The 57,671-nt window shown below is 56.0% G+C and carries 47 protein-coding genes (2 of these 47 cut by a window edge); 4 read left to right on the top strand and 43 right to left on the bottom strand.

Annotation, left to right across the window (positions count from 1 at the left end):
* The 9 genes from AB1S56_RS13380 to AB1S56_RS13420 all read right to left on the bottom strand — a co-directional run.
* Positions 1-447, bottom strand: partial view of an ABC transporter permease gene (locus AB1S56_RS13380; RefSeq protein ID WP_340868805.1) — the 5' end (the start) only. 483 nt of this gene lie to the left of the window's left edge; 447 of the gene's 930 nt are visible here — the first part of the coding sequence; the start codon lies at positions 445-447; its stop codon lies beyond the left edge, outside the window.
* A gap of 4 nt (positions 448-451) precedes the next feature.
* Positions 452-1,573, bottom strand: a complete 1,122-nt coding sequence (locus AB1S56_RS13385) for an ABC transporter permease (RefSeq protein ID WP_340868804.1) — start codon at positions 1,571-1,573, stop codon at positions 452-454.
* Entirely contained in the window at positions 1,570-3,102 is a 1,533-nt protein-coding gene (locus AB1S56_RS13390; protein WP_340868802.1) for an ABC transporter ATP-binding protein, read from the bottom strand. The genes AB1S56_RS13385 and AB1S56_RS13390 overlap by 4 nt, the downstream gene beginning before the upstream one ends.
* Positions 3,103-3,107: 5 nt before the next feature.
* The gene (locus tag AB1S56_RS13395; protein ID WP_340868799.1) at positions 3,108-3,752 is read right to left on the bottom strand and encodes a nucleotidyltransferase family protein; all 645 of its coding nucleotides are present in this window, start codon (positions 3,750-3,752) and stop codon (positions 3,108-3,110) included.
* A complete protein-coding gene (locus AB1S56_RS13400) occupies positions 3,673-4,680 on the bottom strand; it encodes an XdhC family protein (protein WP_340868797.1) in 1,008 nt (335 codons plus the stop codon). The genes AB1S56_RS13395 and AB1S56_RS13400 overlap by 80 nt, the downstream gene beginning before the upstream one ends.
* Positions 4,681-4,685: 5 nt before the next feature.
* Entirely contained in the window at positions 4,686-6,020 is a 1,335-nt protein-coding gene (locus tag AB1S56_RS13405; RefSeq protein WP_340868795.1) for a 5'-deoxyadenosine deaminase, read from the bottom strand.
* 17 nt (positions 6,021-6,037) lie between these two features.
* On the bottom strand, positions 6,038-6,388 hold the full coding sequence (gene uraH, locus AB1S56_RS13410; RefSeq protein WP_340868794.1) for a hydroxyisourate hydrolase: 351 nt from the start codon (positions 6,386-6,388) through the stop codon (positions 6,038-6,040).
* 12 nt (positions 6,389-6,400) lie between these two features.
* On the bottom strand, positions 6,401-6,913 hold the full coding sequence (uraD, locus tag AB1S56_RS13415) for a 2-oxo-4-hydroxy-4-carboxy-5-ureidoimidazoline decarboxylase (RefSeq protein WP_340868793.1): 513 nt from the start codon (positions 6,911-6,913) through the stop codon (positions 6,401-6,403).
* A 91-nt stretch (positions 6,914-7,004) separates the two neighbouring features.
* On the bottom strand, positions 7,005-7,691 hold the full coding sequence (locus tag AB1S56_RS13420; RefSeq protein ID WP_340868792.1) for a hypothetical protein: 687 nt from the start codon (positions 7,689-7,691) through the stop codon (positions 7,005-7,007).
* 236 nt (positions 7,692-7,927) lie between these two features.
* On the opposite strand from AB1S56_RS13420, the gene AB1S56_RS13425 reads away from it, so the two are divergent.
* The gene (locus AB1S56_RS13425) at positions 7,928-9,580 is read left to right on the top strand and encodes a PucR family transcriptional regulator ligand-binding domain-containing protein (protein ID WP_340868790.1); all 1,653 of its coding nucleotides are present in this window, start codon (positions 7,928-7,930) and stop codon (positions 9,578-9,580) included.
* On the opposite strand, the gene add is transcribed toward AB1S56_RS13425, so the two are convergent.
* The 20 genes from add to AB1S56_RS13525 form a co-directional block, all read right to left on the bottom strand.
* Positions 9,573-10,613, bottom strand: coding sequence for an adenosine deaminase (gene add, locus AB1S56_RS13430; RefSeq protein WP_340868789.1), 1,041 nt, complete (start codon positions 10,611-10,613; stop codon positions 9,573-9,575). The two genes, AB1S56_RS13425 and add, sit on opposite strands and share 8 nt — an antisense overlap.
* Positions 10,614-10,748: 135 nt before the next feature.
* Positions 10,749-11,060, bottom strand: coding sequence for a rhodanese-like domain-containing protein (locus AB1S56_RS13435; RefSeq protein ID WP_340868787.1), 312 nt, complete (start codon positions 11,058-11,060; stop codon positions 10,749-10,751).
* 79 nt (positions 11,061-11,139) lie between these two features.
* Positions 11,140-14,073: a VWA domain-containing protein gene (locus AB1S56_RS13440; protein WP_340868785.1), complete on the bottom strand. Its 2,934-nt coding sequence runs from the start codon at positions 14,071-14,073 to the stop codon at positions 11,140-11,142.
* Positions 14,057-16,066 carry a VWA domain-containing protein gene (locus AB1S56_RS13445; RefSeq protein WP_340868782.1) on the bottom strand — a complete coding sequence of 670 codons (2,010 nt, stop codon included), beginning with the start codon at positions 16,064-16,066 and terminating at the stop codon, positions 14,057-14,059. The genes AB1S56_RS13440 and AB1S56_RS13445 overlap by 17 nt, the downstream gene beginning before the upstream one ends.
* A gap of 39 nt (positions 16,067-16,105) precedes the next feature.
* Positions 16,106-17,104, bottom strand: coding sequence for a DUF58 domain-containing protein (locus tag AB1S56_RS13450; RefSeq protein WP_340868780.1), 999 nt, complete (start codon positions 17,102-17,104; stop codon positions 16,106-16,108).
* Positions 17,101-18,090: an AAA family ATPase gene (locus AB1S56_RS13455; protein ID WP_340868778.1), complete on the bottom strand. Its 990-nt coding sequence runs from the start codon at positions 18,088-18,090 to the stop codon at positions 17,101-17,103. Before AB1S56_RS13455 ends, AB1S56_RS13450 begins: the two co-directional genes overlap by 4 nt.
* Before the next feature lie 970 nt (positions 18,091-19,060).
* On the bottom strand, positions 19,061-20,875 hold the full coding sequence (locus tag AB1S56_RS13460; RefSeq protein ID WP_340868777.1) for a hypothetical protein: 1,815 nt from the start codon (positions 20,873-20,875) through the stop codon (positions 19,061-19,063).
* A gap of 28 nt (positions 20,876-20,903) precedes the next feature.
* The gene (locus AB1S56_RS13465; RefSeq protein ID WP_340868775.1) at positions 20,904-21,830 is read right to left on the bottom strand and encodes an ABC transporter permease; all 927 of its coding nucleotides are present in this window, start codon (positions 21,828-21,830) and stop codon (positions 20,904-20,906) included.
* Positions 21,827-22,759 (bottom strand): ABC transporter ATP-binding protein, encoded by a 933-nt coding sequence (locus AB1S56_RS13470; RefSeq protein ID WP_340868901.1) that lies wholly within the window; start codon positions 22,757-22,759, stop codon positions 21,827-21,829. Before AB1S56_RS13470 ends, AB1S56_RS13465 begins: the two co-directional genes overlap by 4 nt.
* Before the next feature lie 32 nt (positions 22,760-22,791).
* The gene (locus tag AB1S56_RS13475) at positions 22,792-25,194 is read right to left on the bottom strand and encodes a hypothetical protein (RefSeq protein WP_340868773.1); all 2,403 of its coding nucleotides are present in this window, start codon (positions 25,192-25,194) and stop codon (positions 22,792-22,794) included.
* A 158-nt stretch (positions 25,195-25,352) separates the two neighbouring features.
* A complete protein-coding gene (locus tag AB1S56_RS13480; RefSeq protein WP_340868771.1) occupies positions 25,353-25,664 on the bottom strand; it encodes a DUF3889 domain-containing protein in 312 nt (103 codons plus the stop codon).
* Between the two features lie 92 nt (positions 25,665-25,756).
* On the bottom strand, positions 25,757-26,635 hold the full coding sequence (locus AB1S56_RS13485) for an NAD(P)-dependent oxidoreductase (RefSeq protein ID WP_340868770.1): 879 nt from the start codon (positions 26,633-26,635) through the stop codon (positions 25,757-25,759).
* Between the two features lie 98 nt (positions 26,636-26,733).
* Positions 26,734-29,763: an efflux RND transporter permease subunit gene (locus tag AB1S56_RS13490; RefSeq protein ID WP_340868769.1), complete on the bottom strand. Its 3,030-nt coding sequence runs from the start codon at positions 29,761-29,763 to the stop codon at positions 26,734-26,736.
* A gap of 33 nt (positions 29,764-29,796) precedes the next feature.
* Positions 29,797-30,486 (bottom strand): response regulator transcription factor, encoded by a 690-nt coding sequence (locus AB1S56_RS13495; RefSeq protein ID WP_340868767.1) that lies wholly within the window; start codon positions 30,484-30,486, stop codon positions 29,797-29,799.
* Complete coding sequence (locus tag AB1S56_RS13500) at positions 30,483-31,973, bottom strand: HAMP domain-containing sensor histidine kinase (protein ID WP_340868766.1); 1,491 nt, start codon at positions 31,971-31,973, stop codon at positions 30,483-30,485. Before AB1S56_RS13500 ends, AB1S56_RS13495 begins: the two co-directional genes overlap by 4 nt.
* Positions 31,974-32,149: 176 nt before the next feature.
* Positions 32,150-33,040, bottom strand: coding sequence for a carbohydrate ABC transporter permease (locus tag AB1S56_RS13505; protein ID WP_340868899.1), 891 nt, complete (start codon positions 33,038-33,040; stop codon positions 32,150-32,152).
* Between the two features lie 57 nt (positions 33,041-33,097).
* The gene (locus AB1S56_RS13510) at positions 33,098-34,066 is read right to left on the bottom strand and encodes a sugar ABC transporter permease (protein ID WP_340868764.1); all 969 of its coding nucleotides are present in this window, start codon (positions 34,064-34,066) and stop codon (positions 33,098-33,100) included.
* Positions 34,067-34,183: 117 nt separating this feature from the next.
* On the bottom strand, positions 34,184-35,887 hold the full coding sequence (locus tag AB1S56_RS13515; RefSeq protein WP_340868762.1) for an extracellular solute-binding protein: 1,704 nt from the start codon (positions 35,885-35,887) through the stop codon (positions 34,184-34,186).
* Positions 35,888-35,975: 88 nt separating this feature from the next.
* Positions 35,976-37,784 (bottom strand): sensor histidine kinase, encoded by a 1,809-nt coding sequence (locus AB1S56_RS13520; protein ID WP_340868761.1) that lies wholly within the window; start codon positions 37,782-37,784, stop codon positions 35,976-35,978.
* Positions 37,785-37,796: 12 nt separating this feature from the next.
* Positions 37,797-39,359: a response regulator transcription factor gene (locus tag AB1S56_RS13525; RefSeq protein WP_340868759.1), complete on the bottom strand. Its 1,563-nt coding sequence runs from the start codon at positions 39,357-39,359 to the stop codon at positions 37,797-37,799.
* 111 nt (positions 39,360-39,470) lie between these two features.
* On the opposite strand from AB1S56_RS13525, the gene AB1S56_RS13530 reads away from it, so the two are divergent.
* The gene (locus AB1S56_RS13530) at positions 39,471-40,685 is read left to right on the top strand and encodes an MFS transporter (RefSeq protein WP_340868757.1); all 1,215 of its coding nucleotides are present in this window, start codon (positions 39,471-39,473) and stop codon (positions 40,683-40,685) included.
* Positions 40,686-40,734: 49 nt separating this feature from the next.
* Entirely contained in the window at positions 40,735-41,394 is a 660-nt protein-coding gene (locus AB1S56_RS13535; RefSeq protein ID WP_340868755.1) for a hypothetical protein, read from the top strand.
* Between the two features lie 318 nt (positions 41,395-41,712).
* Here AB1S56_RS13535 and AB1S56_RS13540 read toward each other — a convergent pair whose 3' ends face one another.
* Entirely contained in the window at positions 41,713-43,416 is a 1,704-nt protein-coding gene (locus AB1S56_RS13540; RefSeq protein WP_340868753.1) for an ATP-binding cassette domain-containing protein, read from the bottom strand.
* The gene (locus tag AB1S56_RS13545) at positions 43,406-44,257 is read right to left on the bottom strand and encodes an ABC transporter ATP-binding protein (RefSeq protein WP_340868752.1); all 852 of its coding nucleotides are present in this window, start codon (positions 44,255-44,257) and stop codon (positions 43,406-43,408) included. The genes AB1S56_RS13540 and AB1S56_RS13545 overlap by 11 nt, the downstream gene beginning before the upstream one ends.
* A gap of 126 nt (positions 44,258-44,383) precedes the next feature.
* Here AB1S56_RS13545 and AB1S56_RS13550 point away from each other — a divergent pair, with 126 nt between their 5' ends.
* Complete coding sequence (locus AB1S56_RS13550) at positions 44,384-45,004, top strand: biotin transporter BioY (RefSeq protein WP_340868751.1); 621 nt, start codon at positions 44,384-44,386, stop codon at positions 45,002-45,004.
* Between the two features lie 57 nt (positions 45,005-45,061).
* On the opposite strand, the gene AB1S56_RS13555 is transcribed toward AB1S56_RS13550, so the two are convergent.
* The 12 genes from AB1S56_RS13555 to AB1S56_RS13610 all read right to left on the bottom strand — a co-directional run.
* Positions 45,062-45,544 carry a YlbF family regulator gene (locus tag AB1S56_RS13555; RefSeq protein ID WP_340868750.1) on the bottom strand — a complete coding sequence of 161 codons (483 nt, stop codon included), beginning with the start codon at positions 45,542-45,544 and terminating at the stop codon, positions 45,062-45,064.
* A 23-nt stretch (positions 45,545-45,567) separates the two neighbouring features.
* Positions 45,568-47,157, bottom strand: coding sequence for a tRNA (N6-isopentenyl adenosine(37)-C2)-methylthiotransferase MiaB (gene miaB / locus AB1S56_RS13560; RefSeq protein WP_340868749.1), 1,590 nt, complete (start codon positions 47,155-47,157; stop codon positions 45,568-45,570).
* Positions 47,158-47,403: 246 nt separating this feature from the next.
* Complete coding sequence (pduL, locus tag AB1S56_RS13565) at positions 47,404-47,976, bottom strand: phosphate propanoyltransferase (protein WP_340868748.1); 573 nt, start codon at positions 47,974-47,976, stop codon at positions 47,404-47,406.
* Positions 47,977-48,061: 85 nt separating this feature from the next.
* Complete coding sequence (locus AB1S56_RS13570; RefSeq protein WP_340868747.1) at positions 48,062-48,928, bottom strand: 2-oxoacid:ferredoxin oxidoreductase subunit beta; 867 nt, start codon at positions 48,926-48,928, stop codon at positions 48,062-48,064.
* Between the two features lie 3 nt (positions 48,929-48,931).
* Positions 48,932-50,665 carry a 2-oxoacid:acceptor oxidoreductase subunit alpha gene (locus AB1S56_RS13575; protein WP_340868746.1) on the bottom strand — a complete coding sequence of 578 codons (1,734 nt, stop codon included), beginning with the start codon at positions 50,663-50,665 and terminating at the stop codon, positions 48,932-48,934.
* Positions 50,666-50,849: 184 nt separating this feature from the next.
* Entirely contained in the window at positions 50,850-51,797 is a 948-nt protein-coding gene (locus AB1S56_RS13580) for a dipeptidase (RefSeq protein WP_340868744.1), read from the bottom strand.
* Between the two features lie 100 nt (positions 51,798-51,897).
* Positions 51,898-52,158: a stage V sporulation protein S gene (locus AB1S56_RS13585; protein ID WP_006036664.1), complete on the bottom strand. Its 261-nt coding sequence runs from the start codon at positions 52,156-52,158 to the stop codon at positions 51,898-51,900.
* 174 nt (positions 52,159-52,332) lie between these two features.
* On the bottom strand, positions 52,333-53,127 hold the full coding sequence (locus AB1S56_RS13590) for a TIGR00282 family metallophosphoesterase (RefSeq protein WP_340868738.1): 795 nt from the start codon (positions 53,125-53,127) through the stop codon (positions 52,333-52,335).
* Between the two features lie 97 nt (positions 53,128-53,224).
* A complete protein-coding gene (gene rny / locus AB1S56_RS13595; RefSeq protein ID WP_340868737.1) occupies positions 53,225-54,763 on the bottom strand; it encodes a ribonuclease Y in 1,539 nt (512 codons plus the stop codon).
* 184 nt (positions 54,764-54,947) lie between these two features.
* The gene (locus AB1S56_RS13600; protein WP_340868736.1) at positions 54,948-55,652 is read right to left on the bottom strand and encodes a RecX family transcriptional regulator; all 705 of its coding nucleotides are present in this window, start codon (positions 55,650-55,652) and stop codon (positions 54,948-54,950) included.
* A 77-nt stretch (positions 55,653-55,729) separates the two neighbouring features.
* Positions 55,730-56,788 (bottom strand): recombinase RecA, encoded by a 1,059-nt coding sequence (recA, locus tag AB1S56_RS13605; protein ID WP_340868735.1) that lies wholly within the window; start codon positions 56,786-56,788, stop codon positions 55,730-55,732.
* Between the two features lie 233 nt (positions 56,789-57,021).
* Positions 57,022-57,671, bottom strand: the 3' portion of a protein-coding gene (locus AB1S56_RS13610) for a competence/damage-inducible protein A (protein ID WP_340868734.1). Its footprint extends 598 nt past the window's final position; 650 of the gene's 1,248 nt are visible here — the last part of the coding sequence; the start codon falls outside the window, past its right edge — the gene reads right to left on this strand; the stop codon is at positions 57,022-57,024.

The following is a 57,671-nucleotide window of genomic DNA, read 5'->3' on the forward strand; positions in this document are numbered from 1 at the left end:
TAGAAAGCTGAACCAGACCAATATATCGAGATTGGATAGAATAGGGCCAAGGAATGGAACGGGCTCCAGCCACGACAGCTGCAGCTTGGGCACAGAAACTGCAAGCGCTTGGCCCGCGACCGGCTTGCCCAGATAAGCCGACAGCCCTGTGCCGAACAATGTCAGCGCAAGCCCGCATACAATTTGATTGGCCTTCAGCGTGACGCAGAGGAAGGCGTGCAGCAAGCCTGCCGCTCCCGCCGCGGCAACGGCCGCCCCAATCGACAGCGCCAGGCTGTCTGTCTGGACGAAGGTGAGGCAGGAGACCACCGCTCCAATCAGCATCGTCCCTTCCGCACCTAGGAAGATAACCCCCGAGCGCTCGCTTAATATACCTCCCAGCACAGCGAACAGCAGCGGGGTGCCGGAAGAGATCGCGGCAATGATGAGATTAACGTAGAAATCCATAGCACTAGCTCCTTCTGACCAGCTTGTATTTGCCCAGCATCTCCCCGCCGATCAGACAGAGAAGGATAGCACCCTGCAGCATCAACGACATGGAAGACGGCAAGCCGATAGTCTGCACGCTGTAGCCGCCAACAATCAGACCTCCTACGAATACCGACGTGACAAGCATGCCCCATGGATTCAGCTTGGCCAGCCAGGCGACAATGATGGCGGTATAGCCGTAGCCCGGCGAAATGCCGTACATAAGCCGATGAGAAACGCCGGATACCTCGCTCATGCCAGCCAGACCCGCCAGGCCGCCGCTGACAAGCATGACGAGCAGAATATGCCGATTAACCGAGATGCCCGCGTATTTCGCCGCCAATGGATTGGCTCCCAGCAGCTTCATCTCATAGCCCCATCTCGTCTTGCTGTAGAAGACGGAGAATATTGCAGCAGCAATCAAGGCGAACAACAGGCCGTAATGCAGCCGCGTGCCCCCAAACGTCATCAGCTGCTGCTCCGGCGTAAACAGCGGGGTGCCGGGGAAGTTGAAGCCGGCAGGGTCGCGCCACGGCCCGAATACCAAATAATCCAGCAGCAGAAGCGCCACGTAGTTCAACATAAGAGACGTGATGAGCTCGTTCACACCGAACCGCGTTCTGGGATAAGCGGTGAACAACCCCCATACCGCGCCAGCGGCAATGCCCGCCGCTACCATTACGGGTATGTACAAGGCCCCTGGCAGATTAGGCCAATAGATGGTAACCGCCGTTGCCGCGATCGCTCCGACGACAAGCTGGCCTTCCGCCCCGATGTTCCAGACGGAGATTCTGTATGCGGCAGCGACACCCAAGCCGCAGAGCAGCAGCGGAATGGCCTTCACCAGCGTCTCACTGATGCCGAAGGAGGAGCCGAACGCGCCCCGCGCCATCTTGGCGTATACCTCCAGCGGGTTCATGCCGCTTGCTCCAAGGAACAGCGCGCACAGCAGCAGCGCTGCCGCTACCGAAGCAAGGGGCATCCACCATGCGCCCTTCTTGCCGGGATCATATTGCATCGTATAAGGCAGCCGCATTCCCGTCCTCGCTCGGCCGGCGGCTGGCGGTTCGCCTTGCATGGTGTCTGCCATAGTGTTCCGGCTCATCCCGCAGCCACCTCCTTGTCTTCAATACCGGCCATCATCCGGCCGATTGCTTCTTTGTCGATTTCGCTCTTGCCCAGCTCGCCGACGATCCGGCCGCTGTACAGCACGAGTATGCGGTCAGACAGCTTCATGACCTCGTCCAGATCCTCCGAGATGAGCAGCACCCCGGCGGAGTCGTCGCGTAATTGCAGCAGCATATCGTGAACCGCTTCTGTCGCTCCGACATCCAGGCCCTGCGTTGGATGGACAGCCACCATCAGCTTGGGATTCTGATCCATCTCTCGCGCCAGCAGCAGCTTCTGCTGATTGCCGCCGGACAGTCCTCGTACGGGCACGGACAGCCCGGGCGTTCTTACATCGAACCTATCGACAAGCTCTTGCGCCCATCGTTCATTATTCAACCTGCGAGCAAATCCGAATGAAAATCGATCCGGTCCCCTGTAGCTCTTCAGCATCAGGTTATCCACAAGATCCAGACTGCCGGCGAGGCCAAGCTTCATCCGATCCTCGGGAATCAGCGATATGCCTTGATCGATGCGCCTCCGAATGCTGGCCTTCTCCAGCCGCTCGCCCAAGCAGCTCATACGGCCGCCAGCCCAGCTCCGCATGCCTGCGATCGCCTCAGCCAGCTCCTTCTGGCCGTTGCCAGCCACGCCGGCTACACCCACAATCTCACCTTGCCTGACGGAGAAGGTAATGTTATCCAGCGCAAGATAGCCATGATCCGCCAGCACCGACATACCCTCCACTTCCAATACCGCATCGCCAGCCTTCCCTGGAGACGCTTCCCTTGTCTCGGGCAGCTTCCGCCCCACCATCAGCTCCGCAAGCTCTCGGGCATTCGTCTCGCTCCGGTCCATGGAAGCGATCATCCGGCCTTTGCGCATGACCGAAATACGATCAGAGACAGCCATAACCTCCTTCAGCTTGTGAGTGGTTATAATCATGGTTTTGCCGCTCTGCTTCAGCTCCCGCAGCGTGTGGAAGAGCTGCTCGGCTTCGCCGGGCGTCAGCACCGACGTCGGTTCATCCAGCAGTATGATGTCCGCCCCTCGATACAGCGTCTTCACAATCTCAACCCTCTGCTGCTCGCCGACCGACAGCTGCCAGATCGGGGCGTGGACACGGAAGCGCAGGCCGTATTGATCGCAGATGCCCTCAATTTCCTGCGCTTTGCGATCCCGCCAAGCCTTCCCGCGCCATAAGCTCCTCCTCTCGCCGAGCACAATATTATCCAGCGCCGTTAAGGTTGGGACGAGCCTGAAATTCTGATGCACCATTCCAATGCCAAGGCCCATCGCATCCTTCGGCGATCGGATCCGGGAAGCTTCGCCATGGATGAGCATTTCGCCGCTGTCTGCCCGGTACATGCCGGACAGCAGGCTCATAATGGTGCTTTTCCCCGCGCCATTCTCCCCCAGCAGCGCATGAATCTCACCCTGCTTAACAGAGAAGTCGACATGGTCATTCGCAGTCACCTCGCCGAATCGCTTCACAATACCCTTCATCTGCACCGCCATTCGGCCCATTGTCATCACCTTCCGGTAGTCGTTGTTTCATTGCCGCATAGGAGCAGCAAGCTGTTCATATCCTGCCAGGTATCCACGTCCATCAGGTCTTCCTCGCGATCCGCCCGCAGGAAGGCGCCGTTAAATCTGGGATCCTGCAGCAATGACCTCGCTCCCGTATCCCCCTCCAGATGCTTCAGGCAAGGGAACATCGAGGCGCCAAGCAGGACGGGAGGAAGAGGACGGCCGCCTCGGCGATAAGCCACAAAATCCAAATGCGGGGCGCTCTCCAGCCCATCCGCCAGCGCCAGGAGCATTTCCGTTGTGACAAGCGGCATATCCGCCAGCAGCATCAGCACAGCTCTGGGCTCATAACGAGCCGCCTCCGCGAAGCCCGCCCTGATGGAGTACGCCATGCCGAGCTCGGCCTGAGCAGCCATCGCGCGGATGACCGCAACGCCTTGAGCGGCCGTCGCTTCCGCCAGCCAGGGAGGCTCGTCGCCCGGCTTGGTCACGACGATGATGGGACCCATCCCGGCTTGGAGCGCGCTTCGGAGCGCAAGTCCCCCAAGCCTTCCCTTGCCGGGCACCTCAGCCGATAGCTTGGGATAACCCATGCGCCGGCTGCTCCCCGCTCCCAAATAAATGACTGCGATCCCGTTCCGCTTCATCTCGATCCCCTCCGCGTCTGGCTTGTATCAACTGCGCCACAATGCTAATGGCAATTTCGAAAGGACCGTCCGCCCCGATCGGCATACCGACGGGACAGGTAACAGCAGCAGGCTTCACCAAGTCGCCCAGCAGCCGGCTCTTCCTGGCAGCGGAGCCCATGACCCCGATATATCGGGGCTTCGAGGGGGCAACCAGCTCAAGAAACTGGCGATCCCGCTGAAGCTGATGGCTCATGACCACCACATAATCGCCAGAGGCGGGTCTCAGCCTTGGAACGGTTTCCTGAGGGAATCCCGTTACCAGCTTCGCGCCAGGGAAGCGCTCCTCTCGGCACAGCGCTTCGCGGAAATCGGTGATTGTAACAGAGAAGCCCGCCTGCTGCGCGAGCTGGCTGAGAGGTATCGCATCATCGCCGGCGCCGAACAAGAGCAGCCTCGGCTTGGGCTCCAGTCGAAGCTGCCAGGTATCCTTCCTGCAGAGCGCTTCCGCCGCCTCCCTCGCATAGAGGATGGAATAGGAGGCGGGAAGCCCCGCTTCGTCCAGCTCCCGGAGCAGCCATACAGGATAGCCGGCGTCCAGGCTTGCACCTGCCTGTCGCAGCGCTGTCCGCAGAGCGCCTTTCACCGGCTCCAGCAGCACCTCCATTCGTCCGCCGCAGCCGATCTGCTCGCCCCAGGAGAGATCCTCCTCCGGCCTCATATCGTATGCAACCAGGCGAGGAAGCCCCTCCTGCAGCACGCCTTGCGCGTGTGCCATGAGATCAGCCTCCAGGCAGCCGGGACTGAGCGTCCCGCTCCTTCCGCCATCCGACTTCAGCAGCATCATCGCTCCGGCCTTCCGATAGGCATGGCCATCCACCTGGGTAATGGTTGCCAGAACTCGCTCATCCCGCCGGAGGGCTTCTCTTATCAGATCCGCATCCTCCATGAGTCTCAGCCTCCTTCGTTCAATCTCCGCAGCAGCCGTTCAATCGAGCGGTCCGACTCCTTCAGCACCGTTCCTTTGTCCACCGTCAGCAGCAGCTTATTCCGCATGACCAGCTCGCCGTCAATCAGCACCGTATCCACGTCGCTGTAGCCGGCGGAGTAGACCACTCGGGAGTAAGGATCCGCCTCGAACGACGGGTAGGCGTGAAATTCGTCCAGCTCCAGCAGGATGAGATCCGCCTTCTTGCCCGGCTCGATACTGCCAATCTCGCGCTCCATGCCGAGCACCTCCGCTCCGCCCATTGTTGCCATTCGCAGCACGGTCTTCGCGTCCATCGCGGTTGGTCCGTGCAGCGTCTTCTGAATGAGCGCGGTCATTCTCATCTCCGAGAACATGTCGAGCGTATTGTTGCAAGGCGCTCCGTCTGAGCCGATCCCGACGGCCACTTGCTTGCGAAGCAGATCAGGCACCTCCGCGATGCCCGAGGAGAGCTTCAGATTGGAGCCCGGACAATGTGTAACCTTGACGCCTCTGGCGCGAATAACCTCCTTCTCCTCCTCGTTCAGCCACACGCAGTGAGCGAGAATAAGATCCGGCGTCGCAAGCCCGAGATGATCCAGATAGAGAACGTTGCGTTTCCCCCTCTCCCGCTCCACAAGCGCAATTTCCCCTCGGTTCTCCGAAGCGTGGGTATGCACCTTCACGTTGTATTGCCTGGACAAATCCCTGACGCCGATGAGCAGCTCCTCCGTACAGGAGACCACGAACCGAGGGCAGAAGGTATATTGAATGCGCCCGTTCGCCTTGCCGTGCCAGCGCTCCAGCAGATCGACGCTTGCCTGCAGGGACACCTCCGTGCTTTCATTCAGCCTGGCCGGAACATCTCCGCCGTGATCCATCATCACCTTGCCCGAAAATGCCCGAATTCCGCTTTCTTCAATAGCTCGGAAAGCCGAATCGGTGTGGTGGACGGTCTCCATGTCGAGAATCGTTGTGGTCCCGCTGCGAATCAGCTCTCCGATGCCAAGCATCGCAGAATAATAGACGGACTCCTCGTCGTGCGCCGCCTCAAGCGGCCAGATGCGATTTCGGAGCCAGTCGAGCAGCTCGAGATCGTCCGCGCGGCCGCGGAACAGCGTCTGGCAAAGATGGATATGGGTCTGGATAAAGCCAGGCAGCAGCGTCTTCCCCGCCGCGTCTATCGTGCGGTCTGCAACGGCCTCGATCTGCTCCGCGACCTCAATAATGCGGTCACCGTCGATCAAGACATCACCCTTCAACACCCTCTCCTGGCTGTCCATCGTTATCATTTGCGCGTTTTTGATCAGCGTGGTCGCCATGCTGCACACTCCTTCGATTAGCTGCCCCTGTACGTGCTGTAAGCGCCCGGCGCGATAAGGAGCGGAATATGATAATGCTGCTCGGCATCAGACACCTGGAAGGCGACGGGAACAACGTCCCAGATGGAGGGCGGCGATTGCTCGCGGCTTCGGAAATAATCCCCGACATGAAACCGGATTTCGTAACGCCCCGCTTCCAACAAATCGCCCTCCAGCAAGGGCCGGTCCAGCCTTCCGTCCGCGTTTGTCACGGCAGAGGACAGGAGCCTTGCACCTCCATCCGCCTCCTCGCGGTACAGCCGCAGCGCGAGTCCCTTCGCCGTCTGCCCCAGCGCCGTGTCGAGCACGTGTGTTGTTATTTTCCCCATAGCCCCTCCTCCTCAGCTGGCAGCGGAATCCGGAGCCATATGCTCCAGACGGAAGGAGGCGATCTTGCAAACCTCCAGCAGCGCTCTCTCCCTCTCCTCCTGCGCGGTATTCATCATCCGGCGCTGCATGGAATCGGCAATCATATCCGCCGTCAAGCCCTTCACCGCGATAATGAATGGGAAGCCGAAGCGCTCCCGGTAAGCAGCGTTCAGCTGACCGAATATATAAGCCTCGTCACGCTCCAGCCGGTCAAGCCCCGCTCCTCTTTGCTCCTCTGTGGATTCTGCTGTCATGCGCACCTTCGCGCCAAGCTCCGGATGAGCACGGAGCAGCTCCAGCTGCATCGCCTCATCCGCCTCCATCACGATCGCGGACATGCGGGCCAGAAGCTCCTCTCTGCTGCGGAATGGACGGCTGTGCCACGCACGCTCCGCTACCCAGGGCGAGCTTTCGAATAAAGAGCCGTATTGCGCGACATAAGCCGCAAGATCCCAATCGTTAGACATTCCAATAAGTTGATCCATGCTGATTCCCCCTATGTTTATTGCAATTAGCAATCAAATCGTCGATATAAAAGTGCGGAGCGCCATTCGCGCGAGAGAATTTCTGCTTGCCTCACCATTCCGCCAGTCGCTTCCTCAGCTCCAGCAAGCCCTGTCTTCCAGCATTTCCGCTGCTCTCGCCCGAACGCCATTGATCCCGCAGCCGGAGGAACGGAAGCTCGCTGTCTCGCCGATTATGGAGCTTAGCCAGCGCTCTCTCGTTGTAAGCGACCACGGTCAGCGATAATGACGGGAGCGGCGCACCCACGACAGCGTCCAGATGCCAGCCTTCTGACAGAATCGGGATATCCCCGAACGTCTCCGCGCAATCCGCCACGAGCAGAACGTCAAGCTCCTGGCAGATGCTGCCTGTTGCCTCCATGAAGGCGCTGCCCTGTGCTGGAGGCTCGCTGTGCGACACAATAAGAACGGATGGGCGCCGACGCCGAAGCTCCGCCTCAAGCTCCTTAAGATCGATGACCGGCTCGCCCTCCCGATCCAGCACCATGGGATCGGCTCCGCAGGCTTCGCATATAGCGGCAAAGCCTCTGCCCCGTGGTCCATAGACAGGAACAAGCACCGTCTCGGTGGGACGAATCAGACTGACGAGGAGCGCCTCCATCACCTCAGAATCGCTGCCTGACACGGGATGAGACCACCCGGAGCGCCGATGGAACAGTCGATTCAAATGACCTTCAATCACATCTTCCAGTGATTCGCCCGCAGCCTTGCCGGTCCATTCCTCATTTAAACGCTTCATGGCAGCTCCCTCCCGCGATCGCCCTATCGCTCAGCCGTGTTACAATACCTCACGTAATAAATGGAATTGAAACTATCATATGATGACAAGATTGTTTTGTCATTGTACATAATATATAGAATTCAAAGGGGAGTTCGTGCAGAACAACTAATTTTTTTTAGAAAACGACTTCCCCTTTCCCCTTATTTCCGCTATATTAATGTTAGGTAATCTAACATATAAAGAGGTGACCTCATATGCTGATGAAAGACTTGCTTCAAATTCCCGTGCTTCAGAACGCGCGTATTGCTGCAGGCGCGGAGGGCTTGAGCCGCAGTGTGAATACGGTCAATATGATGGATGCGCCGGATATTATCCATTACCTGAAGCCCAATGAATTGCTGCTCACGACGGCATTCGCCATGAAGGATCAGCCGGAGACCCTCCATTCACTGGTGGCCCAGATGGCTGAGGCGGGCTGCGCGGGATTGGCGATCAAAACCAAACGATTTCTGGAGGAGATTCCGCAATCCGTTATCGAGGCGGCGAACAGGCTGCAGTTCCCCTTGCTGGAGCTGTCACTCGACTATTCGCTGGGCGAGGTGCTGAACGGTGCCTTGAGCAGCATTCTGCAGAATAAAACAAATGAGCTGAGCTATGCGCTCGATACGCATCACACCTTTTTCAACCTCATACTGAATGGCGAAGGACTGTCCGAGATTGTCGATAAGCTGTCGCAGCTGATCGCATGCCCGATCGTCATCCTGAGCGCCAAGCTGGAGCTGCTCAGCTTGTCTTCGACCCATCGTCCCAGCATTCAGCTATTGAATAGATGGATAGCCGAGCATGCGGCAAGCAAGCTTGCGATGGAGGCAGGATCTTACCCCATTCAAGGGGGCCAATCCGCCGCGGGCCACAAGCATGTGCGGCTGCAGCCTATTCCGACACCGCAGAGACCGGGGTATATATTGGCTTTTATGAACGAAGAGAACATTCGAACGCATCATGCGCTCGCGCTGGAGCAAGCCGCCAACGTGCTGGGCTTCGAGCTGCTGAAGGCGCAAGCGGTTAAGGACCGGGCGCGGCGGTTCAAGATTGAATTTTTTACGGAGCTGGTGCAGGGGGAATTGACCTCGGAGCAGGAGATTATACATCGCGGCAAGCAGCATGGATTGTTCTCCGCCGATTCTATGTTATGTGTAGTATGCGGAAGGGATGGAGACGAGCAAGCGGCGGAAGCGGAGCAGGATCAAGGTACAATGGAGAGACGGGCCAGGGAAACGGATCATTTGTACCATGCGTTGACCAAGGAATTCGCCAAGCTGGGCGCGCCGTTCGTCATGTTTACGCTGAAGGATAAATTCATTACCCTCCTGTCCGCCAAGGAGCTGCTGGGCTCCTCGCCGGAAGGAAAGCTGCGCATGTCGCAGCAGCTGATGGCGATATCGGAGAAGATGGCTGCGTCGGAGGAGATCGGCTTGTCGTTCGGCATCGGCAGCCCGTTCAGCAAGCTGGTCGATATCCCAATCGCTTACAAGCAGGCGATGGAGGCGTACAGACTGGGACGGGGCCACAGCAAGCAGCGGTTTGTGCAATATTACCATACCAAGGAATTCGCCGACTTGCTGCGCCTCATACCGCCGGATGACCTGCAGGAGTTTCTGCAGGAGACATTCGAGACATGGAGCGGCATCGACGAAAGCGAGCAGCGGGAATGGCGGCGGACGCTGCGGGTTTTTTACGATAATCACTGCCATATCGGAGAAACGGCCAAGGGCTTATACCTTCACCGCAACACCGTGCTGTACCGGCTGAATCGGATCGAGCAGCTGACGGGCGTACAGGTGCGGAACCCAGCCGACAGCCTGCGCATGCGAATTGCCTTGATGATCAAGGACCTCGTCAGCTAGCCGGGTCTTGTCCGAGCCAGGCATCAAGGCCGCGCTTCATAGCGGAGACCAGGCTGCGCTTCTCATCGCCGGATAGGAATGCCGCGTTCGCTCCATTCATGGCCAGCTTGGCAAGCTCGGCATCCCCAAATCCCAGTTTGTCTCGGACGATCGCGTACTCTCTCGTAATCGTTGTGTTGGAAACCGTGAGATTGTCGGTGTTGACCGTAACGGGGATGCCGAGATCGAAATAAGCTCGGAGCGGATAGTCATCCCAGGAGGCGACCGTTCCCGTCTGCAGGTTGCTGGCGGGACACAGCTCCAGCGGAATGCCAGCGCGACGAATCAACTCCACAACATCGGACTCCTCCCTCATGCGCACGCCATGACCGATTCGCACGGCGCCCAGCGCTTCCACCGCCGAACGAACACTGCCCGCACCTGCCGCTTCTCCGGCATGGATGGTGACGGGCAAACCTCTCTCGCGCGCCATATTGAACACATCCCGGTACAGCTCAGGCGGATAGGCCGCCTCCGCTCCGGCAAGATCAACCGCCACTATGCCTTTGCCAAGAAAATGCGCCGCTTCGCGCACTACCTCACGATTCTGCTCCTCGGAATGTCCACGCAAGCAAATTGCGATGCATCTCGCGATCACGCCATAGTCTCGTTCGCCTTGCCGCAGGCCATCCAGCACGGCCCTAATCGCCCCCTCCACGCTCAGCCCAAGCAGCCGATGAAGCTGCGGCGCGAATCGAACCTCGATATAGCGGCAGCCTTGTTCCGACGCTTGCGCCACAACCTCGTAAGCGGTTCTTGTCAATGCCGGAGCTGTATGCAGAAATTGTCCAACAAATTGAAATTTTTTCAAATATTCGATCAAGCTCCCGCACACGTCCTCTACCCTCATATAGGGCGACAGCAGCTCCGGCTCCCATACGGGAAGCTTATAGCCGCCCTCCTTCGCGAGCGCGATGACCGTCTCCGGCAGTACGCTTCCATCCAGATGGACATGGAGATCCACCTTAGGCATCGCCAGCAGCCTATCCTCCATATGAAGACCTCCTCATTGGTTTTTAAACTCTACTATATACCGTTACCTTAGATTATGTAAATATTGCTGACATCTTGCGCGGCGCCAGATGAAAACAGGAGCAAGACGATGCTCGTCTGCTCCTGTAACCCTTGCTTATTCACCCTCTACAATGTCGCCCGTCCACGCAAGCATGCCGCCCGCAACGTTCGTTACCTCAAAGCCCTGCAGGCTCAAAAATTCGCAAACCCTGCCGCTTCTTCCGCCGCTTCGGCATATGAATACAACATCGCCTTCCACATCATGCACCTCATGCGCGCGCGCTTGGAACTGCGACAAAGGAATCAATCTCGCTTCCTTGATGTGCCCCTCTATCCACTCATCCTGCTCCCGCACATCAATTACATTCAATTTGACGCCTTGCTCCAGCTGCTCCTGCAGCTCAGCCGCTGTAATCTCCCGAAACATACCATCAACATCCTTCCTGCTTGTTCATCTATCCGTTAGCATTGTATCGCGACAGAAAGCGAATGTCTATTCCATACCGTCAAAGCTTGTTTTTGTTCTTCGCAGCCAGCAGACGATTAATGGTTCCGGATTGAGAGGAGACTTGAGCTGAATCATCCCCTTGAGGATGGCCGCCCCCGCCCGAGGGGGCAGCCGGTCGAGGCTCCGACCCATTGCTCGCATGCCGCCCCGGCTGAATGTCTTGCATCCGCGAAGGCTCAGATTTCGAGCGGATCGACGAGCTAAGCTCACTGCCAGTTTGGCGCTGGTCGGAGTCTGGCTGCACCGGAGTCGAACGGCTAGAGCCGTAGAACTGGCTTCGCTCCTGAGACCGCTGCCTCAATCTGCCGATTGCACGCTCTTGCGGGACGGCCTGCCCGCTGGCATGCCGGCTGCGTCGCAGCAAGGCCGCCAGTCGTCCCCAAGGCAGAGACAGGCGCCGCAAAGCGATATCCAGCAGCCAGAGAAGCAGCGCAGCCATAAGCAGCTCGCGGAACAAGGGGTAGGGTACCCTCAGCTCGATGGGCTGGAATTGAAAACTTTGCTCAGGCGCTCCAATATCCAGCACTCTGCCGCCGGTTATTTGGGCAAGCCTCTCCAGCAAAGCCGATCCATCCTCGCCGCCGATTCGATATTCGGGCGAATAGGGAACGACGTACCCTGCCGTCATGCCTCCGTCAATGGAAGGCTCTTCACCCGTCACAGTCCCAATCTGGGTCAAATATACACCAGGCTCTATCGCGTCCAGCTTCGCCTCGTATTGTCCAGGCGCCACAGGCAGCAATCGCCGCACGGACGAATCGCCGTCCTCCCCGTGAATCATCGCGGCAAGTCCATTGCCCGACACGCTGTCACCGCCGGTCTCCTCCACCACCAGCTTGCCCTCTCCTCCGTCAATGGTTGTATATAAACGATACGGCGAGCTGTCGAATTGAGGAAAGGTCCATTTCACCCATTCCGTGACCACCTTGGGGAATTGCTCCCATTGTACCCAGCCGGGCGCCCATTTGCCCTCAGCGTCGCTTGTCCAAGCTACCGAACGGCCGGCGCCGTACGTCCATCTGGCCAGCAGCGGATCGTCCTCTGGCGACCACAGCGCAACCTCGGCCATCTCCTTTGCGGTGGTGGCCACATAAGCTTGAACCTTCGGCACGCCGCCGTTCCATAGCGGGCCCCACACGCCCGCATCGCTTATACCAGGGGTGAATGCTCCCTCCACGATATAGGTGCGCGACATCATGACGGTCTCGCGGCTGAAGATGGCTGGGAGCGTGCTTTGATCCCTGGTGAAATAATACCGGCCCTTGCCGTCGTTTGCCAGCCTCTTAAGAAGGACCGTATCCGCTCCATCGCCGACTGCCACGGTTGATAATGTCATTTTATTGTCCGTCATGGCGCTTGTGATCTTGCCATAATTCATGGAGGTGGAAGACTGTCCGTCGGTCAAAAGAATCATATGCTTGCGCTCCGCCTCCATATCCAGCAGACCTCTATAACCCTCATCCAGGGCGGAATAAATTTCCGTGCCGCCCTCCGCTTGAATGCTTTGGATGAGCTGCAGCACTTCTTCCCTATTGGACAAGGGTGTTGGCTCGACGACCCACCAAGGCACGGAGTCGAAGGCGACGACACCCACCGTATCCACGTCGCGCAGCAGCTCTACCGTTCTCATGGCTGCCTCCTTCGCCAGCTCCAGCTTGCCATCGTCCATGCTGCCTGAGCGGTCGATGACAAGCACAAGGCCAAGTGAAGGCATTTGCTTCCTTCCCTGCAGATCCATGTAGACAGGAAGCGCGCGTTCAACGGGCGTCTGGAAGTAGCCGCCGAGCCCATAGCTGTCCTCGCCGCCCAGCATGACCAGCCCCACGCCGTAATCTCCGGTCGCTCGGGCCAGCCATTCCATCGGCAGCTCAGCAATGCGGGTGGCCGGCACATTATGAAGCACAATACTGTCATAAGCCGCATAGGACGCCAGCTCTACGGATAGCTGCTCCGGCTGGATGGTATCATAGCCGATAAGCGATGCGGACAATGCCTCCTCTATATTGGCTGAGGAGCCCTGCACGCCTTCCACAATCAGCACCTTTGGAGGTCCGCTGACTCTGCTGAACGCATGGGCGGCGTTATTCTGGGGCTGCCCGTCTCCATCCAGGAATACCTCTGCACGAAACCGATGAAAGCCCGGCTCAAGGGCAACATTGCGCAAGGAAAAACGATTGTCGCCCTTCTCCAGCATCACCTCCGTAACCGCAAGCTCCTGATCATCCTCGTACAAACGCAGCTCGGCCGCCCCTGCAGCCGTGCTGCGCAGCACGATTTCAAAGCTGTAGGTCTCCCCTTGCTTCAGCACGCTTGGCACATGCAGCTCTTCAATCGAGGCGTCGCGGGCAAGCTCCAGCGAAAGCGGAACCACGTCAATGGGGATTCCCCCATCGCGAAGCAGCCGCGCTTGCCTCAAAGCGTCGCCTGCATTCTCTTCACCGTCAGAGAGCAGCACAATACGTCCGCCTCCACTCTCCCGCAGCATCGCGGAGGCAAGCTGAAGCCCATGCGCCAGATTGGTATGAGAGCGGGACAGCTCCGATCGGAACGTATAAGCCGTCTCATTCGACAGGTAGCCCTCGGACAGGGGCCGGTCGACAATGGCATGCGAGCCGGTCGATACGATGCCCGCGACATCCTCAACCAACTTGCCCGACCATGCCTCTGCAAGCCACTCGCTCTGAGCCTCTTCGCCTTGCATACTGGCGGATCGATCTATGACAAATACCACATTCCGCTGCTCCTGCAGGCGATAAGGCGTCAAGCCGGCCGCAACGGCTATTAGCAGCAGGATAATGATTGCGCGAGTCCCGATGACTCCCGCCTTCCGTATACCGGTTAATCTTGGCGTATGTCGAATCATCCACCAAATCGCCGCCGCCCATAACGGAAGCAGCAGCAGCCACCAAGCCGATTCAGCCTGAATACCCACGGCGATACACCTCCCATTCCAGAGCCATGACGGCAAGCGTCGCAAGCGCTAGCCACAGCAGCAACGGCTGCTGACTGAATGCGGATCGGTCGTCCTGGCGTTCAGCTTCAGCCTGGTCCACAGATGCGCCGCCTTCTTCGTCAGCCTTCGAGCCATACTGGAGGCTCAGGTTATGCTCGTCCTCTGTCTCCGGCATCCATTCCGCATAGTCCGGCACAACGGACAAGTAGCGCTCTTCTACGACCTCCCCCTTCTCGTCAAGCTCCTTCAGGGCGTACAAGCCGGGCACAGTCGGAGCCTCCTGCACCCCCTCGCCCATTACAAGATCAGGCAGCGGCACAGGACGCTCTCCAGGGGCTCCATCACCCTGCGGAAGTCGCTCAACCAGCGTCCACTCTGCTCGTTCCGTTGCTGAGCGGAAGGCAAGCTCCAGCGGCTGCCCCGCCTGAACGGCTCCAAGCTGGCCTGTCGTCCCGCCGCGGAGCCACTCAACGGACTGGACGATCAACACGGGAAATTCAGGACGCAGCGGCAGGTCCGAATCCTGCAGCTTGAACGTATAGCGCAGCTTCGGCATGCCCTTATCCGTTCCGGCATAAATCGCCGGCACGCCCCCGTATGTCAGAATGGGAGCTCCCCACACGACCTCGTCCGGGGTCGGGACGTTCATTCTGCCGATATACGTATCCAGCAGCGAAATATAGGACACGACGGGATGCTCGGCCGCTTCTGCGGCGGAATGCTTCGGCACAGCCGTATTCTCCGCCCCTGTCTGTGGATGGTCAATTAACCATAGAGGCTTATCCTCCAGCAGCTCCCTCCAGTCCCCGTCTCCCATGAGAAGCTCATAAGCGCCGTCCACAACGATGGCGTCGAAAGTCTCTGATGCCTCCTCAGACGGAGCAGGGGCGTTCGGGGCCATTTTGACCGGCTGCACACCGGCTAGCTGCAATGCTTTTTCCAGAAATAAGTTGCCCTCCGTAACGAGCAGCAGCTTGCTGGCTTGGCTCCCTGCAGGAAAGGCATATGCGATATTGTCGACAGGAACGCTGTCAACAGAGGGCATCAGCTGCGCTCTGTAATAAGGAGCCAGAGGCAGCCCATCTGCGCTCACGCTTCTCCATTCCCCTGGCGGTACGGACACCTCCAGCTCCCGCACGAGCTCCATGCCCTGATCCAGACGGGCGGCGGATAACCGGAGCTGGAAAGCCATCTCCGTCTCACCATTGTTCTGAACCGTGACGGAGGCCTGCTGATATTCGCCGTTCGCAGGATCAGACCGCACACCCATCTGGATGATGGCGCCGCTTGGCTGCCTCTCTTCGCCGCCCGACACGAAGACGTCGACAGGGGTACTTAGCCGAAGCTCGTTTGCTTCCTTTGCGTCCAGCCACCGGCCATCTGTGAATAGTACCATGATCCCCCCCTGTTCGCCTTGGAGCAGGGAATCCCCCAAGGACAAGGCCGCAGCATTGTCCGTTCTCCCGTAATAAGGCGACAGCTCATCAAGCCTCGCCAGCAAAGCCGCGCGATCACTGTGGTCTCCGTCCAGCTCCTCCGGCTCCGCTCCGGAGGCGATCAGGGTGATCTCCCGATTCGCTGGCTGCTCCCCGATCCACCCCTTGGCTGCTTCGATGGCGTCCTGGAAGCGAGTCTGCGGATGGGTCCCGCCTCCAGCATCCATGAGCTCCGCCATACTGCCGGAACGGTCGATCACGAGAACAGCATGGCCTCTCGTGCTGTCAGCTCTCCATATCGCAGGCTCCATAAGCGCCGCAACAATCAGCAGCGCAGCCAGAAGCTGCAGCAATAGGAGCAGACGCCCCCTCAGCCTCTGCCACGGCTTATTCGCCTCCTGCTCCCGAAGGAGCCTCCGCCACAGCAGATGGCTGGCCACCTCGGTCTCCGGATAGCTCCTCTTCAACATATACATCATCGCAATTAGCGGCAGCGCCAAGGCAAACCAAGCGGATGCCGCGGATAGAAATTGCAAGGTCTCGCCTCCTCCAAGCTTAACTGCGCTGCTGGATCGTTAACGCCTTAGCCCGCCCGGTATCGCAAGCAGAAGCTGCAGCGCCTCCGACATGGTCAGTCCTGTATCTACAAACGCGTAAGCGGCGCCCAGCTCAGCACACCGTCTCCTCAGCAGCTCCTGATAAGCGGCGACGGAGGCGCGGTATTCCTTCAGCAGCCCGTCGGAAATCGCCACCTCCTTGCCGCTTCCAAGCTCGCTGTCCACCAGCTTCAGCTCGCCGGACAAGCTGGGACGCAGCTCCTCGGGCGACAGCAGCTGAACCAGCACAAGCTGCTGGCCTGCTGAAGCCAACGACATCAACGTCTCTTCAATGCCCTCTTCGAACAAGGCGTCCGTGAACAACCAGGTCACGCCTGCTCGGCGCGGCAGAGCGCCGGCGGAACGGAATGGCCGGGCAAGATTGGAGGCTGGGGCCAGCGCCCCTTCACCTGACTTATCGTCCATGCCGACGGCACCCTTGGCCGTGGTGGATACATGCGCAAGATGCGTATACAGCTTCGGAAAGGCTGCCCTGCCTCTCAGGATAGGAGAAGCAACGCCCATTGATTGATCGTCGAAGGTGCGCAGGGTTACCCGATCATCCCCCGCAAGCGCGGCATAACCAACCAACGCAGCCAGACGCAGCGCATATAGCAGCTTGCTGCACGGCGCCCCGCCTTCAAAATCCATAGAGCGTGAAGTGTCAATATAAAGATGGGCGTGAAGCTCCTGCTCATCCCAATATTGCCGAATATAGGCCCGGCCCGTTCGGCCATATACGCTCCAATCGATTCGCCGGGTGTCATCGCCCGGCACGTACGGCCGGTAGTCGGCGAACTCCTGGGAGCCGCCGAGCGCCGCAGAACGGCGTTTGCCCGCCATCGTGCCGCGGATGCGGCTGCCTCCCGCAAGGCGTAACCGCTCTGCCAGCGTCAAAGCAGCCTGGTCGGGAAAAAGCAGCTTGAGCGCAGCTTCTCCCGACAAGGCTTGAGTTGCAGTTGCAGCCCTCTCATTCATCGTGAAGCCTCTATCGCTGTAATCATACTTTCCGTTAGCGTATCCGTCGTCAGCCCCATAGCTTGTGCTTCGTAGGTCAATACGATTCTATGGCGCAGGACGGGCGGCGCCGCCGATCGAAGATCGTTCCAGGACACATGCAGCCTGCCGCTGCTCAGCGCGCGCACCTTGGCGATGGAGACCAGCGCCTGCACCGCGCGCGGGCCGGCGCCGAACCGCGCGTATCGCTTCACTTCCTCTGTCGCGTCCCCTTCACCGGGATGGGTCATCATCACAAGCTTAACCGCCAAATCGAGCATGTCATCCGATATAAGGATCTCCTTCGCCATTCGCTGAATGCCAATAAGCTCCTCGCCTGTCATTGCGATGACGGCCCGCGGCTGCTCAACCGAGGTTGTACGCCGCACAATTTCCTTCAGTTCCTCGCGTGTGGGATAGTCCACTCCAATCTTTAGCAGAAACCGGTCCAGCTGCGCCTCAGGCAGCGGGTACGTCCCTTCCTGCTCGATCGGATTTTGGGTAGCCAGCACAAAAAATGGCTTCGAAAGCGCATAGGTTTCGCCGCCTGCTGTCACCGTGCCCTCTTGCATCGCTTCCAGCAATGCGCTTTGCGTCTTGGGAGTTGCTCGGTTGATCTCGTCCGCAAGCACCAGATTGCCGAAGATCGGCCCATGCTGGAACCGCTGCGACGCGGCTCCCTGCGCGCCGAATTCCATGAGATTGGTACCCGTAATATCCGACGGCATCAGGTCAGGCGTGAACTGAATCCGCGAAAATTGAAGCGCTACCGTGTCGGCCACAGTGCGGACCAGCATCGTCTTGCCGAGGCCCGGAATCCCTTCCAGCAGCGCATGCCCGCCCGCAAGCAAGCACCAGAGCAGCTGCTCAACCACCGTTTCCTGTCCTACTATGACCTTGGCGATCTCGCCCTTCAGCCTCGTGATTCTCGCCGCCGTCTCTTCCAGCTGCTCCTTCGATTCAATCATGCTTGTCCTCCTGTCATCCGATCATTGGTTCTATTGGTTCATGCCCCTTGGCGGGGTTGTCTACTGGTATACATATAAGCTCCATTCGCATACTCATAAGGCTATGCTCGGCTAGCAATTCGGCTAGCAATTATCCCCGTCAAGCGGACGCTCGACTGTTCGCTCCATGCTGAGATGTTAAATGCTCAGATTACTTATGAGGTGATACTTGAATCGCAAGTACCCCATCCGCGAATCGCCCCTTTACACTGACCGCAAATCTCCCCATTACATTAGACGCTCGACTGTTCGCCCCACGATGAGATGTTAACTACCCAAATTACTTATGTGGTGATACTTGACCAGCTAATCTCCCCATCTGTCCAGATTACTTATGTGGTGATACTTGACCAGCTAATCTCCCCATCCGCAAATCTCGCCAATACAACAGACGCTCGACTGTTCGCTCCATGCTGAGATGCTAACTGCATAACATACAGTTATTTTCTGTTAAAGCGCCTTCTGATCGTAACTAACTGCAGAACGTACATGTAAATGAATAGGTTTGGGCTATATGAGGATTTTGTTGCCAATTTAGATGTACGTTTTGCAGGTAATTTCCTTAAAAAGCTCATGTTGGTCGAAATTAAATGTATGTTTTGCAGGTAATGCCCTATGCACTTGCTTTGCATCGCTTCTGGTCCACCCATAAAGCAGCGTAAAATAGAATTGTAGAGCTGTGGTAGAGCAGTGCTAGTGTAATGCTAGGGCAGCGCTAGTGCAATGCTATAGCAGCACTGGGGCAATGCTATAGTAGCACTAGGGCAGCAATAGAGCAGATGCAAAACAACGGTAGAATAGTCGTTTCGCAGTGTTAGGATATGACTAGAGCCGTTCTAGGAAAGTGGTAAGATCCGGTATGAGAGAAGTCAGGTAAGGAGATTGGTAATAAAGAAACAGAAGTCACAATCACCGTACAAGGCCGCTTTAATCAGCGATTGGGCTGAATTTCGTCAAAATATTGCTTGACCTTGTCCTGCATGCTGGACGGCAGCTGAGAGCGGCCAAGCGACCGCTTCGCTTCGGCGGCATATTCACTGTAAACCTCCTCGTACGGTCGCGTACCCCCGTCAATCATCGGTGATTGCCCGCCGGATTCTATTCGGCCGCCAGTCGATGGACCGCCGTCTTGGTATGACTCTCCTTCACCCTCGTGGATCCGCGGCGTCGTCACAAGCGTTCGGCTGCCGCTGCCAGTCCCAGCACCGTTGCCACCCGAGCCCGAGCCGTTGCCAACGCCTGCTCCAGACCCCGAGCCGCTGCCACTGCCTGACCCAGACCCGGTGCCAGATCCGTTGCCTGACCCCGAGCCACTGCCCGATCCAGACCCCGTGCCACTTCCGCCGCCTGATCCTGACCCAGACCCAGTGCCGGAGTCACCCTCATCGGGAGAGCTGCCCTCTGCTCCGAACCCCGAGTCGCCGCTCCCTCCTGCACCTGAGCTGCCGGAGCTGCCCGCGGACGAGCCGCTGCTTGCGCCGGACCCCGACGCAGCGCCGCCCCCAGCCGCTGCCGCCCACGAAGGCGGCGCGGTGCCCCCCTGCGCGGCCAGCCGCTCCGCGAGCGCGCCGCCGCCAGCGGCAAGCTGGCCCGCCATTGCCCGGGCCAGCTGCTCCAGCTCGCCCGCCGACAATGCGCGGGCGAGCGCCTCCTCCAGCGCGGCGAGGGCATCGCCGCCGCTGTCGTCCTCCGGGGCGGCTTCGCCTTCCGCCGCCCCGTCACCTTCGGCGGCGCGAGCCTGCTGCGCCGCCGCTACCAGCGCCGCCGCAAGCTCCTCGGCGGCGCCTTGATCGAGCGGCAGCGAAGCTGCTAGCCGCTCGAGCGCTTCCGCCAGCGCTTCGCGCTCCGCTGGCGACAGCTCTTTCAGGCGCGATCGCAGCTCGTCGATCGCGCTGGAGACGCTGGCGGCGGCGCGGTCGCGCAGCGCGGCGCCGAGCTGCTCCAGATTCGGCTGCCGCTCCATCGCGGCGCCCGCCTCATCCAATCGTTCCGCCGCCATCTTCGCCTCGGCGGCGTTCTGCTCCAGCTCGCGCATCGCTTCCGCCAGCTCGTCCAGCGACTCCGCGAGGTCCGCGTCGCCGCTCGCAAGCTCCTGACGCAGCTCCTCCAGCGGCTTCAGCAGCTCCTCCTTCGCTTTCTCCGGCAGGTTCATCGACTCCACCTCGCGTTCCATACGCTCCGCTTCCTCGATAAGCCCCTCCACAGCGGAGCGAGCTTCGGCCTGCGCCTGCGCCTTCTCCGCCATGGGATTGGGCACCAGCAGCAGCGCAACGATCATCGCCCATAACCCCGCCATGCCAAGCAACCAAACGCGATGCTTCCGCCAAGAGGGACCAGGCAGCTTCTCCCGAAGCGCCGCAACATAACGTTCCCCAAGAGCTAACGCATCCTGCCGCTGCAGGCGAATAATAGCAGGCTCCGCTTCGCTTGCCCTGTAGCGCGCCATGCCGTCAAGCGCCGTTACCATAGCGTCCTCCGTGGAGGTTTTATCCATCTCCTTGGCAGCATCCGCTGTCGACGCTCGTTTCCACAGTCCGTACCCTAACCCCGCCGCGGCGCCGAGCAGCACCAGCGAAGCAAAATACGGCGCCACATGCAGAATCGGCCACAGCCTGGCCGCTCCAAGCAGAAGCGCTCCCGCAGCGCTGCCAGCTCCCAAGCCCAACGCCGCCGTTCTAACTATGCGCAGCAGCCGCAGCCTGCGGCGAACCACATACAGCTGACGGAGCAACGATTCACGCGCCATACGGGGCGCCTCCTTTCTGTCATGCCTATTATTTGCGGCTATTCAGCCGCGGGCGGAGCTTGCGGATCGACACCCAGATGGCGGCTGCCGACAGCACCGTGTAGATGATCATAAATTCCAGCCATATAGGCATCGGGGCTCCCTTGGCCGACGGACCGCCGCGCCAGCCCTGGAACAGCTCATCCGAAATAGTGGGGTCCAGAATGCTGTATAGGGCAGCGATTGGATTCCAGGTAATAATATGACCGATCCAGCGATAGGAATCCGCATTGGCTGCCGTGACTGGGCTTGAGCCCTGCAGGTAGTTCTCCACTACACTCATCGTGACGAAATACAGAATGCCCGTACCCACGAATATAAACAGTGTAACGCCGTAAGTGGATATGACGGAGATCATCGTCCGCTTCAGCACCGTCGAGAAAAAAATGCCGAACGAGCCTAACATCGCCATCATAAACAAATAAAACAAAAAGACAAGCACTAGCTGCTTGGGCGACACGCCGCCGTACAGAAATACCATACTGTACACCGGAATCGTGCTTGTCACGATCAGAATCATAAAGCTGAGGGAGGATATCAGCTTGCTGATAATAATCGTGAAGGAGCTTTGCTGCGTCGTCAGCAGCAAATTAAGCGTCTGCTTCTCTCGTTCGCCGCTAATGACGCCAGCTGTCAGCCCCGGCGCCATAAATGCGACCAAGCCCAGCTGCGCCATCGACAGGAAGTAGAACAGCATGCGGCTTTCCTCCGGATTGTAGGACGCGCCCCTTCCCGTCATCCCCAGGGTCAAATAGATTGCGGCGAATGCCAGCAGCCCGATTGCAATCAGATAAAAAAACAACGTCCACATCGCTCTTGGTGTTCTCAGCCGCAGCCGGATCTCTTTGTCCAGCACCGGATTTATAAGCTTGGAGCGCCAGTTCACGCCACCCCTTGCCGTCTCTCCCGCTTTCATTCGCCAACGCCTCCGCCCTTCGTAATCTCCAGAAACACATCCTCCAGGTTCGTATGCGCTTCGCTGAACGATACGACGCGGAAGCCCGCAGCCATCAAATCGGCAAGCAGCTCCGCCTGCTCCTCGTCATGCCCGCCGAAGTGAAGCTGAAAGCCTCGTTCGTCGCGCAGCAGACGCCCTACATGGGGACGATCGCGCAGGAACTGCTCTCCCTCGTCGAGCCGGTCCATCAATCGAATATGCAGAAACCGCTTGACGCGAAGCCGATTCTGAATTTCGGTCACATTGCCGACCGCGACCATCCGTCCATGCTCAATCACGCCAATCTCATCCACCATCTCCGCAAGCTCGGGTAGAATATGGGACGATATGATGATCGTTTTGCCCATAGCCTTAAGCTCCTTCAATATTTCGCGCATCTCAATTCTCGCGCGCGGGTCCAGCCCGGAAGCCGGTTCGTCCAGAATGAGCAGATCAGGATCATGAACAAGGCAGCGCGCCAGGCATAGCCTCTGCTTCATGCCCCTCGATAGAGAATCGACATAAGCGTCCCGCTTGTCGCTTAGATTCACAAGCTCCAGCAGCTGAGGAATAAGCGCGTCCCGCTCCGCTCGCGGAATACCGTAGCTGGCCCCGTAGAAGTGCAAATATTCAAGGGTCTTGAATTGATCATAAACACCAAAGAAATCGGGCATGTAGCCAATCCGCTTCCGCACCTCATGGGGATAACGCGTCACGTCGAAGCCGTCTACCTTGGCGTAGCCCGCGCTTGGAGCCAGCAGCGTAGACAGAATCGACATCGTCGTCGATTTGCCGGCTCCGTTCGGGCCAACAAAGCCGAATACGGTGCCTCTGCGAATCGTCAGATCAATGCCGCTTAAGGCGTGGAAGCTTCCAAACGATTTGGCAAGCCCCCGAATTTCGATCATCGGCGTCTCCACTTCTCGCTCTTCTATTATCGTCATGGCACTAGCTCCTCCCCTTCCAGTGAAATATAAGGAAACATCGTTTGTCCATCCATAGAGGAGACCAGCTTCATTCGAATGATCCCGCTATCTGTCATATATTCGTTCGGAGAATCCGTCGCTCCGCCAAGCGGCACCCATTCTTCAGTCGCTGCCCGCCAAATGCTCCACTGCATGCCCATATTGCCCACATTCATGTTCATCTGCAAATCGAGCTTATCATAGGCCACATTCTCAAAGTCAGGGGCGGCGTATTCCAGAACCAGCTCCCCGGGGGATACTTGGATAACGCCGTTACCATAGCTTTCCATGTGAGCCATTGTGCTGGACATCACGATCGGCTGCATCGCGCTCGCCGGGACGTTCACACGACCGCCTGTCCTCTCTATCGTATCCAGCCGCTTCACCCACATTGTCAGCCGATCCGACTTGACTGCCCGGCCGTCCACGTCATACAAGCTGGTGTTGTCCGTGCTGTAGGCAACCACTGAAGGATTCATTGGGAACAGTCCGCTATTACCGTCGTTGAAATAATTGTCCGTCATCTGCCGCTCCCGCTCATGGACATTATGGCCGTATGAGCCGGAATAAGGGAATATCATATGACCGTAAGAAAAATAATGGCCAGGCTGGGGGTTGCTTGTGAGACTCGGCATCGCAACAGAGCCGCTTTCGCCCTGCTTCAAAGCTCCAATGGCGTGAATCGTCCCGTCCGCAATCAGCGTGACATGGGTTAAATCGGTTTTCGTATCATTGGTTACAACAAGCTTTCTTGCCCCGCTGTCCCCCTCATAAGCGATGGCGATGCTGCCCGTCTCGGCCGGGTCCGCTACTCTGCGGTCCATCCACAGCTTCCTGGTTGACCAGTACGGCACCTCCCGCCAGACCGCTTGCAGACCGCTCCCGTCATCATGGAATTGGTATTCACCATTCATATTCGGCGAACCCGCATTCCCTGTCATCACATTGGCATTATGGCGAAGGGGCAGCTTCTGTTCGAAATCGGCCGTGACGGTTCCCCCATTGGGACTAAATATCGCCGTTGCACCAGAGATAATCGCTTGTCCGTCGGATGCCACCTCTACGATCTCAATCGTATGGACAGCCGAGCTTCGTTTGTCGCCGGCGCCAATGACAAATACAAGGACGCCCATCAGCACTGAGAGCGACGGAATCATCCACCAGCCCCATTCTCTGCGGTCCAGCTTCGCCAGCACAATGTACAGAAGAGGCGCTACAAGGAGCACATACATCGCGAACATGCCAAGCAGCAGGCCAAATGCAGGAGGCTTAATGGAAGGGAATAGGTCGATTAGGTGACTTAGCGACCACATCAGATTATTGTTATATGTAGGACTTGGCAAAAAAACGCCGGTCATCCCTTGCATATTGGACAAATTGTGATGAAGCAGCTTTGACCATAATGGGGCGCTTCCCTTCCATGTTGCCAACGGCTCTAAAGAAGGGTCGAAGGCCGCGTACACCACCGTGCCGAACCCGTAATCACGCTTAGCGGCAACAATCACAGCCTCCTCGCGAAGCACCGCCTTGGCCCCTTCTGTCAGCTGGCCGGAAGACAAGGTTAGGGGTGAAGACAGGACAAGCGGTTCGCCGCTGCTGCCAGCCAGCGATTCGGCCGTCTCGATTGTTGTTGTACCAGAGGCTTGTAGAGGCGCGATATCCGTAAACGCCGCCGCTGTCTTGCTGTAGCCGGCACCCCCGGACAGCACCAGCGTCCCGCCACGGGCAACCCATTCCTTAATCGCTTGCACGACGTCGCCGCTCCACTCTTGGGTCGATATATCGTTAATGACAAGCGTATCGAGCGCATCCAGCATCACTGTCTCCTCCGGCAGCTCCATCGGCTGCATCGGAAGCACGGTAATGTCATATCCCTTCAAGTTAAGCGTCGGCATAAAATTCATCGTATCGGGATCTCGCGACAAGACGCCAATGGCATAACCGCTTAGCCTCGAGCCAGTGAAGGCTGTTGCCCCATCTAGCTGAATCGATTTGCCACCCTTATGGGAGCCCTCGTAGAAGCGGAGCTTGTTGTTCGATGTGTTCAACGAATTGCCCGGCAAGCCGATCGTGAAGTCCACAGGCGTACCGGACGGCAAATCCACCTGAACCACATAGTCGCTGGTGCTTCCATCAGGGTTGGCAACCGACAATACGGCTTCACCCGACAAGTCTCTGCCCGTCCCGTTTGTCATCGTCAGACGCAAAGGATACCATTTCGTCTCTTTGTAGGAACCGTTTAATCCGACCTTCCCCTGAACGGCAATTCCAGTCTCATCGGCCGCAGCCGATGGCTGCGGCATGATGCCGGCCAGCAGCATCACAGCGGCTATGGCCAGCGTTATATGCGCAAGCCGTCCCTTCAACCTTGCATTCACCTGCTCAACCTCATTTCATTCAAATTTCGACTATCTCTACTATAACGGAAGCTTTACCCGATTAGTTGCATTTTTTGCCATTTGCCTAAATAAAAAAGCGAAGTCCCGGTTAACGAAGACTCGCTTCTTATTCTCGTCATGTCATTTCTCCTGCTCGCTCAACGTGTCTGTAACTCTCGCAGCTTCACGGCGATAAGCTTGTCCGAACCGGTGTCTACCGTTAAGGTAACCCGAACGCCGAACTCTCGACCATCCTGCTGCAGCCACAGCAGGAAGCGTTCCTCCTCGTCCGCGCTGGCTCCACGAAATCTTCCTTCATACTTATAATCTACGATCGATGCGCCACGATACGCCTTGGCTGTCTCTTCCATTGCAATTCGACCCCATTTGGCGTAGCTGGGGGACGAGACTTGCGACACAGCACTGTCAGCTTGCACCGTCTCGGGATTGGACAAGCTTAGCAACAACAAGATCGCCTTCATCACGACCTGGCCTATAATAGCTAACCACCTCCTAGCTGCTCAGGCATACTTACGATTAGCATACCCCGGAGGCGTTACTATTATCCTTGATCCCATGCCAAATACAAAGCCTGTGTGCCTTTGTCCGCGAAGCCGGCGTCGGCTACTCGCTGGTACAATTCGCGGGCCAGCGCTAGTCCGGGCAGCTCAATGCCCATCTCATCGGCGGATTGCAGCGCAATGCCCATATCCTTAATAAAATGTTTGATATAAAAGCCCGGCTCGAAGTTTCCGGCGATCATGCGCGGAGCCAGCTGGCTAAGCGACCAGCTGCCCGCAGCGCCAGTGCTGATGCTCTGCAGCACGCCGTCCAGACGAAGCCCCGCATGCTTGGCATAGATTAACGCCTCACAGACGCCAACCATGTTCGAAGCAATGGCGATCTGGTTCGCCATCTTCGTATGCTGGCCGGCACCCGCGCCTCCTTGAAGCAGGATTTGCCCACCCATACGCTCCAAGATGGGGTAGACGGCCTCAAATGCATGCTCGTCGCCCCCTGCCATAATGGATAACGCGGCGTTCCTGGCGCCTACATCCCCGCCAGATACGGGAGCGTCCAGCGCATGAATGCCCCGCGACTTGGCTTCTTTATAGATCCGCAAAGCAAGCGCCGGACTGGAAGTCGTCATGTCGATCAGATAGGCGCCTGGCTTCGCATGGGCGATCAGCCCCCGCTCTCCCAGGTATAGCTCCTCCACATCGCTGGGGTAGCCCACCATCGTTATAATGGCGTCGCATTCCCGCGCGAGCTCCTCCGGGTGGTCGTGCCAGCGCATGCCCCCTTCAATCAGCTCCTCCGCCTTTGACTTGGTCCGTGTATAAATATGAAGCTCGTAGCCGCCCTTCATCACATGCTCCGCCATGCTTCTGCCCATAACGCCCGTTCCGATAAAGCCAACCTTCGAGATACTGGTATGCATTCAGCCTCCGCCTCCCATTTCGATTTTTTTCTATTTTACTAAAAAAACAAGTCCCGTGGACAATGGTCCACGGGATTAATGATGCAGAATGTGACGCGCTAAGCTTCAAGCGCCGCTTTTTTAGCTTTTTTGCGATTCAGGAACTCATACACAATAGGCACAATAATCAGGGTAAGAAGTGTGGAGCTCGTCAAGCCGCCGATGACGGTAACCGCCATACCCTTGGAGATCAGGCCGCCCGACTCAAAGCCGAAGGCTAGCGGCAGCAGGGCTCCAACCGTCGCGATTGCGGTCATCAGAATAGGACGCAAGCGCGTAACACCCGCTTCCAGCAAGGCTTCACGGACAGACAGACCCTCCTGCTCCTTGTGAATAACGCGGTCAATCAAGACGATGGCATTAGTGACGACAATACCAATCAGCATCAAAGCCCCGATCATCGCCGTAGCGCTGATCGTTTCCCCGAACACCAGCAAGCCAAGCATTGCGCCGATGACGGAGAACGGCAGGGAGAACAGAATCGTCAGCGGCGTCAGCGCACCGCCGAACGTCAGCACCAGCACCAGGTATACGACGGCAATAGCGGCGAGAATGGCTAGGCCCAGCTGCGAGAACGTTTCATTCATCTGCTCGGTTACGCCGCCCATGTCGATATCAACCTGGCTCGGAAGCTCCATTTCGTCTGTCATTGTCTGAAGCTCTGTGGATACCGCACCTACATTCGATGCCGTTACTTCTGCGGAAACCGAGGAGTAGACGCGATCGTTAAGGCGGGTAATGGTATTCGGCGATTCGCCTTCCTCGATCGTCACGACATCCTTAAGCGCTACAGGAGTGCCTAGCGGAGAAGGAATTATGACATTCTCCAGGTCAGCAAGATTATTGTAGGTGCGCTGCTCGACATTCAAGTAGACCGTTACGTCTTCCCCGTCCTTCTCGATGGTTGTCAGCGTCGGCTGGGTACGGATCGGGCTTAACGCCATAGCGACCTGGCCTGCGGTCAGACCGTATTGGCTCAGCTTCTGGCGATCCGCGACAATACGGTATTGCTCATAGGTCTCCGCCAGGTCGGAGTCGACATTTTTCAGGCTTTCATTGCTGTTCAGGCTTGCGACAAGCTCATCAACCACGGGCTGTATGGTCTCCATGTCAGGACCGTACACGTTCATAGAGATCGTGGAGCCGCCCAGGCTTGCGCCTCCGAAGTTCTGCTCCTTCCACTCGCCTTGTCCGCCCAGCTCTTGCAGCAGCGGCACAATACGCTCCTTCTCCTCCGTGAAGCCGTCGAACGATTTGTCATACGTCAGACTGAACAGCGCCTGCTTGGAAGCGCCCGGATTCATCGGATTCTGGCCGCCGATAGAATATTGTACAATGGTAACGCCCTCGCGCTCCATCAACATATTTTCCGCTTCAAGCGCCATGTCGATGACACTTTCCTTGGTTTCGCCTGGAGCCGGATTATAAGTCACAATCATCGATTTCTGCTCGTCAGCCGGCAGGAAGCTGAAGCCGACAACGGGAGCAAGCAGCAAGCTGCCTACTAACAGCAGCACCGCGCCGCCGAAGGTAACAAATTTATGGTCAAGCGACCAGCGAAGCACCTTCTTATACCATAATGCAAGCGCGCCAGGCTTCTCCTCGTGCATTTGATGCGCCTTCAAGCCATTGCGGAACATCATATGGGCCATCATCGGCACAACTGTTATGGCGACGATCAGAGACGCGGCAAGCGCGAACACAACGGTCAGCGCGAACGGCATGAACACCTCTCCCACCATGCCGGATACGAAGCCGAGCGGAAGGAATACAGCTACTGTCACGATGGTGGAAGCCATAATGGGAACAAACATCTCGCGCGTCGCTTCCAGAATCAGCTCCTTGCCCTTCAGCTTCTCTGTGGAGAGAGACATCCTTCTATAGACGTTCTCAATGACGACGATGGAGTCGTCGATGACGCGTCCGATCGCAACCGTAATAGCGCCAAGCGTCATAATGTTAAGCGTAATATCCATTTGGTTCAGAGCCAGCACAGCCATCAGAATGGAGAGCGGGATCGATACAACGGATATGATTGTCGAGCGAATATTGCGCAGGAATAACAGGATAATGACAATTGCGCAGAGCGCGCCAATTACTGCTTTGCTCAGCATCGTATGGACGGAAGCTTCAATCGGCTCGCCTTGGTCGAACGCGACGGTAATCTCCAGACCGTCATTCGCAGCCTCCAGCTCCTCAATCTCGGCCTTCACCGCATTCACAACATCGACCGTATTGGCATCGGCCGCCTTGACAATGCTGACGCCGATAGCATCCTTGCCATTCGTGCGGGAGATGGATTCCGCTTCGCCGACTACCTCCAGCTTGGCGACATCACTAAGCTTCACGCCTGGCATCAGAATCAGATTGTTCAGCTGCTCCTCCGTCGTGATGTTGCCTTCCACCAGCACCGATTTCTCAGATTCCCCGAACTCGAAGATGCCGAGCGGCGCAGAGATGGCAGACGCTTGAATAATGCCCTGCACCGCCTCCTGCGTAAGGCCGGTCTGCGCAAGCGCTGCCTGGTCGAAGGTCAGCTGGCCCTTCACGACATTCTGACCGGAAACCTGCACATCCGCAACGCCTTCCAGTCCTTGAATGCGTGGGATGACATTGTCAACGGCCTGCTTCGTCAGCTGAGCCAGGTCCATCTGGTCATTGGACAAGCTGAGCGACAGCACCGGGAACGCGTTGAAGCTGATGCGGGACACATCAGGATCCTGCACGCCATCCGGGAAGCTCAAGTCCGTCAATAAGCTTTTGACCTCGCTTGCGGCCTTCTCCATATCGGTTTCATAAGTAAATTCGATAATAATGGAAGAAGCGTTCTCCATGGAGGTGGAGGAAACATTCGTTACGCCAGGCATATTGCGGGTACGCTGCTCAATTGGCATCGACACCTTCTCCATAACCTCTTCCGGCGCGGCGCCGGGATAAATCGTCGTTACGCTGACGATGGGGATCGTAATATCGGGTATAGTCTCCATCTTCATGTTTGTGCCGGCGTATAAGCCCGCAAATGTAACAAGCAGTGTCATGATCCATAATGCAAATTTGTTGTTCAACGAAAACTTAATGATACCCTTCAACACATTCCACTCCTCGCTATAGTCTCTATATGGTCAAACCTTGAACCTGTAACCAACGCCCCACACCGTCTCGATATATTGCGGATTGGAGGGATCATGCTCGATCTTCTCCCTCAGCCGCCGGATATGGACGGTGACAGTGGCGGGATCGCCGATTGCGTCGAGCCCCCATACGCGCTCGAACAGCTCTTCTTTCTCGAAGACTCGGTTGGGATAGGAAGCGAGCAGCAGGAGCAGCTCATATTCCTTGCCGGTCAGAGGCGCTTCCTCATCGTGGATGACCACTTTGCGCGCGTTTTTGTCAATTTGAAGCCCTCTAATCTGGATGACCTGGCCCGCGCTCGGCTTGTCGGCGGTCAATCGCTCATATCGGGACAAATGCGCCTTGACTCGAGCGACAAGCTCGCTGGGACTGAACGGCTTCGTCATATAATCATCGGCGCCTAGACCAAGCCCTCTAATCTTGTCGATATCCTCCTTCTTCGACGTCACCATCAGAATAGGTATGTCCAGCTTGGCGCGAATTTCCCGGCATATCTCGAAGCCGTCCAGCCTCGGCAGCATCACATCCAGCACGATGAGATCATAGCCGCCCTCCAGCGCCTTTTGAAGCCCGATATCGCCGCGCCCTTCAATATGAACCTGATACCCATGGCTTTCCAAATAATCTCGCTCCAGCTCGGCGATTGCTTTCTCGTCCTCTACGATTAAGATGCTTTTCAAGTGTCTTCACCGCCTTCGCTTTCGGCATCTGCTGCAAGTGGAAGCCTGATACAGAATCGCGCTCCCCCATCTTGCTTGTTCTCTGCCCATACTTCGCCGCCATGGCCGCTGATCATCTGCTGCACGATCGCCAGCCCAAGCCCGCTCCCCCCCGATTCGGAGTTGCGAGATTGCTCCGCCCTGTAGAAGCCTTCAAAGATATAAGGCAGATCCTGCGGATCAATGCCGGGACCGTTATCCTCGATCGTAATGATAGCAGCTTGGCGTTCACGGCCAATGCTCAGCCTGACCTGTCTCTCCCGCCCCTCATCATTATGAAGCATATACTTTACGCTGTTGTCGAGCATATTGATGAAGACGCGGTACAACTTGTCGGGATCGGCGGCGACAATCAGAGGCTCCTGCGTTTGCTGCTCATAGATGAGACGCACCCCGGATTTCTCCAGATCGAACCGCTGCTCCTCGGCCAAATGCTTCATGTACCTGTTCATGTCGACGCGCTTAAAGTCGTAGGCAACCTTGTGCAAATCGAGCTTGGAGAATAGGAACAATTCGTCAATCAGTTGATCCATGTCGGAGGCCTTGCGGTAAATGGTCTCCATGTAACGGCTTCTCTTCTCATCCGTGTTTGCGATGCCGTCCATTATACCTTCCACATACCCTTTGATAGCCGAAATCGGCGTCTTCAAATCATGCGAGATGTGGGACAGGAGCAGCTTCCGGTTCTCCTCGTACTGGAGGCTTTGATCAATCGACTGCTTCAGCCTGACCCTCATGTCCTCGAACGCCGCCGCAAGCTGGGCAATCTCGTTCTGCTTGCGCTGCTTGCCAAATTTGGAACGCGGGCTTGGCAGCTCATCGCTCAAATCACCATCCTTGATTCGCAGCACCGCAGAACGAAGTGCTCGAATCGGTCGAATGATGCTTCGGGACACGAAATACGTAAGCAGCAAGCTCGTTAAGCAGACAAACAGCAAGCCGGCCGCAAGCGTGAGCGGATGCCAGAATATCGGAACAGGCTCCGACCGGTAATAGATAACGACCAGACCCTCGGCTCCATCCGCATATTGGAACGGCACACGCTCGGATTGGAACCGGAATAAATCAAGGAACAGCACCTCCTTCGATTCATCCACAATGCCCTGCCAATTCGCGTTCGGAGACAGCTCCTGAAGAAACGGTGATACGGTCTGCACAGCCCCCGCCTTAATCAGCAGCATGCCAGCCCACTGCTCGCTCAGCTTCCTCTGCATTTCGCTGAGGTAAGCCACTTCATCCAGTCTCTCCGGCTGCTCCCGGAGCACATACAGAAGCTCCCCGTAAATCATCGCTTGATTAAAGCTTTCATTTCGTTTGGCATCTGTAATCTCTCTTAGATCCTGGTTGCCGGCGGCGAAGATCAAGATGAGCATAAAGAGAGTAAGCAGAATAAGCGGAACGACCGCCATGGCGAGATAGGACATATACAATTTCACTTTGATGGACAATCGATCACTCTCCGCTGCTGTTCAAACTTCTCAATCTATCGTTTATCATAACGGTGAATTCTAAACGAAAACGTACGGGATTCTTACAAATTTATTACGAAATGAATTCTAAAAAGAAACAAGCCGGATCGCTTCAATAGCGAATCCGGCTTGCTTCTATAGACCAGCCCCGTGAATTAGCCCTTCACGCCGCCGACCATCATGCCTTTGACAAAATATTTCTGTAGGAACGGATATACCATAATAATAGGAAGCGATGCGACAATGGTCATCGTCGCTCGAATGGAGAACGGCGTTACGCCCGCATTCTGCTGGCCTACATTGGAGAACGCATCGCTGGCGGATTTGGCGCTCATGGAAGCGTTCGAGTTTTGCAATATTTTCTGAAGCTCGTATTGCAGTGTGCTCAGATCGATATTCGATGAGTTATACAGGAACACGTCGAACCATTGATTCCATTGGTAGACTCCGCTGAACAGAGCAACCGTCGCCAGCACCGGCGTACTGAGAGGCAGCACAATGCTGAAGAAGTTCCGATATTCGCCGGCGCCATCGATTCGCGCGGATTCTAGGATGCTCTCTGGCAGCCCTTCAATGAAGGAGCGGATAATAATGAGATTAAATACGCCGATCAAGCCCGGGAATATATATACCCAGAAGCTGTCGATCAAGCCCAGGTCGCGAATGAGCAGGAAGTTCGGAATCAAGCCTCCATTAATATACATGGTCAGGATGAAGGCCACCGTCACAAATTTCCTCAGAATAAACTCCTCGCGGCTGATCGTATAAGCGACCATCGCGGAGCAGAATACCGTAAGCACGGTCCCGATGACGGTTCGAAGCACAGATATCATCGTCGCGTGAAAAATAGTCGCTTCAGCAAGCACATATTTATAATTTTCCAGTGTCCATATGCGTGGCACGAGATAGATGCCCCCGCGAATGGAATCGTTGGCGTTGTTCAAGGATACGGCGAGCGTGTTCAGGAACGGGTACAGCGTGACGATCATTAAGAGCGTCAGCACAGTGAAATTCGCGTATTCGAACACTCGGTCTCCCGTCGACATCGGCCTGCCCTTGCTTTTGCGTTTGAGTGATATTCCAGCCAATGGCCTCTCCTCCTTCTAATACAATCTGGCTTCGCCCAATCGTTTGGCAAGGTTGTTGGCTGCGAACAGCAAGACGAAGCTGACGATTGTTTTGAACATTCCAGCGGCGATCGACAGCGAGAAGTTGCCCTGGGCGATTCCGTATTTCAGTACAAATATGTCAAGATTCTCCGAGTAATCGATGTTCATGCCGTTACCGAGCAGGTATTGAGGCTCGAACCCGGATTCCATCAAATAGCCGATATTCATAATAAGCAGGACAACAATAACCGGCTTAATGCCTGGCAGCGTAATATGCCACATCCGCTTGAAGCGCCCTGCGCCGTCAATCTCGGCTGCTTCGTATTGAGCGGGATCAATCATGGTCATAGCAGCCAGATACACAATGGTATTCCAGCCGACGTCCTTCCATACGGTGCTGGCACCGAAGATTGTCCAGAATTGCTCCGGTATGCCCAGGAACAAGATTTCTTCCTTGATCATACCCATTGCCATCAGGATTTCGTTAATGATGCCGTCGGGGGACAAGGTAGTCTGAATGATGCCCGCGGCGACAACCCAGGATATAAAATGCGGCAAGTAGCTGACAGTCTGTACGATTCGCTTGAATACGATTTGTCGCAGCTCATTAAGCAGCAGCGCCAGCGTGATGGCGGTCACAAATCCCAGTACAAGATTGATGCCGCTCATCGCCAGCGTATTGCGCAGCACCCGCAGGAAGCGCTCGTCCTCGAACAGGAAGCGGAAATGCTCGAAGCCGATCCACTCCTGCTCCCAGAAGCCCAGCGCCGGCTTATACTTTTGGAATGCGATCGTCCAACCCCATAGCGGAACGTATTTAAATATAAAGAGCCAAATAACAAATGGCATAGACATCACAAGCAGAGGATGCTGCTGGATCAAGGTTCTAACAACCCGTTTCAACCGGGATGGTTTCTTGTACGCTACCGCTGCAGATTCCAGGCCCTGTGCATGGTTCTCCATTATGAGTTTCTCTCCTTCCGGCTTGCAATCGACATACGGACGTGCGATAGGCCGACCCTGCGCAGCAGGCGTCAGGTCGGCCTATGTTTGCATCGCCGTTATGAGCGCGGCGTTCTCTTATTTGGCCGCTTCAACCAGTTTCTTCACTTCTTCTGTCATAAACTTCTCGTATTCCGCCGTATCCAGCTTGCCGAATTCGCCTACGTAATCGTTCCAGATGCTTTCGAATTCGTCCGGCTTGGACAAGACGAGTTTCGGGAAATACTTTTTAACAAGCTCGGTTTTTTTCGTTTCGTAGATTTGCGGCTGGGAGCCCTGCTCCTTTGGAATGCCCCATGCAGGGAACCATGGACGAACATCCGGCGCCGAGAACATCTCGGAATACGTCTGTACGCCGTATTTGCCCAGAATGGTTTTGTCCGCCTCAGTCAAGCTCATTTGGAATACCTCAGGCTGCAGACCCGGCGCAAGCGCGTTGCCGTTGGACAGCGTCGAGTTTGTGCCGTATTGCGGCCAGTTCCAGTCATAATATTTGAAGCCGAACGTTTCGCGGAACGGTTCGTTAATTTTTTGAATTTGCTCCGCCGTACGATAGAAGCGTCCTTTGTCGTCGATCTCATACGTTTCGCCTTGAATGCCCCAGCTTTTCAGAATTTGATTCTCTTCCTTCAGCAGGTTGTCGATATATTGAATGATGCGAACAGGATCCTTGGCGCTGACCGTAATGCCCATGCCGCGGTTTTTGACGAAGCCGGGAGGGTCCAGATACTGGTCCTTCTGACCGTCGAATGTGACAGGCAGCGGGAAGTAGACAAAGTCATCCTTGGCCGGGTCGGCTTTGGCCGCGTCCTTCAGCACGTTCTGCGCGTTGCCGATCTGCCAGCCGTAATCGAAGAATCCTACAACCTTGCCGGAGGTGAGCTTCGCCAGGTATTGATCGTAGTTGTCTACGAAGGAAGCTTTGTCGAACAGCCCATCAGCATTCAGCTTGTTCAGCTCGGACAGCCAGCGCTTGGTGGCGTCTGTCGCGGAATACGTTTTGGCTTCATGGGTGTTCATATCGACGATCACTTCGCCGTCATTCGGATATCCCTGCAAGTGCATAGGAGGGTTGGAGGTTGCAAAAAATCTCCAGTCATGCGTCAATGTAACGAAGCCAGTCAGATCTTCATCGCTATGCTTCGCTACAAAATCGCGGACCAATGTGAAGTATTCGTCCATCGTTTTGATTTGCGGGTAGCCCGCTTCCTTTAGAACCCGGCGCTGAACCCAGAACGCGCCTTGGTTAATGTTAGGATCCGGTACAAATTCGCCAACCACATTGGAGAATGGCAGGAAATAAATTTTGCCGTCCTCTGTTTGCATCTGATTGTAATAAGGACCATATACGCGCTTAATGTTCGGACCATGCTCCTCGATCAGCTCTGTCAAATCGATGAACGCCCCTGCGCCAAGCACCTCGTCAATCGCCGCATCCGGGATGAGCACGTCCGGATATTTGTTCGACGCAATCATCGTACCGATCTTGGTGTTCAGGTCGCCGACCAAATTTTCGATTTTGAAGTTAACGCCCGTCTGATCCTCCAGCAATTTGCCGATTGTCGTTTCGTTGGTGTTAATGTCTTTGGCAGCGCCCGCTCCGTTGAAGTAAGTGAAGGTCACCTTCTCCAGCGGCTTGTCGGTAGCCGCGGATTGTCCGTCCGAGTTGCTCGGAGCTTTTGTTGACGATGGGTTGCCGTTGCCGTTGCCCGAGCAAGCCGAAGCGACGAGCGAGAATAAAAGAATGACGCTGACTACCATTGTCGACCAATGTTTCTTCATCGTGTTGCCCCCTGCTAATATTATTTGAAAGCACTTTCATTGTAACTTCAAAGCAAGCCGATGATGACCCCCAAAACTTTAGTCTGTACTATAGAAATTTAATATGATCAAGCCGCAATGCGATTTGAACCGTTGTGCCAATTCCTGGCTGGCTGTCGATGACGAAGGCAAAGTGCTCGCCATACAGCAGCTTAAGACGGTATATCACGTTCTGAACACCGATTCTTTCGCCCAGCTCGTCTTCCTCCGACAAATACTTGCGAATGCGCTCCAGCTGCTCTTGCCCCATGCCGCCGCCATTATCATTTATGGAGAAATGAAGCATTTCGTCATGGATGCCAATATCGATACTGATGTGCCCGCCTTGCTTCACCTGCTCCACGCCGTGCAGACACGCGTTTTCGACAAAAGGCAGATACACGAATTTCGGTATGGGGCAGCTCTCCGCCTCAGGCTCCACCTTCAGCTCGTAGGTCAGCCGGTCTCCGAACCGATACTGCTGAATTTCCAGGAAGCATACGATAAACTCGACCTCCTCCTTCACCGTCACCCGATCGCGCTTCCAGGTTAAGGAGCTGCGGAACAGCTTGGCCATGTTGTGTATAATTTTTGCAGTTTCCGTCTCCTTCTTGATGACGCTGCGCATGCGAATCGTCTCCAGCGCGTTGAACAGGAAGTGAGGATTGATCTGGCTCTGCAGCGCGTTAAGCTGCGCCTTGCGGCGCTCAAGCTCAAGGCTCTTCTGCCGGATGTCAGCAACGTACACATCGTTAATCAAGCTCCGGATTTGCAACGTCATTCGATTGAATTCGCCGGTCAGCTGCCCGATCTCATCCTGCGTCTCCTCCTGGCGAATCGTTATAAAGTGATGGTTTTTGACCCGCTTCATATGCTTCAGAATATTGCCCAGGCGGGAGGTAATCGATCTGGCGATCCAGCCGATAATGATTGTCGGAATAATGAGATTGATCGCCGCAAGCCAATAGACGAACTGCCTTGCTTCATGCAGCTCCGTATAGATAGCGTCCTCATGCACCGCCGCCACCATGCGCCAGCCGTCAAGCATGCTGCCTTCGGGATAATCAGTTTGAAGCGTAATGGACTTCTCCGGCAGCTGAATGGTGTCCAACTGCTGTCGGACCTCCAGCCACTTGAAATCCGGGCGGTTGGAATATTCCACTTCGCCCCGATCATTCACCAAATACAGCTCGCCTTTAATATTCAGATTGGACATGATGGCATGCAGCGCGGACATTTTCAGCTCAATCTTGAGCACCTTCTCCCGTTTGTTCAGGGAATCGTAATAATTCATGCGCCGCACAATGCTGAAGGTATCCGACAGTCGTGTCGGGCCCGAGGATACCAGCAGATCCTCCTTGGGCGAACGCACGAACACCGTCGCGTTCAGGGGCGCTGCCTCCAATGTCTGGTACCACTCCGTTTCCTTCACCTCATCCGTCAGGTTGCCAACGCCGCCGGAATGCAGCAGCGTAGGATTGTCCAAATAAATTTTGATATTCTGCACCGATGCGTAGATCGGCGTATAACTGTTCAATATTCTTCGGAAATAGGAATCATAGGCTTCGATATAGTCAGCGGGACGCGCATATTCATTCTCCATCAGCTCATATAGCTTATTATCCGTGAAAAAGCCGGAGGACACGTTAATAACGCCCTCCAGCTCCGTCCATAGCTGATTTTTGATCTGCTCCAATGCCCGCGTCGTATCCTCCAGGTTTTGTTTTTTCACATTGTCGCTAGTCACCTGATAGAAGATAATATTGGTCAGAAGAATGGGAATAAGCACGCAAAACAGGTAAACAATCATCATCTTGTTCCGCAGCCTGACGTGATGGAGGCTCAGCCTGCGGCTTGTCGGCGTTCTCTTGCTTGTCATATTCGGCTCCCCCTAGCTAAGGCTGTTGCGATATTCGGTTGGCGTCATCCCTTCAAGCTTCTCGAATTGGGACACAAAGTATTCCACGTTATTGAAGCCGATCTGGTCCGCAACCTCATAGACCCGAAGATCCGTCGTTCGAAGCAGGCGTTTCGCTTCGTTTACTCTGAGATGCAGCACATAGTCGTTAAAATAGGTGCCGTACGTTTTTTTGAACAGCTGTCCCAAATAAACGGGATTCATGTAGAAGCGCGAAGCAATGGACTTTAAGCTGATATTGGACGCGTAGTTCGCATCGATGTAGCTTTTCACCTTCTGCACGCCGCCCTTGGCGAAATCCTTGCGCTGCTCCGCCGCCAGTCTGCTGCATTCCAGCACGAATTGTGCGAACAGCTCCTTCAGCGTCGTGCTTGTCACATTCCGGTCGTACCAGGTCAGAATGGCGCTTTTGTACAGCATGACATCCGTATCGAGCTTCATGCGATGCAGGCTGGCCAGCGCCTCCGACACACATCGGTGCAGGCTTGTCCGTATGGCCTCCGGCGTGAAGCGGCCGTCGCGGAACTGCTGGAAGATCCCCTCAACCGCCTCAATGATCGCTTTCTCATCGTTCTCCTCCATACTTTCATTCAGTCGCGCGAACCAGCTGTTGTCCATCAGCATCCCGTTCATCTCTATGCCGCGGAGCTCGACATAGCTGAACACATACCGTTTCTCTTCGAGCAATTTGAATCGCATCGCTTCATTGGCGCTGACATAGGCCTGCTTCAGCTCCGTCAAATGCTGGACCGGCTCTCCGATATACAGGCATACTGGACATAACATCGCTTGCGCAAGCTTGCTCTGGAGCGTCCTGGCCAGCCGCTCGATGCTCCAATGCTCCGGCAGTCTGGCAATGACGGCTCCGAGCCGGCCGCGATGCTGCAGGGTCTGCACCGGGGGACTGCCCGGCATGATCTCTTCCATCGCCTCATGCAGCCTGGACCGGACATCCAGCGCTTCATCAATCCGAGCCTCGCCGAAGCGGACCTCCGGTTCGTTCACCTCGATGAACAAATAATGCAGAGAGACGTTTCGCGGCAGTCCAAGCACATCATAGCACCCCTCCGCCTCCTCTTGGCTCAGCTCGCCTTTTATTAACGACGAGAGAATTTCGTGGCTCCTGAGGGATTGCTGCCTCTGCGCTTCCGCCGCTTCGCGCTCCAGCTTGCCCCTCAGCTCCATCAGCGTGTCTTCCATCGTCACCTCGTCGATAGGCTTCAGCAAAAAATCGCAAACGCCATATTTAACCGCCTGCTGAGCGTATTTGAATTCATCGTAACCGCTTACAATGATAAACTTCGTATTGATTTTATATTCTTGCACCGCTTTTTGAATCAATTCCAGACCATCCATGACGGGCATCCGAATGTCAGTAACGACCAGATCGGGCGCGTCTTCCCGTATCATGTGGAGCGCATCCTCGCCGTTATCCGTTTCTCCTGTCACCTCGAAGCCGCAGCGCTCCCACCCGATCAGCTCCTTTAATCCTTGCCTGAAAAAAGCTTCGTCGTCGACGAGCAATACGCGAAACATCCCTGTGTCCTCCCCGAAAATCAGTTTGAAGATAGTATATACACGAAAAATAACGTGACACAAGTCCCAGCATCCGATACATTGGTTACTAAGAGAGAGGAGCATTCATTAATGTCATTAAATACTGAAGGCGCGCAACGCGGATTATTTACTGTGGTTACTTTGCTCTATTGGACCTCTATGTACATTTACATACCCACTCTGACTCCATATTTGAACGCTGGAGGCTATTCGCTCTCCTTCATCGGCATCGTGCTTGGCAGCTACGGCTTCACACAAATGCTGGTTCGCTTCCCTCTTGGCGTATTCTCGGATCGTCTGGGCAGACGCAAGCCGTTTATTGTGCTCGGCATGGCATCGGCAGCCTTGAGCTGTCTGCTGTTCCTGCTTCCCAATGGCTGGATCTGGCCGCTGGCGGGCAGAATCGTGGCAGGCGTGTGCGCATCCGCCTGGGTGGCGTTTACCGTGCTGTACGCCAGCTACTATGAGAGCAGCCGCATGGGGCAAGCGATGGGCAGAATCAGCGTCATGACGGTATCCGGTCAGATGATTGGCATGCTCCTCAGCGGCGCCTTGTCTGAGGCCTTTGGACCGCGAACGCCTTTTGCAGCTGGCGCAATATGCGGAGCGGCAGGTCTGCTCCTCGCGCTCGGCATTAGGGAGCCGAAGAGCAGCGCCGACGGGGAACGCGGGGGCATGACTCTATCGCAGGTGTCGGGAGTGGTCCGCAATCGTACGCTGCTTAGAGTTTCTCTACTTTCCATACTGGCACATGGCGTATTGTTTATTACGATGTTCGGCTTTACTCCGCTCAAGGCAGAGCAGCTGGGCGCAGGCGGCGTCGAGCTGACTCTGCTCGTATTCGCCTTCATGCTGCCCCATGCGGCAGCCTCTTACGCCGGCTCCCATTATATCGTCCCACGGCTGGGCTCGAACGCAACCGTTGCATTGGGCTTTGTCCTCAGCGCGGGCTGCACGGCTGCTATGTTATTTGTCCCGTCGCTTGAGCTGCTGTACGTGACGCAAGCCTTGAACGGCTTCGCTCAAGGACTGCACCTGCCGCTTCTGCTTGGGCTGGCCATCCGCGACGTCGCTCCATCATCCCGGGCGACGGCTATGGGGCTATACCAAGCCCTCTATGCCGTTGGCATGTTCTCCGGTCCCTTTCTCGCGGGCTGGCTGAATGGGGAATGGGGGCTGGACAGCGGCTTCCTGTTCGGGGCCGTGCTTGCCGTCAGCGCTGCCGCCTTCACTTGGCGCTGGGCTGTTCAGGATCGGGATCGTCACGATAAGGCTCGCGAAGGGGCTCGCGGCGGCGGGGCTTAATGATCAAGGGAGCTGTATATCCTGACCGATTAGACTTTAGGAGGAAAACATGAACAGCAGCAGGACAGGTTTACGCAGAGGGGAGAACAGCTCCCCTTCCTATCCGGATTGCAAGCCGCAGCTGATATTGGATATTGGGGGCGTGCTTGCAACAAATATTTCACCCCTGTTTTGGGAGCTTGTGGCGGAAGACGCTGGAGTAGCGAGCGACGTTATATACCGCCTGTACAAGGCGGAGGTAAGCGAGCGGTTATGGACGGGCGAGGTGACAGAGGAGCAGTTCTGGTCATGGCTGGGACGCGCTGCAGGACTGGAACGGCAGCAGGGCCAAGCTTACCTCTCGGCTAGCCTGGCCCCGCTCCCCGCGCTTCAGCACCTCAAGCGCTGGAGTGAAATAGCGAATATTCATTTGCTTAGCAATCACCTGATCTCATGGGTGGAGCCTCTGCTTAAGGAGGTCCGGCCTTATATTACAAGCGCGACCATATCCAGCTTGGTGGGCTGCCGCAAGCCCGATCGCGGCATCTTCGACTGCGCAGCGGGTAAGCTTCGGGGCCGCGCCCCCACCCTGTTCATCGACGATCAGTCGAGTAACTTGGACGCAGCGGCAGAAACGGCCGGCTGGTCGACGCTGCTCGCCGATCCGGAAGGCCATTGGATCACAGCCGCTGACCGCTGGCTCCGAGAAGCAAGCGAGCCGACCATCTAGCGTGTTGGAAGGATAACGACATGCCGTGTGGTTATCAAGCCCAGTTGGGGCTTGTTAGTGACAATAACGATTCCACGTGTTGCTATCGCTCGCTGAGCCCCCCCAATTGGTGCAATAACGACACGGCGTGTGGCTATCGAGTGCAGTTGGGGCTTGTTAGTGACAATAACGACACGGCGTGTGGCTATCGAGGCCAGTTGGGGCTTGTTAGTGACAATAACGATTCCACGTGTTGCTATCGCTCGCTGAGACGCCCCAATTGGTGCAATATCGACACGGCGTGTGGTTATCAAGCCCAGTTGGGGCTTGTTAGTGACTTTAGCGAACCCACTCCATTACAAGCCATAACATAGCGCTGGTCATAGCGGCTCCTGTCAGCAGCCAGATGTCTGAGCGGCCGAAGCGGACGCGGAAGCCGTACACCGGCTTCGCTGGTATACTGCCGTAGCCCCTGGCTTCCAGAGCGTCAGCCATCCCTTCCGCTAAGCGGAGAAGCGAGCGCAGGAACGGCGCAAAGATGACGCGCAGCATACGAATGGGAACCGTGCCTATTCGCGTCGTCGCCTTGCCTCTTGCGTGCGCCAGCTTGGCGAATCGCTCCCACTCTCTTGTCAGCAATGGGATGAAGCGGAATATTAACATGATTAACAATCCTGCCGAATGAATAGGCACACCGAGCCGAGCCGTCCAGCCGAACGTTTGCTGGATGGCTCTTTGCAGTCTAAGAGGCGTCATCAGCTCCAGCATGGGCATGCCAATCCACAGAATGACCATTAGCTGTCCCAGCTTTACGGCGGTTGGCTCCGATTCCACCCAATCAAACGCCAGAGGCGACCAGGTAAGCCCCCCGATTAACAGCAATATGAGCGACATGATGGCGAAGCCGCGCAGCACGCGCCACCACTTCTTCGCAATATGCCAGAACGGCGAAGTAGCCACAGCTACGATGATTGCCCCCATAGCAAGCTCCTCTATGCTTCCCAGCATCAGAACAAATGCCGACAGCATGAAATAAGCTAGCACAATAGCGCGAGGATCAAAGCGCTCCGCAATCATTGGCTGATAGGAGCTAGCTGCGCCGCTCCACTCGCCCCCGCGCTCCGCCGCAACGGCCTGCTCCGCCGCAGCGGCCTCCCGCACGCCAGAGCCGCCACGCGTCTCGCGCCGCTTCAGCTCGCGCGCGAGCTCCGCCGCCAGCTCGCGCGGCGCCGGCCAAGGCGCACCGCCGCTTCGCTGGGCGGGCGCCCCCTGCGGCTCCGCCGCCAGCCCGCGCAGCAGCGCCTTCGCGCGAATCGCCTGCGGCGCGGCTGCGCCGAGCGCAAGCGCCGCCTCCGCTGGTGCCGCTTCGCGGACCTCGCCGTCACGGACAACGACGACGCGGTCCGCAAGCGGCAGCAGCGCCTCGAGGTCGTGCGTCGCCACGACCGCTCCGCGCCCAGCCGCCCTGTGCGCCTCCAGAATCGCGCACAGGCGGCGGGTGCCGTCGGCGTCCAGCCCCGCCGTCGGCTCATCCAGCAGCAGCCAGTCCGGCTCGCACGCGAGCAGGCTGGCTATCGCAAGACGACGCTGCTGGCCGCCGCTCAGCGTCCAAGGATCACGCTCCAGCAGAGCCGGCTGGAGCCCCATGCGATGGAGCGCCTCCACCACTCGGCGCTCCGCCGCTTCGCCCGTCAGCTTATACGGCCGAAGCGAATAGAGCAGCTCCTCCCGCACGGTGGATGCGAACCATTGCGACTCCGACTGCTGTAAGGCGATGCCGAATTGGAGCAGTACCGTACGGTTCAGCTTTGTACGCTTGGGATTGCTCCACAGCTCATCGCCTCCCAGCGCGACGGTACCGCTGTCCAGCTTGCGCAGCCCCGCCATCGTCTCCAGCAGCGTGGACTTGCCTGCTCCGTTATGGCCGATGAGCAGCGTCAATTGGCCAGGCTCAAACGTTGCATCCACCCGCTCTAGCAGCACCCGGTCCCATTCCCCTTGCACGCGAACCGTAACCTCTCTTAGCCTCCAGCTATCCGGCATAGCATTGCACCGCCTCTGCCAGTTGCTCCGCTGTGAAAGGCAGCGGGTCCAGAGCTACCCCTTCGCGCATGAGCTCCCAGGCGACCTGAATCGCGTACGGCGGCTCCATGCCAAGCCGCTCCGCCGCACTGCTCTTCGCCGCGCCCGGTGCGGAGCGCCGGAATAGATCGTTGGCTTCGCCGTCGAACAGGACCTCTCCGTCCTTCAAGCATACGACTCGGTCCTCCGGCCTCAGCTCCTCCAGCCTCTGCGTCGCCCATACCACCGCAGAGCCGTCCCCATGAAGACGGCGCACGCCATCCAGCACCTCGCGCGACATGACCGGGTCAAGCATCGACGTCACTTCATCCAGCAGCAGAATCGGCGCGTGAACGGCCATACAGCCTGCAATCGCCGTCAGCTGCTTCTGCCCCCCGGACAACGTCTCAATGGGCTGCTTCATACGCCCGCCAAGGCCAAGCGCATGCAGAGCGGCCTCGGCTCTGGCCACCACGGAAGCCTCATCCCCGCCATTGCGTTCCAGCAGCGAAACAACATCCTCCCATGGCGTTGCGCCAATCAGGCCGGCATCCGGCTGCTGCAGAACGAGCGGAATCGCTCCGCTGGAGGCTTCGCGCGAGTATGCGCGTATAACCTCCCCTGATCTCCCTTGCATGGGCATACCTGCTAGCAGCTTCATCAGCGTACTTTTCCCGCTGCCGTTCGCCCCAAGCAGCGTCACCCATTCCCCGGCGCGAATAGCTAAGGTGACAGACTTCAAGATGGGAGCACCTTGACTGCCATTCGCCAGGAGCGGCGCGACCGAGACACGATCCAATCCAATCTCAATAGGATGTTCCAAAATAAATTCCTCCAACCCTCTTCCCATGGCCATGAGGCTATGCTACAATTCGATTTGTTAACCTGAATTAATATTAAACAGTTAACAATGAAATAGCAACAACTACATAAAAGGAGTCATGTATCCATGCAAACCGTCAATGTTCGATCTCTTGTTTTTACCGCTTTGTTCGCCGCTTTATTCATTGTACTTAGCATCCAGCATCTCAGACTGACGTTAACTCCGGTTCCCATCACCTTCCAGACGCTTGGACTCATTCTAGCAGGTGTGTTCCTGCGGCCCAAGCAAGCGGCATCAAGCATCCTGCTTGTTCTGGCGCTAGTGGCGATCGGCTTGCCGCTTCTGGGCGGCAAAGGCGGCATCTCAACCTTGATTGGCTATACAGGCGGGTTCCTCTTCGCCTTCACCTTCAGCGCCTTGTTCATCAGCTTGTCCATGGAACGCTTTATTCGCAGCCCGAGGCTGATGAACAACAAATGGCTGGCCGCTATCGTCTTATTTGTTATATTCGAGCTGTTCAGCTCATTCCTTACCTATGTAACAGGCGTGCCATGGCTGATGCATGTGCTGAACTGGACCTGGAGCCAGGGCATCCAGGACGGCTTCCTGCCCTTCCTGCTGGGCGACGCGATCAAGTCCGTCCTCGGCGTGCTGATCACCGTTCCGATGCTGGGCTACATCAAGCAGCTTCGCGAATCGATGAAGGGCGACCCCGTCTCGCAGTCGTCATCGCAAGTCCAACTATAGAGCTTATTGACAGCAATGCCCGCAAGCGTCAGACGCTTGCGGGCATTTGCTTTGGGGCTAGTCGCTGCAGTTTTCAGGAGCCGGCTCGCTGGCATTCTCGACATTAATGCGGTCAGACACCGTATCACGAATGACCGTCACAACAAGCTGCAGCAGGTAGTTAATATCCGACTGGCTCTGCTGGAACTGGGACACGATCGGAATGCCGTCCAGCTCATCCTGCAGGGTCTCCATCTCGGATTCAATCTTTTTCACCATATCCGGGTTTTTGAAGGTCGTCTCGAATGCAACAACCTCCTTCTGCTTTTTCTTAATCTGGTTAATTAATGCCTGAACTCGCTCATTGGCATTAATTTGCGCCTCCGCGCGGCGATAAGCCTGAACCTCGTCGGAGTGGAAGATGACCTCAGCCATCTCCTTCGCCTTGGCCATAATGTCCTCCTTCACGATCAGATCGCGAGTGTGGTAGGACGGGATATCCGTTGTGCCCCCATGATGGCTGCAGGCTACGCCATGCTCATGGCTATGTTGTTCTGCCATTGCTTCTCTCTCCTCTATTGCCGTCAGCAGACGGCTTCGTCTAAGGCGGAGCCGATTGGCTCCGCTTTGATATACCAGGTTTGCGCGTCCGTTACCGTTGCCCGCACGAAGGAGCCGATCCACTCCTTGGGCCCTTCCATATGAACGAGCTTATTCGTTCGTGTGCGGCCAGCCAGCACCTTGGCATTGTTTTTGCTTTCGCCTTCGATGAGCACCTCAATCTCTTGGCCCACCAACGCTTCGTTCTGCTTGCGTCCAATGTCTGCCAGCACGTCGTTCAGCCTCTGCAGGCGGCGCTTCTTCGTCTCCATCGGCACATTGTCCTCCATGACAGCTGCAGGCGTGCCTTCTCGCGGAGAATAGATAAATGTATAAGCCGAATGGAAGCCCACCTCCTGCACAAGCGAGATCGTCTCCTCGAACTGCTCGTCCGTCTCGCCCGGAAAGCCAACAATAATATCCGAAGTCAGCGCGGCGTTAGGTATCGCTTTTTTGATTTTGCCCACCAGCTCCAGGAATGCCTCGCGCGTATATTTGCGGCTCATACGCTTCAGCACCTCCGTGCTGCCTGACTGGACGGGGAGATGGATATGCTCGACCAGGTTGCCGCCTCCAGCTAGAACCTCAATGAGGTGGTCGTCGAAATCACGGGGATGGCTAGTTGTAAACCGGACACGAGGCATATCAATTTTGGACATGTCGTGCATCAAATCCCCGAACCGGTATTGCATATCCTCGAAATCCTTGCCGTAAGCGTTCACGTTCTGCCCCAGCAGCGTCACTTCCTTGTAGCCTTGGCGGGCCAGGTCTCGGACCTCCGCGATGACATCCTCGGGTCTTCGGCTCCGCTCCTTGCCTCTCGTATAAGGAACGATACAATACGTGCAGAACTTGTCGCAGCCGTACATAATATTAACCCAAGCGCGCAGCCCTTCCCGCTTCTTGGGGAGATTCTCGATGATGTCGCCTTCCTTTGACCAAACCTCGACAACCATTTCCTTGCTGTAATACGCATTCTGCAGCAGATGCGGCAGCCGGTGAATGTTGTGCGTGCCGAAGATCATGTCCACGAAAGCATGCTTCTGCAGGATACGGCCAACAACAGATTCCTCCTGGGACATACAGCCGCAGACGCCAAGCAGCAGCCCTGGCTTCTCCTTCTTGAGTACCTTCAGATGCCCCAGCTCACCGAACACCTTGTCCTCCGCGTTCTCACGAATGGCACATGTATTCAGCAGCACGACATCGGCAAGCGTTCGGTCCTCCGTAGGCTCATAGCCCATCTCCTCGAACATGCCCTTCATCACTTCGGTATCATGCTCATTCATCTGGCAGCCGTAGGTTTGAATCAAATACCGCTTGCCAACGCCCAGCGTGCGCAGCTCCTCCGGAATGGAGAAATCGTAATGGACCTGAATATCCTCTTTGCCGCGCTTCTTCTCGTCCTTGTAGGAGGGCGCCGAGCTGAGCTGTACGTTGCGGCCCTTAATTCGCAGCGTCGTGACGCCGTCCTCTTCGCTAATAATCTTGGCATCGCTGAAGTCAAAATATTTGGAATAGTCCTTAGCGCTTGCGACTGCGTGCTCCGAAGCGCCTTTGGTCTCTTTGTTCATTCGGCATTCACTTCCTTTATACTGAATCCTTGCCGGCATTCATAGGATGAACCGTCCTGCAAACAATATAAAATTATACCACAGCCTGTGAACCTAATCCATCGGAAGTTGGCATGCTTCTTGGCGGATTCAAGCATTTTCATTGTAGCCGCTCTGCAGCGACAGGTCAATGAAAGATACAGGATTAGCCATACGAAGCGAAGGGCCATGCAGCCGCGCCGCATGACCCCCTGCTCTACCTTCGCCTTACTCTACGATTTCTGCCATCTCGCCGTTTTTGACCCCGGCCGCATTCGCCTCATCAGTGTCGATATGCATGTCCAGCGCGAAATCGGGTGATACACGGGCGATCACATGCTCGAAGACAAGGCCGCGTTCTCCGCCGACACGGACCTTAAGCTGCTGCTTGTCGACAATGCCGAAGCGCTCCGCATCGCTGGTGTGGAAGTGAATATGACGCGCCGCCACAATGACGCCTTCCTGAATGACAACCTCCCCAGCCGGACCCTGCAGCATAATGCCGGCAGAGCCTGCGATATCGCCTGATTCCCGCACGGGAGGGTTGACGCCAAGCGCAAATGCGTCGGTACGCGACACCTCCAGCTGTGTGCGCTTGCGTACAGGACCTAATATACGCACCTTGCCGAAGGTGCCCTTGGGTCCTACAACCGCGACGGTCTCGTTAGCCGCGTATTGTCCAGGCTGAGACAACGGCTTCATCTCCGTCAGCTCATAGCCGGCTCCGAACAGCTGATGGACATGCTCCTGGGACAAATGTATATGTCTAGCCGAAACGCCTATAGGTACCTGCTTGCTCATTTCACTGCACACTCCATCTCTATATATTCAGAATAACGCCAAATAGAAAGCATACGGCCCGTAAGCCGTATGCTTATCATACCATTTATTTAAATTCGGCTACAAGCTGATTGAACTGCTCCTCCGAAATCGACAGCTCCTGATTCGCAAGCGCCTCCTGCTTGAAACCCGTAATCATGTTTTCGTACGATTTACGGCTAGTATTCTGATAGATCAGACCTGTCAGCATGCCATTGGTTTCCATAATTTTGTTCATGGCTGCCACTCGATCCGTTGGATCATAGTCCGGGAACCCTTCCAGGCTCACAATGTTTTCCTTAAACCAGTCATACGTATTAATTTTATTGAACGTCACGCATGGACTGAATACGTTGATTAAGGAAAACCCTTCGTGTTTAATGCCCTGTTCGATCAAGCTGGTGAGGCCCTTCAAGTCGCTTGAGAAGGATTGTGCGACAAACGTCGCGCCAGCCGACATCGCGATTTCGAGCGGAGACAGCGTAGACTCAATGGAGCCTTCCGGCGTCGATTTGGTCTTGAAGCCTTCGGCGCTGCGAGGCGAGGTCTGGCCTTTGGTCAGCCCGTAAATTTGGTTATCCATCACGATGTAGGTCAGGTTGACGTTACGGCGAATGGCATGTACGGTATGGCCCATGCCGATGGCGAAGCCGTCGCCGTCTCCTCCGGAAGCAATAACCGTAAGCTCGCGGTTCGCAAGCTTTACGCCCTGCGCAATTGGAAGCGCGCGGCCATGAATGCCGTGCAGGCCGTAGGCGTTAATATAGCCCGAAATTCTGCCGGAGCAGCCAATGCCCGATATCACCGCAAGCTGCTCAGGCTCAAGACCGACATTCGCCGCGGCGCGTTGAATAGCCGCCTGGATCGAGAAATCGCCGCAGCCCGGACACCAGTTGGGCTTTACATTGTTACGAAACTCTTTGAACGTTGCCATCGCTTAGCTCAGCTCCTTGCAGGCTTTGTAAACTTCAAGTGGCAGGAACGGGTTGCCGTCGAATTTCAGCAGGCTTTCCATTTTGTCCGCATATCCTGCGTGCATTTTAATTTGTCCCGCCAATTGGGCGGTTGCATTGTTTTCGATGACGATTACCTTTTTGGCGCTGTGGAGATACGGCTTCAGCGCTTCAGTCGGGAATGGATGAATCTGACGAATCGTAATATGATTGCTGGTCACGCCTTCTTCCAGCAGCATGCTTCGCGCCGCGTCGATTGTACCGCCCGTGGAGCCCATCCCAATCACCAGCAGGTCCGGCTCCTCTTGCGGAGCGTCTACACGAATGGCATCCCGGATGGAGAGATCCTTCAGCTTGTTCAGACGTTTCTCCATCATACGCTTGCGGTTCAGCGCGTTTTCGGACGGTCGTCCGACTTCGTCATGCTCCACGCCCGTCACATGGTGAAGGCCGCCCTTCTCACCAGGCAATATGCGCGGCGATACGCCATCCTCAGTGAACGCGTAGCGCTTGAACAGCTCGCCGCCCTCAAGCGGCGGCGCATCCTTCACCAGCTTGCCGCGAGCGATTTGAACCTTGCTGAAGTCCAGCGGCTCACATGACTGCTTGCCCAGCGACAGCTGCAAATCCGTCATGACAATGACCGGCACCTGGTATTGCTCCGACAAGTTGAATGCCTCCACCATATCATAGAAGCAATCCTCAATCGAAGCCGGCGCGATGACGATTTTTGGAATTTCTCCGTGAGTGCCGTAGATCATCGCGTTCAGGTCAGATTGCTCTTGCTTTGTAGGCAAGCCCGTCGAAGGACCGCCGCGCTGCGTGTTGACAATGACAAGTGGCTGCTCAGTCATGCCAGCCAGACCGATGGCTTCCATCATGAGCGATAATCCAGGACCCGCCGACGCCGTCATCGTCCGAACGCCGGCATAGTTAGCGCCAATCGCCATCGTGACAGCCGCAATCTCGTCCTCCGTCTGAATGACGGTGCCGCCGAATTTGGGCAGCTTCTTAATCAGGTATTCCATAATTTCCGAGGCTGGCGTAATGGGATAGGCGGACATTAATCGACAGCCCGCCGCAATGCTTCCCAGGCCTATCGCCTCATTGCCGATCATAAACAGCTTCTGCTTGCCGTCAGCCTCGTCCAGCTTGAACGCGTCGAGCGGACCGCCCGCCTGCTCCAGCACGAACTCTGCGCCTGCCTTCACCGCCTCGATATTCTTCTGGACGATAGCAGGACCCTTACGGCCAAACTCCTCTTCAACGGCCCCATTGAACACCTCAAGAGGCAGGCCAAGCAGCGCCCAGGAAGCCCCGGACGCCACCATGTTTTTCATCAGCGAAGTGCCCAGCTCCTCCGCCATCTTCGTAATCGGCACCGCAAATAGTCTCGCGTCCACTCCCTCGGGAACAACGGGATTAAACTTGGCATCCGCTACGATAACGCCGCCCTGCCGAAGCTCGTTCGCGTTCAGGTCAATGCTTTCTTGGTCGAACGCGACCAGAATGTCGAGATCATCTGATATGGCGCGGATCGGCTTGGTGCTGATCCGGATTTTATTATTGGTGTGACCGCCTTTAATACGGGAAGAAAAATGTCGGTATCCATATAAATAATAGCCCAGCCGATTAAGTGCCGTGGAGAAAATTCGGTCAGTACTCTCTACGCCTTCACCTTGCTGTCCGCCAATTTTCCATGACAATTGACTTATCAAAACGTCCATCTCCTCTGCATCATGAAGGTGCATGTTTAATGACAACTGAGTGCATTATATAATAGAAATGTTAAGAGTCACAACAATTTTATGTCCGGAGACCGCGATTTGCAAGATGTAAACGCTTATATAAAGGATAGTATTTTCCGATTGATTCGATACTCGATTGAGATGGGACAGCCCGCTAAACGACAGGCAGGCTCCTCTGCAGGAATGAAATCGCGTTGCCGGACCAAATTCGCTCCGTTAGCGTCTCCGTGAACCTTCCCAGCATCGCTTGCCGAAGACCTGTCACTTGTCCGGGATGTTGAAGTCCCTCGACATATTGCTCTATGCCATCGAAATCGGAGCCCAGCATAAGGCTGTTCTCCCCTCCCAACGCGCAAATATGCTCCATATGCTCCACGACGTCCACAATACCGGCTTGGCCGTTCGCCTTCAGGAACATCGGGACATACGTGACGCCGATAACGCCGCCGCATTCAATAATGGCTTGAATCTGCAGATCGGTCAGATTGCGCGGATGGTCGCACAAGGCTCTCGCATTGGAATGCGAAGCGATGATGGGCTGCTCCGACAGCTCCGCGACATCCCAGAAGGCGCGCTCAGACAAATGGGACACGTCAATGATGATCCCAAGCTCGTTGCACGCCTTCACAAACGCCGCTCCTTGCGCCGTTAATCCTCCGCCTCTCGCCTCCATCGCGCCATCCGCCGCCCAGTTCGCGTCATTCCAGGTAAACCCCATGGCACGAACGCCCAGCCGATGCAGAATACGAAGCGCGGACAACTTGCCTCCAAGCCCCATGGCACCCTCCAGCGATAGCAGGGCCCCTGTCTGCCCGTCCTTCAGACAAGCCTCCAGATCCGCCCGCGTCTCAACAAGACGCATATCCGGCAGCTTCAGCACCTTCTCATATAATAGATCAATGCTGTCCAGAATAGGATCCATGCTCCGATAATCCGGCCGAGACGGCGAGATGTAGACGGCGAACGTCTGCAGCAGCGCATTCTGCTCCCGCAGACGCCCATACGTAACATCCAATGCTCCGCCCGCCTCTTCCTCAAAGCTTAAATTCCCGTCCTTCAACAGCTTGCTCAGCACATCGCAATGAAAATCGACGATTCGCATATAACCTGCCCCCTCGGTCACCAGCTTGTCAAAGCAAAAAAACCTGTCTACTTCGTAAACAGGCTGAATCATCGGCGTCCTATCGGAAGCGTCAAGCCCCTCATCTGGGCTCGACTATTAATTTGATCGCTGTGCGATCCTCGCCATCTATAACGATATCGGTAAACGCCGGAATGCAAATGAGATCCACACCGCTAGGAGCTACAAAGCCGCGAGCAATGGCGACTGCCTTAATCGCTTGATTAAGAGCACCGGCGCCGATAGCTTGAAGTTCCGCGCCGCCTCGTTCGCGCAGCACGCCGGCAAGCGCGCCTGCTACGGAATTTGGATTGGACTTCGCTGATACCTTTAATACGTCCATGAAAAGTACCTCCCCTAGAATGTTGGATGGATTCCACTTCTAAAATAGTATTCGAGAGAAGGGGAAAGATTCCTGCTTTTCTGCGGACAACTTTACGGACAGTTCTGAATGTTCAGATAGTTTTCGGCAAAATAAAACTGCTCTGGCCAGAGCAGTTTGTGGCGAAGCCTGTATTTACATCAGCAGCCAATCCTCTTCAGTTAACCGGATTTTGGCCAGCTTGGTTGCTTTGCCTGTTGCTTCATCAATCTCAATCGACAGCCCGTGCAGGAACCAATTGCCTTCATCCACTACGAAACGGGCCGGCAGCTGCGTCAAAAACTTGTGAAGCACGGCACCGCGCTCCATGCCCAGCACGCCTTCCTTGGAGCCCACCATGCCAACGTCGGTCAAATAACCGGTACCCCCAGGCAGGATCGTATCATCGTTGGTCTGCACATGCGTATGTGTACCCAGTACGACAGATGCCCGCCCGTCCAAATACCAGCCCATTGCGATTTTCTCTGAGGTAGCTTCCGCATGGAAATCGACCAAAATCGCTTTGGTGGAGGAGCTCGCCTGATCAATCAGCTCATCAGCCTTGCGGAACGGGCAGTCGATGGGCGGCAGGAAGGCGCGTCCCTGCAGATTAATAATCGCAAGCGATTTGCCGTTTGCCTTAATCACAGCCATGCCTTGACCGGGAGCCTCCGGCGAGAAGTTCGCGGGGCGAACTAAACGCGGCTCATCATCAATCCATTCGAAGATGTCCTTGTTGTCCCATGTATGATTCCCCATCGTAATGCCATGCACGCCCCATTCAAAAAACTCGCGCGCGATCGCTTTCGTAATGCCTCTGCCCGCTGCGGCATTTTCCCCGTTTACGATAATGATATGCGGCTTATATTTGTCTCTTAGCGCAGGCAGCGTTTTTTTCAGCGCGCTTCTGCCTGCATTTCCGACGATGTCGCCAATAAATAATACGTTCATTTCACTCCGCTCCTTAATGGCCAGCTTCTTTATCCCTTATTTATAATCATTCATGAAGAAAAGTGGCTGACAGGTCAGCCACTTTTCCATATTTGCGTTATTTGGCGTATTCGACTGCACGCGTCTCACGAATGACCGTAACCTTAATATGTCCCGGATAATCCAGTTCACTCTCGATCTTCTTCGTAATGTCGCGAGCAAGACGGAACGCTTCTGTATCGTCGATCTTCTCAGGCTGCACCATGACGCGCACCTCGCGGCCCGCTTGAATGGCGTAGGACTTCTCGACACCATCGAACGATTCCGTAATGGCCTCGAGCTTCTCCAGACGTTTGATGTACGTCTCCAGCGTCTCGCGCCGTGCTCCCGGACGAGCTGCGGACAATGCGTCGGCTGCGCCGACCAGCATCGCGATAACCGATGTTGCCTCCGTATCGCCGTGATGCGACGCGATACTGTTGATGACAACAGGATGCTCCTTGTATTTCTTGGCGAGCTCTACGCCAATCTCTACATGGGAGCCCTCTACCTCGTGGTCCAGCGCTTTGCCGATATCATGCAGCAGTCCCGCGCGCTTCGCTAGCGTAATATCCTCGCCCAGCTCCGCTGCCATCAGGCCTGTCAGATAAGCGACCTCCATGGAGTGCTTCAAGACGTTCTGACCGTAGCTTGTCCGATACTTCAATCGGCCAAGAATCTTGATCAGGTCTGGATGCAAGCCATGAACGCCAACCTCGAAGGTTGCCTGCTCGCCGTACTCGCGTACGCGTTCGTCGATTTCCTTGCGGGATTTCTCCACCATCTCTTCAATTCGAGCGGGATGAATACGTCCGTCCGCCACCAGCTTCTCAAGAGAAGTTCGTGCAATTTCGCGTCTAATGGGATCAAACCCGGACAATATGACCGCTTCCGGCGTATCGTCGATAATGAGATCGATACCGGTCAATGTTTCGAGCGCGCGTATATTGCGACCCTCGCGACCAATAATGCGGCCCTTCATCTCTTCATTCGGCAGAGTAACAACAGATACTGTCGTCTCCGCTACATGATCGGCCGCGCAACGCTGAATCGCGAGCGATATAATGTCACGCGCTTTCTTGTCGGCTTCTTCCTTCGCTTGCTGCTCGATTTCCTTGATCATCTGCGCGGTTTCGTGACGAACTTCCTGTTCGACATTGGTCAATATAATCGACTTCGCATCTTCCATCGTCAAGCTAGAGATACGCTCCAGCTCGCTTTGCTGCTGCTTATAGATGGAATCAATCTGCTCTTGTGTTTCTTCGATTCTTTTCTCCTTGTTGGCTACAGTCTCTTCTTTGCGTTCTAGCGCTTCTAATTTCTTATCCAGCGACTCTTCCTTCTGAAGCAGCCGTCTCTCCAGACGCTGTACTTCATTACGACGCTCGCGGATGTCCTTCTCCGCTTCGGAACGAAGTTTGTGGACTTCGTCTTTCGCCTCGAGCACTATCTCTTTCTTCTGCGCCTCTGCCTCTTTCTTCGCGTTCTCCACGATCAGCACAGCGGCTTGCTCAGCGCTCGAGATCTTGGCTTCGGCAATCGACTTGCGAAAATAATAACCAATCCCAAAGAAAATTGCGCCAACAAGGATGCTTACAAGAATCGTGATCCATACCATCTTGTTCACCTCCTTGCTGCATACACCAAGGCATTGCTTGGGATGTTATTTGGTTTTTAACCGGTTTGCATACCGTTTCATCATGTACCTATTTGACGAAAAAAATCGTTTCGAATCAACTTTTGGAAGAAAAATTGATTCAAAATTGTGAAGGAATACACACTCATTTTATCTTTACACAAAATCAGTTGTCAAGCAAAACGCCATCTTCTTCCTCGTTATGCCTATTTTCTTCCTCCCATTCCAATCCTCTTAGCGCCTCCCGAACGATAGAGCCGGGAAACCCTCTGCGCATAAGGAAGGCGGTGAGCTTCATTCTCTTCTGCTTGCGGTCGCCCTTCAGCTGCCGAACCCTCTTCTCAGCCAGCCTCCGAGCCGCGCTCAGCTCGCTGTCCGAATCAAGTTCCGACAACGCCTCCGCCGCCGCTTGCTTGGATATGCCCCTCTGCTGCAGCTCCTGCCCGATCATCAGTCTGCCCTTCTGACCGGCTCTCAGGCGGCTCCTCGCAAATTGACGCGCATATTGTTCATCATCAACAAGTTGCTCCGATTCTAAACGGTCCAGCGCATATTGAATATTGTCCTCCAGAAATTGTTTCCTGGTCAAATATTGCGAGATCGCTTTGCGCGTTCGCGGCTTCATTCCCAAATAGGCGATTGCGAGCGCATAAGCCCCATACCGCTCATCTTCATTGCGGATGCTCGTGATGTCATCCGCTGTAAGGAGCTGACCCTTCATGAGCCGGAACTTGATCAGAATGTCCTCATGTACGGACAAGATCGGCTCCTCCGCGCCTGTGTATATACAATATCTCCGCTTCCCCTTCTTGTCGCGATGAATGGATTCGATGATCCACTCCTCTCTCTGGGAGACATGGGTGTCATTCATATATGTTGACAAACTCCCTTCCACTGAAAAAACAAACAGCGCCGCTCCGATAAGAGCGGCGACTATTGTCGGAATGTTTATTCGAAATCCAGATCGAATTCTTCATCCTCATCTTCTTGATCAGCCTTGAAGTTCGCTTGGGAGGCCGCTGCAGACAAGTTGCTGGCTTCGCGAATCTGCTTCTCGATCTGGCCAGCGACCTCCTTATTCTCCTTCAAATATTGCTTCGCGTTCTCCCGTCCTTGGCCAAGACGCTCCCCGCTGTAAGAGAACCATGCTCCGCTCTTCTGAACAATATCCATCTCGACGCCGATATCAATCAGGCTGCCTTCCCTGGATATTCCTTCACCGTACATAATGTCGATCTCCGCTTGCTTGAACGGAGGAGCTACCTTGTTCTTCACAACCTTGATCCGTGTGCGGTTGCCGACCATGTCGTTTCCTTGCTTCAACGTCTCAATGCGGCGAACGTCAAGGCGTACGCTGGAATAGAACTTCAGAGCGCGTCCGCCCGGTGTTGTCTCCGGATTGCCGAACATAACGCCGACCTTCTCGCGCAATTGGTTAATAAAGATCGCGATGGTCTTGGATTTCGCAATAGCGCCGGACAGCTTGCGCAGCGCCTGAGACATCAGACGAGCCTGCAGGCCAACGTGAGAGTCGCCCATATCCCCTTCGATCTCCGCCTTCGGCACAAGCGCCGCAACGGAGTCTACCACGATAATATCAACCGCGCCGCTGCGCACAAGCGCTTCGGCGATTTCCAGCGCTTGCTCGCCCGTATCCGGCTGGGAGAGAAGAAGCTCGTCGATATTCACGCCGAGCTTGCTGGCGTACAACGGATCAAGCGCGTGCTCCGCATCGATAAAGGCAGCTTGTCCGCCAATGCGCTGAACCTCGGCGATTGCATGCAGTGCAACCGTCGTCTTACCGGAGGATTCCGGTCCATATACTTCAATAACCCTGCCTCTTGGCAATCCACCGATGCCAAGCGCGATATCTAGAGCAAGCGAGCCGCTCGGTACGGTCTCAACCTGCATGTGCGTTGATTCACCCAATTTCATAATGGAGCCCTTGCCAAATTGCTTCTCAATTTGACGCAATGCGTTGTCCAAAGCTGCGCGACGATCCGCCAACCCACTCACATCCTTCATCATTTATATTAGTATGATACCTCATTTTTAATCCCTTGCCAATAGTTTTTTCGAACACACATTCGTATTATGTATTCCCCCATCCCCCCAGCGCCAATAAACATAAAAAAACCGCAGCAAAGTAGTCTTCGCCACGGTTCTTCCGATAACTAGGTTCTATTATATAGAAGCGCTCGACATTTGACAACAGCTTTCCCCGAACTTTCGGGACGGCATTATTCCTTAAGCGCCTGCCATAGCCGGTACATGGCTGCTTTGACGGCCCGTACTCGAATCATGGAGCGCCCCCCGCTCAGGTGAGTCGTATGAACAATCGTCGCCTTGCCCTTCTCCGCGATCGCGAAGTAGACCAATCCTACCGGCTTGCCCTCCGATTCCGCAGGGCCTGCAACACCTGTCAGCGACACGCCAAAGTCAGCGTCAGCGAGCAGACGCACATTCTCTGCCATGGACGCGGCCGTCTCCTCGCTAATTGCGCCCGGCGCGCCCGCGCCTTCCAGCTGAGACATAGGAATGCCCAGCAGCTTGTTCTTCATCCGATTCGTATAGGTGACAACTCCTCCAGCGTATTCGCCGCTGCTGCCGGGCACGTTCGTAACGAGCTCGGCGAACAGCCCCCCGCTGCAGCTTTCGGCGGAGGCGAGACGACGCCCTGAGGCTCGTAGCAGCTTCACTATCTGCTCCTCGATAGGGATATCCTCCTGCGCGTACAGATGCTCTCCCACTCTGTCCTGAATCGCTGCAACCGCCTCATCGATCTTGACGTTCGCTTCGTCCGCTGTCGCCGCTTTGGTGGATACGCGGATCGCAACCTCGCCTTCCTTGGCGTAAGGAGCCAGCGTTGGATCCTGCTGGTTCTGGATCA

Origin of the sequence: Paenibacillus sp. PL2-23 (assembly GCF_040834005.1) — a bacterium.
Lineage (GTDB): Bacteria > Bacillota > Bacilli > Paenibacillales > Paenibacillaceae > Pristimantibacillus.

What these genes read in the sequence shown, in the direction of transcription:
- AB1S56_RS13385 (WP_340868804.1), bottom strand. Translation starts at nt 1,573, where the DNA reads ATGAGCCGGAACACTATGGCAGACACCATGCAAGGCGAACCGCCAGCC.
- AB1S56_RS13390 (WP_340868802.1), bottom strand. Translation starts at nt 3,102, where the DNA reads ATGGGCCGAATGGCGGTGCAGATGAAGGGTATTGTGAAGCGATTCGGC.
- AB1S56_RS13395 (WP_340868799.1), bottom strand. Translation starts at nt 3,752, where the DNA reads ATGAAGCGGAACGGGATCGCAGTCATTTATTTGGGAGCGGGGAGCAGC.
- AB1S56_RS13400 (WP_340868797.1), bottom strand. Translation starts at nt 4,680, where the DNA reads ATGGAGGATGCGGATCTGATAAGAGAAGCCCTCCGGCGGGATGAGCGA.
- AB1S56_RS13405 (WP_340868795.1), bottom strand. Translation starts at nt 6,020, where the DNA reads ATGGCGACCACGCTGATCAAAAACGCGCAAATGATAACGATGGACAGC.
- uraH (WP_340868794.1), bottom strand. Translation starts at nt 6,388, where the DNA reads ATGGGGAAAATAACAACACACGTGCTCGACACGGCGCTGGGGCAGACG.
- uraD (WP_340868793.1), bottom strand. Translation starts at nt 6,913, where the DNA reads ATGGATCAACTTATTGGAATGTCTAACGATTGGGATCTTGCGGCTTAT.
- AB1S56_RS13420 (WP_340868792.1), bottom strand. Translation starts at nt 7,691, where the DNA reads ATGAAGCGTTTAAATGAGGAATGGACCGGCAAGGCTGCGGGCGAATCA.
- AB1S56_RS13425 (WP_340868790.1), top strand. Translation starts at nt 7,928, where the DNA reads ATGCTGATGAAAGACTTGCTTCAAATTCCCGTGCTTCAGAACGCGCGT.
- add (WP_340868789.1), bottom strand. Translation starts at nt 10,613, where the DNA reads ATGGAGGATAGGCTGCTGGCGATGCCTAAGGTGGATCTCCATGTCCAT.
- AB1S56_RS13435 (WP_340868787.1), bottom strand. Translation starts at nt 11,060, where the DNA reads ATGTTTCGGGAGATTACAGCGGCTGAGCTGCAGGAGCAGCTGGAGCAA.
- AB1S56_RS13450 (WP_340868780.1), bottom strand. Translation starts at nt 17,104, where the DNA reads ATGAATGAGAGGGCTGCAACTGCAACTCAAGCCTTGTCGGGAGAAGCT.
- AB1S56_RS13455 (WP_340868778.1), bottom strand. Translation starts at nt 18,090, where the DNA reads ATGATTGAATCGAAGGAGCAGCTGGAAGAGACGGCGGCGAGAATCACG.
- AB1S56_RS13460 (WP_340868777.1), bottom strand. Translation starts at nt 20,875, where the DNA reads ATGGCGCGTGAATCGTTGCTCCGTCAGCTGTATGTGGTTCGCCGCAGG.
- AB1S56_RS13465 (WP_340868775.1), bottom strand. Translation starts at nt 21,830, where the DNA reads ATGAAAGCGGGAGAGACGGCAAGGGGTGGCGTGAACTGGCGCTCCAAG.
- AB1S56_RS13470 (WP_340868901.1), bottom strand. Translation starts at nt 22,759, where the DNA reads ATGATCGAAATTCGGGGGCTTGCCAAATCGTTTGGAAGCTTCCACGCC.
- AB1S56_RS13485 (WP_340868770.1), bottom strand. Translation starts at nt 26,635, where the DNA reads ATGCATACCAGTATCTCGAAGGTTGGCTTTATCGGAACGGGCGTTATG.
- AB1S56_RS13505 (WP_340868899.1), bottom strand. Translation starts at nt 33,040, where the DNA reads ATGTCGACGGGAGACCGAGTGTTCGAATACGCGAATTTCACTGTGCTG.
- AB1S56_RS13510 (WP_340868764.1), bottom strand. Translation starts at nt 34,066, where the DNA reads ATGGAGAACCATGCACAGGGCCTGGAATCTGCAGCGGTAGCGTACAAG.
- AB1S56_RS13515 (WP_340868762.1), bottom strand. Translation starts at nt 35,887, where the DNA reads ATGAAGAAACATTGGTCGACAATGGTAGTCAGCGTCATTCTTTTATTC.
- AB1S56_RS13520 (WP_340868761.1), bottom strand. Translation starts at nt 37,784, where the DNA reads ATGACAAGCAAGAGAACGCCGACAAGCCGCAGGCTGAGCCTCCATCAC.
- AB1S56_RS13525 (WP_340868759.1), bottom strand. Translation starts at nt 39,359, where the DNA reads ATGTTTCGCGTATTGCTCGTCGACGACGAAGCTTTTTTCAGGCAAGGA.
- AB1S56_RS13530 (WP_340868757.1), top strand. Translation starts at nt 39,471, where the DNA reads ATGTCATTAAATACTGAAGGCGCGCAACGCGGATTATTTACTGTGGTT.
- AB1S56_RS13535 (WP_340868755.1), top strand. Translation starts at nt 40,735, where the DNA reads ATGAACAGCAGCAGGACAGGTTTACGCAGAGGGGAGAACAGCTCCCCT.
- AB1S56_RS13540 (WP_340868753.1), bottom strand. Translation starts at nt 43,416, where the DNA reads ATGCCGGATAGCTGGAGGCTAAGAGAGGTTACGGTTCGCGTGCAAGGG.
- AB1S56_RS13550 (WP_340868751.1), top strand. Translation starts at nt 44,384, where the DNA reads ATGCAAACCGTCAATGTTCGATCTCTTGTTTTTACCGCTTTGTTCGCC.
- AB1S56_RS13555 (WP_340868750.1), bottom strand. Translation starts at nt 45,544, where the DNA reads ATGGCAGAACAACATAGCCATGAGCATGGCGTAGCCTGCAGCCATCAT.
- miaB (WP_340868749.1), bottom strand. Translation starts at nt 47,157, where the DNA reads ATGAACAAAGAGACCAAAGGCGCTTCGGAGCACGCAGTCGCAAGCGCT.
- pduL (WP_340868748.1), bottom strand. Translation starts at nt 47,976, where the DNA reads ATGAGCAAGCAGGTACCTATAGGCGTTTCGGCTAGACATATACATTTG.
- AB1S56_RS13570 (WP_340868747.1), bottom strand. Translation starts at nt 48,928, where the DNA reads ATGGCAACGTTCAAAGAGTTTCGTAACAATGTAAAGCCCAACTGGTGT.
- AB1S56_RS13580 (WP_340868744.1), bottom strand. Translation starts at nt 51,797, where the DNA reads ATGCGAATCGTCGATTTTCATTGCGATGTGCTGAGCAAGCTGTTGAAG.
- AB1S56_RS13585 (WP_006036664.1), bottom strand. Translation starts at nt 52,158, where the DNA reads ATGGACGTATTAAAGGTATCAGCGAAGTCCAATCCAAATTCCGTAGCA.
- AB1S56_RS13590 (WP_340868738.1), bottom strand. Translation starts at nt 53,127, where the DNA reads ATGAACGTATTATTTATTGGCGACATCGTCGGAAATGCAGGCAGAAGC.
- rny (WP_340868737.1), bottom strand. Translation starts at nt 54,763, where the DNA reads ATGGTATGGATCACGATTCTTGTAAGCATCCTTGTTGGCGCAATTTTC.
- AB1S56_RS13600 (WP_340868736.1), bottom strand. Translation starts at nt 55,652, where the DNA reads ATGAATGACACCCATGTCTCCCAGAGAGAGGAGTGGATCATCGAATCC.